We start from the raw sequence: 56,422 nt of genomic DNA, 5'->3' as shown, positions 1-56,422 counted from the left end.
GTTGCTCCCCGATGCGTTATAGATCGACACAGACACCATAATGGGCTTGGCGGTATCATTTGTGTAATCGGTATTTTTGGCCCGCGATGCAGTAACGTCCTGCCATGTTTGCCCCTGCGCAAACCCACTACCAGCAATTTGATCAATCGCCTCTTGCACGTCATCGTTCACGCCGGTCAGTTGCGATCCGTCGCCATCTTTGCGCAGCAGCCCAGCAACACCACCACTAGCAATGCTGGATGTTCGCAAAAACGCATCAGCCATTAGACCATGATCAATCCACGCCGTATTCGCCGCATTGCGCTGTTTCAAATGCCCGCTCGTCGTGTCAGCCCACCACATATAGGGATATGTGGGTGACGGTGCCGTAGGGCCGGAATTTTGCGTAACAATGGCCGCAAGGGCATTGTTCACATCACCGCGAACGGCGATGCCCGACCCGTTAGAAATCTGATAATCATGTTGCCCCATTTTACATCACCACCCATTTTTTTTGGCTGCCTGTGCCATCCAGCTTGTTACACTGGACGGCACCACCGACATTACCCCGCCCTCGATCAGGGTGCGGAGCGTGTCATAAAGCGCCTTGTCAGCCCCCGGAAAATGCACCGCAATCGGCATAAACCGGCCATCATTTGCTGCATTTTCGCCCACCTGCCATTTATAGGCACCAGGCTTAAGATCAATATCCGCAGGCACCTGCACGCGCCCATCGGCATCATTTTCCGGGACTTCCTCAATCCCCAAAAAAATGCCGTCATTATCCAGCACCGCGACCGTCACGGTCGCGGCGTTTTCTTTCTTGCCCATATCAAAAGCCTCACTCACGCCAAAGCATCCGCGCGCACGCGGAGCGTTGAAATTTCCAGATTGTAGGATTGATCAGTTACCGACAGGCGCGCCTCAAACTGCACGCCCCGGCAATACACTTCCGCTGTGTCAAGCCGCTGCCAGGCAGACCACACCGCCCCGCCATCATCCGGGTCATCGGGCGTTGTGCGATACCACACGCTTACATCACCTTCACCTGAAACATCACCGTCAAATGATGCCCATTCATCAACAAGCCCGGGTCGCTGGTCAACTGTATCGATCACCGAAACAACAGCCATTTCAAAGTCCGCAACCAGCCTGCGCCGCGCCATGCCGCCAAAATCAAACCCGGACGCGTGGCGATATTTCCCGCTGGCGACAATCCCGCCAAGGGCATCGAAGCTGGCAATAGCATCAAAATCGGCAACGCCATCAATCTGCCCGGCCCCGGCCAATACCAGCTTGCCATCATCCACCCCGGTATTATCAAATGCCCCGGCCCAAACCGGGGCCTCTGACACCTCGCCAACATTAGTGAATGGCAGCACCGTTGCCCCATCGGACGCCACCCAGGCCGCGTCCGATGGCGTCCCGCTGCTATCGACAAATTGCAGCAGGTAACAGCCGGTTTTAAGCGGCAAAACTGCCATTGTATCGCCGCCCGGCAACGGGTCGCCAATGGTTGCACTTTCCGACACCAGCGGGTCAGACAAAGCCGGGCTCCACCGAAATCGACACTGCCCGCCCTGCCTTACATCAAGGTCAGGTGATTGCAACCAGCGTAACAGGGCATAGCCCCCACTGGTCGAAACCGTTAGGCCGTTCGGGGCTTGCGGCTTACCCGCCAGACCATAGATTTCCTTGCGCAATTGTACCGGATCAGACGACGCGCCGACCCGGTTAACCGCCACAACGTGGAAATCATAAACACCAGGGGCAATGTCAAAAATTTCCATTACCGGCGAAATCGATTCTGGCAACGCCGTCCATTCCAGCACCCCCAATTCGCGATATTCAAAATGGTAGCTTTGCACCATCGCATCGGGCGATACCCCGGCGGTCAAAACCGCCTTGGCCTTAACCCCCGATCCATCACGGGTGGAATATAAAACCTCGCTGACATCAAGGCCGTTAGGTGGCACCACATCGCCCAGACCAGGCAAGGTGCTGGCCGCATTGGCCGCTACAATCACTTCCTCGTCTACATCCCAGTCATAGGTTTGCGGGCTGGTTTCGCGCAAAGTCAGATCCACCCCGAAATAGGGCACATCCCCGTCATCACGCACCGCCAAATTCCAGCGGATCACCTCAAACGGTTTATCAACCCACCCCCATGATTCACGGTTAAATTTAACCACATCGCCCACCGTCACCTGAAAGGAAAACAGGTTGCATTTCAGGTCCACCTGCACTTGCTGGCGGTTTTTCAACAGGGCAATTTTCTGCAAACGCTGCCCGGCAGAAACGCTATCGGTAAACAAAAATTCCCGGTCTACGGGAATTTCCTGCCCGCCATCCTCTTCAATGAATAGTTGCGATTTAAGCACCGGCAAATCGGTGGGCTGCCAAAGGGTTGCCTTGCTGGCATAAACCCCGCGCACCACGTTAAACGTGTCACGCTTGGACTGTCTGGCCTGCACCGAAATCGCCCCGGTTAACCAGCTTTCATCTATCGCAACGGTTGGCGTGCGATAGGCCCCGGCCAATATCTTCCACTTGCCCCCGGCATTCACCACCAGCCCCGCACCGGGGTTGATCAATTCCTTAAGGTTATCACCAACCGGATTATCGGTATCGATCACGCCATTAACGACATAGCGTTTTTCCGTGCCGCCATCAGCAAGGGGAATATTTTCATCGCTAATATTGGCCGACGCGATCAGATCGTCAGCATCAAGGTCATCCCAGGCGGCACCAACACCAAGCTGGATCGTGGTATAGTCGGCAACGCACAACCCCCAATTATTGCTATAACCCCGCTCGCCCGTGCGGGGGTCTAAAATATCATTCTTACCTTTGACCATGCATTTGATCTGGGGGATGCCGCCTGCATATCGGTTGGCATCCCAACGCAGCCGCACATACAGCTTTGCGCACCCTCGTTGCCGATGCTCTACCGTCCATTCTGAATGGTAAAACCGCATTTTTGCCAACAATACTTCATCGCCGGCGTCGGTCCCGTCACCTTTCCAAAGCCAGCCAAAGCCCTGATATTCACCTTGCAAATCGCCGTAACCACCCCCGGACAAAACAACCTTATCGCCAAAATAAACATCCCCTATTTCTTCAACCGGGTGCCCTGAAAGCGTAATCAGGATATGAAGATACCGATTATTTTCTGTCACCGTTAAATAGGTGATCGGGCCTGAAACAATCGTTTCGCCATAGACAATTCGCCGCGATGTAATCGCCTGCTTGATCATTTGGCTATGGCCGCCAACATCAGCCAAACCCGACGATTTCGGCTTTTTGGCAAAGATCATCGCCCCGGCATAAGACACAATTGCGCCCGCAATCGCTCCCGCGACCGCCGCAACCCAACCAGCAACAAACGCCGCTGCCGCCGCCTGCGCCGCCGATGCCGCTGCCGCCGCTGCTACCGCTACCGCTACCTGTGGCATGTTTCAAACCCTCCAGGCACGCAGCCCATCTTGCAAGGGCACATAAACAAGGCCATCCTTGCCTTGTGCCGCCCAATTTTTACCCATGCACACGGCCAATGCTGGCCCGTCATCGCTGGGCACCAGCCCGCAATCACCGCGCCGCGCAAATAACGGCGGTACATCAGCAAACCCACAGGCGGCAAATGCCTTAACCACCGTAGACTCAACCCCGCCCCCGGCATAATCTCGCATCACGCGGATGGCGCTGCGCCGGTCATGGCACCGCCCCCGCAATTCGCCAGCAGGGTCAATCCCGGTTATTGCCAGCACGGCATCACAGGCAGTAAGGCAACAGTCAGATTTTCCCCACAAAAAAGGCCGCGTTCCCGCGACCTTATGCCAACCCTCTAGCAACATTTCCCAATGCGGCAATCGCCGCACAGCCTTGGCATTCATCACCATCACCCCAGCCCTTGCCCCCACGAAATTTCCATTTCCTGCAAGCGCGGAACAAATTCAAAACCCAAATCGCCGGAATATTCCGCTCGCTGGTCCTGATCGGTATAGCGCCGCGTGCGCGCCCGTTCCAAATCCACCAGCGCATTTTCTGCTGTCAAACCAATGACGCAACTTGTGGCATCATCGGTAACAACCGGAACATCGGTTTTGCCAGAAAAACCCTGCAAAGGTTCACCCACCAGGGCCCCGTCATCACCCATCGCCGCGATCAGGATTTGTGCCGGCAACCCTTGCCGAATTTGACGCAAAGCCATATCAACCAAATCGGGCGACACCCCCGACAGGGAAAACGTCACGCCATTGGCCTGCACATCGGCGGTTTCGGTAACGTCAGATATGCCCAAAAAATCGCCGCCCCCCAGCCACGTTTCACCCGCATAATCAAGGCTGCCGATGCCCGACCACATACGCACATCACCTTGCGCAGTGCCAATCTGGCACAATACCAACGGGCTAAGACTTGCTGCCGTAAACTGCCCCGCCAAATCCGCATGAATGTCACGGGTCATGCCAAAACCTCGACCGCACTAAAAGTTATATTTTCCACCCCGATCCGAACACTTTCCATTTCAGGAATATTGCCCGGCACATAAAAAACCGATTGCGGGGCTTCTATCTCAATCGGGGCAAGGTTAGCAGGCGAAGCCGTCAAACGCGGCCACAGCAACAAACTCGCTTTTCCTTCCTCGTCGCTATCCGTATCAATAAGCACCCGGTGCATGCGCGAAGCGGCACCACTGCCAAGACCGATATAATCCCCGGCCTTTAAAATCCCCGGAACATCCGCCGACCAACCCGACGTTTCCAACGCCGCACCAAGCTGCCCGGCCCCATCCACCACCGGCGAACCGGCTGCAACCCCGCGTGGCCCGAAATAATCTTTCGGCCCCATCAGAAAATTGCCTTCCGACCCGTTCAACGCCAAAAAAAACGCCGCCCATTCCGCCGCATGGTCCCGGTTGCGCAGCTTGGGCAGCGTGATATCCGCTGCCCAAGCCTGCCCCTGAAATACCTGCACCTGACTTTGAAAAGTAAACGGGCTGCGCGTTCGTGCAACAGCCGTCTGGTTTTTCCATCGAATTGACTGCACCCCGGGCTTCACCGGTAACGTCAAAGGATATGTAATCATAAACGGGCATCCCCTTTGCGCTTTTGCAAATCCCGAACTTTGGCAACCGAACGGTTCACCGATTCATTCACGATGGCCTTGATTTCTCCAGCCGATAATGTCGAGTTTCGCGCATCAACCTGAATAACGGGGGCATATGTAAAATTCTCACCCCCACCCTGATTGCGTGCGCCGCCACCCAACGCCATTTGCGCCAGCGATTTCAAACTGCCTGCCGTATTTTGTTGCTGCGCTTTGGTCAAAACCCGCTCGTCATCAAGCGCAATAATCGCCCGCTCATTATGGGCAAGGCCAACATTGCCACCCCCATGCAGGCGCGGGGCACTATCGAACGCACTGGCCCCAACCATACGGCTGCGCCCGCCTCGGCCAATATCGCCCCCATCGTGATAAATCCCGGCGGTATAGCTATTCCCAAACGTAGCCCCCGACCCGGCAGCAGCAGAACTGCCCGCAGTCGAACCCCCAAAAAATGACGATCCGATAGACGAAAACAACCCGCCCCAGTTAAACCCCGACGCGGCATTTTCCAACGGTTTGGTCACAGCCATGCGCAAAATAATCCGCGCAATATCCTGATCCAGCGCTTTCAAAACATCGCTGAATTTTTCACCGCTAACCACGGCATCCTCAAACGACCGACTGATAACACTACCAAAATCCCGCGAAAACTGCCGTGCATCGCGGGCCGCCTCGGCGGTCGCATCTTCAGCCTTGCGCAGCCGCTCCAGGTCCTCCACCTGTTTGCCAATCTGATCACGTTGCTTTTGCGAAAGTTCAATGCCTCCCTCACGGGCAACGGCCTCGGCTTCCAGAATGGCGCGCAGCTTTTCGCGCTCCACCCCTTGCACTTGCAACAACCGGTTTTCCTGCGCAAGGGCCGCTATGCTTTCATCAATCTTGGCACGCGCCTCGTCCTCGGCCTTCGTCCTGTCATTCAGTTCCGCAATCGCTTGCTGCGCGTCGTAATAGGCCCCGGCCACATCGCGAATTTTACTTGCCGCCGCATCATTGGCCTTAACCCCGGCTTCCTGCAAGGCATTGAAAATCGCCTGTTCGCGGGATGTACGGGTAAGCTGATCTTGTTGAAATTTCAGCTTTTCAATCACCTTGGCAATTTTATCGGTCTGATCCTTTGAACCACCAGACCCGCCACCCGTTCCCGAACCATCCCCCGCCGCGTCAATCGGTTTTTTGCCATTCAGCTTATCAAGCAAATCGTTCAAATCGGCGATTTGCTTGTCAGCCTGCTTGATCTGGCTTTCCAGCACAATTTCACGCGCCTGCGCACCGACAGGGCCACCAAGCACACCATTCTGATTGGGCTTCGCTAAACGCGCCTGCACCAGCTTTAATTCAGCCTTGGCCTGTTCGCTGGTTGCCAGGGCTGCCGCAAGGCGTTCCTTGGCCTCGGCACGGGCATTTTCCGCCGCCTTTGACGTCAGACTGTTTCCACTTTCCAAAACGGTATTTAACCGCTCGATGGCGGCCTTATGTTCGTCGGCCGCTTTTTCCGCTTCGCTTTGCGTCGTCGAAAGCAGATAGATCGCACCCGTCAAAACAGTAACCGCTGCCCCCACTGGACCACCCAGCAGCGCCATTGCCAAAGACAAACCTCGAGTAGCAAGGGTTGCGCCCTTCATCGCAACAGTCATCGCAACAGTTCCGGCAACCGCGGTCCGTGACAACCCTGCCGTTCGCATCATTTCCGTCGAATATAACAACAGCGCAGCCCGTGCGGATAAAGTAGATACCGCTGCCTGCCCCATACTCGCAATCATCGGGCCAAGAAAACGCCCCGCCGCCGCCGCACCGACCAGAGCTATCAAATCCGACAAACCGGATAGATTTTCCGTTAGCCCGTTAACCGCATCAGTTGCCAGGTTAAGCGCCCCGGCCATTACGTTAATGCCGCCGCCCTCGCCGATGGTGACATACAGATTATCTATCGCATCTTTCAGATTGGAAAAACGGCCAGAAAGATTTTGCATTTTCTCGGCCATCGCACCGCCAAAATTGGTGCGCGCCAAATCCTGCAAATATTTTTCGATCTCGGCAGCATTCTTGCCAATTTCCGTGGTGACACCGCGAAAGGTAAAGGCAACCTGATCGCCCTGCGAACTGGCCTTGATGCCAAATTCCTTAAGCCGTTCAAATTCGCCCGTGGTGGCATCGGCCACGGCCTCGATAAAATCCATAACCGACTTGCCGTTAAACGAACTGGCAAGATCACCGTAAGCACGAATCGCTTCAACTGACGGATCAAGTCCAAGGTTTTTCAACCTGATAAAAGCCGTTGTTACTTCCGAAAGCTGAAACGGGGTTTCCTTGGCAAACACCCGCAAATTGGCAAATGCTGCGTCCGCCGCTGTAACCGAACCAGTCGCAACCTTCAAGGCCGATTGCATATCCTGAAACTGTGTATTGACCTCGGCAATACCACTGGCGATCTGGGCAACGCTAAAGCCCACACCGAACGTGCCTAAAATACCAATCACGCTACGCGCCGACGTACCCAGCCCGGTCAAGGCGGTACTGCCCGAAAGTGCGGATTTCTCGATACGTGCAAGGGCGACCTGCCCATCCTTACCTAACCCCAAAAGGGCGCGTCGTACCGTATCGCCATCTTTCAGGGAAAGCCGGATTGAAACAGATTCACTCGCCGCCATCGCTTTCCATCCTTTCCGCAATCGCCGCCAACAATCCCTGTTCGGCATCGGGCAACAACCGCGATACAATTTCCGCGTCATATCCACGCAGCCGCGCCATTTCGATCAGGGCAGGCATATCAAGGCCAACAACCCCACCCATACCCCCAGCGCGCAATTGCGTATGCCCGGCACAAATAATATCCCAGGCCGCAAACCCGTCCTCGCTTTGCGGTTCATTTTCCACATAAGGGCACCGGCAGGTTTCACCATCGGCATTCTTGCCAAACCCGCCGCTAGCACAGGGCGCACCGGTTTCCCGGCATCCCTCGCAATAATCGGGCCCGCCACCAAAATGCCATTTGGCACGGGCCCTTAAACGTTTCCCTCGGCAACCACTTGCATCAGGGGCTTGGTAAATTCCTGCATGAACACGTCTTTAATGTCACTATGCAGCAAAACATCGCGCAGGTTTTCGGTGGTGATTTTACCAATCTCACCGGCCTTTGTTTTCACACCATCGCCATCCCATTCAATGATTGCAGCTTTCGCCAGGCACTGCACATAAACAAACTGGCGCACCCCGGCACACCAGTCCGGGTCAAGCAACTTTTTTTGCAAATCTGCAACGTCATGCTCCACCATCAGCAAATCATCGCTGCCATTAATGATATCGGCCATGACGCGGGCCGCCATCGCCCTTGCAGCTTCCACCAGCGGCGTTGTGCAGGGCCGCACCTTGACGCGCACCATCGGGTGCAGGTCAAGCCAACGCGGTTCACGCGGCAACTTAAGTTTGATCATTTTTGACTTTCATTCAAAATTCGCGCTATCGTTCAGCCCTTGATTGCACAGGGGGTTACACATGCGCGTTTTCATTGCCTTGGCTATTGCCGCATCACTGGCTGGATGCACAACCTACGACCGGGCACGGGCAAGCGATTTTGAACCACTGCCCGATGGTAAATTTCGCTTTCAAGCCGACAAACTATACCCCTACACCGAACAGGATCTAATCGGCTGGCTGGAAACATCGCTTAAGGAAAACAGCTATTGCCCGGCAGGCTATGAAATCACCGATAAAAAAGAAGTCGTGCGCGCCGAAACAATGTTTGGTGATGCAACCAGTCTGATTTTTTACGGGCAATGCAAATGATGTCTTTCGGAAAAATATGCCTGTTGGCATTAATCCCATTGCTTTCTATGACAGCATGCACCGCAATTGATCGCCCACAAATGTCCAGCTTTGAACCAAATTCCGACGGTACATTTCGCTATGAAGTCATGAAAAGCAGCAGCGACGGTGTTTACAACGAGGCCGACCGTTTGAACTGGCTCCAAATGTATCTGGACGACAATGCGCTATGCCCCAATGGCTATGAAATCACCGAAAAGAAAAACATTCTTGTTCAAAAAAGTTTTATCGGTGACGCATACCGGGAAATCATTTATGGCCGCTGCACATAACAGCGGCCACAAAATCAGTAGCTTTCCACGTCATTCACCAGCGTTGCCCGCAGCATATAATCATCATCCGGGTCATTGGCGGCCTGCCAGTTATATTCCGCCGAAATACCACCCGGCCCGTCAATCGACTGTTTCGGTTTGGGTAAAAACACACGCGGCAAACTGAATGTCAGGGCATAGCCTTCACTTCCCGGAATGGACCATCCAAATTCCATCGCCACCGGCGTTTGTGCCGCCACGGCATCGCGTACCGTTGCATCCGACGCATAACGCAATGTCACTGATCCCGTTGCTGTGGCCTCGCCTTCATCCGCCCCGTCAATCTTGTTATCGGACCGGATGGTTTCCACGGCTTCCAGATTATTGGAAAAACTGATACTTCCCGCCGTCACCGACGCCAGTTGCGACCCGTCAAGTTTGATAGAACCCGACCCTTGCGAAAACCGTTGCAATTCATATTCCGCCGGGGCGGCATCTTCACTGGTTGCCGCTGCCGTTTCGCCCTGCGCAATATTATTGTTCAGGGTCGCATTGACCGGGCCAGATCGCGACATATCGATCTGAAACCCGCCCAGCTTTAAACCCGATACCATGTTAAACACCGGCACCGTCAACGCAGGAAAACCTGTTTCAACCGACAGGCTGGGCAACACCCCGCCCGATGTGAAAACATGGCTATAGGTGCCATCTTCGTTATCGGTGGTAACAGGGGCACCAAACAGCCCCTTAAGCCAGAAACCAAACGCCCGCAAATCAACCGGAACCACAATGTCGCCATTTACCGTTACCGGCTCGTAAAACGGGTCCTGTGCATTGCGCCCCTGTCCCAAAAGCGCATCGGTTCCAAGGGGCTGCTCTGCCCCCACAGCAGTCGATTTAAACGACAATTTCGAATAAACACCGCCACCCGACCCATCCGGGGCAGTGCCATACACCGTTTCAAACGCACACAAAAGGGTAGCGTCCGCGCCAAGGGCACGCTGCTTTGCCATTGCAAATACTCCTGTTAAATGAAATCAGCCCAACGCCGTTGGCGCGATATAATCCATAGTCACCGGCACAGTTGCCGCCTTGATGGTGGCGGCTCCCTCTATCGGTTCGTCCACAATTTCCGGTTCGTTACAGGCGGCAAAATCAACCACCCCGCCCAAGGTCGGGTCGGCATCAATCACCGATGCCAACGCAACCAGAATGGCATCAAATTGGGCATCCCGCGCCACGGCGTCGTCACCCTGTACCAGAACCATAATTTCGGCTGTGTGCGCGATCTCGTAACGCAACGGCGACAAAATAGGTTCGGCTTTCAAGCTGCCATCGGCCAGGCTCACCAAACCACCCGCCGGAATGTCATCGGCCTCCGGTTCGTTGCGCTTTACCATCGATCCGTCAATTTCCGATATCTTGGAAAACAGGGCCTTCAAGGCCGCTTCGCGTTTACTTTCGGCCATTGCGCACCCTCAAATTTCGGACGATGTTATGAACAGCAACCCGTGCCCCGTACCTTTCGGCGTCTTTCACGTCAAACCGCTTTTTAAGTTTGACCTGCCGAACCAACACAAACATCGGCACAGTGACAACCCCGCGTCCATAGGCGCCACTTTTTAAGCGCCCGCCGTTTTTCCGCTGCCGTGATACCCGCCCGGTTTTAGTAAAACCAACCCCATCAACCACCAGCAAGGACGGTCCGTTGCGGCGATACACCAGCCGCAACCGCCCATACCGGTATTCCGGGAAATTTGACGGGCTAATTCGCTTGCCGCCCAGCCCCTTTTTCGGTGCGTTTTCAGTGGGAATTGCCAGATAAAAACCGCTACCGCTACGAATCAAAACGCCCTTGTCAAAGGCGTTCACAATTTTGGGTGCCTTGGTCCAGACAAGGGCCGCCGCATCAAAGCTGTTTCCGCGTTTCGGGTAAGCCTGATCGCGCCAGCTATTGGCAAGGCGGCTGCCCATTCCGGCATTGCGCACCTGCGCCCGCAAAAACTGTTTAACCTCGGGCGCAGTTTCACGAATCCCCTGTGTAACGGCTTTTTCCAAACCGTCGGATGTGACTTTCAGAACACGCCGCAAATCCCGCGAAACGTCAACACCGATCCTCATGTTTCCACCAGCCCGAACCGCCAAACCTTACGCGTGCTACTGGCTTGCGGCTTTTCGTTAATGGTATATGTCACCCCGTCAATTAAAAAACGGTCACCACGCCGGGGCTGCACCACATCACCGGCGCGCACTTCTATAATCATGCTGACCGACACAGCATTAAACCCCATCACCGACGCATCTATATCAGGCGACGAAACAATCACCCGCACACCCGGCACGGCCTCGCCTTCCTTTGGCAGGTATTCTGCCGACGTTGAAACAAACGGGTCATTAAAAACCGCGTCAAACACACCATCAAGCATCACCAGCCCCCCAATAAAACGGGCGGGGTAATCCCCGCCCGCCATCGCGTCACCAACCGTTTATTTTATCAGGCCGGGGTCACTGTCCCCACACCGGTATTAATCTTAACCACCACGCTGGTTGCGGCACTTTCGGCAGCTTCCCACGCGGTGCAGGCACCAACAATGTCGCCCTCGGCAGGCGCTTCCGACGACGGCACAAACGCCGACGCCGCCACATCAAAAATAACAGCATCGCCCTGGACAATCGCCGACCCGGCCGATTTTGGCAGGCTGAATACATCACACATCTGCACCGTGCCGCTTTCACCATCGGCAATATCAACCGCAGCAACGCCGATCTGGCTACCCACCACAACAGGCGAACCCGAAGCAATCGTGGCACCCGTCGCATTCACAAACAGCAGGCTACTACCTGCCTGAATATAGTTTTTCATTGCATCATTCCTGTTTTGCAATTCACCAAACGCGAAACGGGGCAGCCATCGCCACCCCGTTTTCGCTTTATCCCGTCAAACCAGATCAGGCACCGGGGTTGTAATACCCGCCATAGGTGCCGGTTGCGCCAGCGGCAAAGTCATGCACAACGCGCATTTCAAAGCCAAGATAATCAAACCCTTCCTTAACCATGACCTGTGGCGCTTCCGCCCCGTTCAAATAACCATAGGCAATGACTTCCTCGGCATTCGGATCGCAAAGCGTATACCAGTGATTGCCATCAATTTCGGCATCGGCAACAACTTCCAGCTTGCCGGTAAACGGGTTTACCTCGCCGGTGGTTGCCGCAAGGATCGACGACATCACCTTTTCGGCTTCCGTTTCCTTGTCCGGCCCAACCAGCAGAATTTTAGCCATAAGGTTAAGTGTAAGCCCGTCCGGCGTTTCCTGCTTGCGCATCGCTGCGCGTGCCTTACCAAGATTAGCCACATCAATCACCGTGCCAGTGGCAGCCTTGTTTTTATGATCAGCATGGAAAATCGCTTTACCGTCGGCCATCTCGATACCGGCACCGGAATTGGCATTCAGGACTGCAAAAACAATCTGATTTTCCTGCGCCGCGATCCGACGACCAACTTTACCAGGCATCCCGGCAATCGCCCCCAGATTGTCGTTGATCAGCAAATTGCGACCAAATCCAATCTTCCGCGCCCAGGTATCAAGACGCATGGTTTCCTTACTTTCGGAGAAAGTACCGGATTTCACCTCACCGTTTTCTTTCACCTTTTCAAGCGCCGGAAAATCGCCCGCGCTCAAAAAGCTGTGCGGGCGGAAATCAGCAAAGTTTTTCCGTGCGGCAAACCGGCGATAGGACGGGTTGGCAATTTGGTATTCATTGCGCAAAACCATATTGACGGAATCAGCCATCAAATAGGGAAAATCACTGGTTGAATGCAGCGCGGCCCGCGAAATAATTTCGCGGTTCCGCGAATTAACCGGATTACCACGCGACGCAAGGCTTTCTTCCGCAATCGCCATTGGGCCGTAGCCCCGGTATTTTTCCGCCATACCTTCCAGCTTGACGGCATTTGGCGACATGGAATGCGCCATTGCAACCACCAGCGCCGACCGCACCTGCGCAGGATCTTCATTCGATGCACCAAGGGCAATATGATTGCGGACCTCAACACCGCCATCACCCCCGGCATCGGCCAGCGCATCCAGTGCGGCACCGCGTACCACATCAATCGTGCTGCCAGCATCAATATGACGGGTCACAAATTCAGCATCAAGGCGGTGCCGGGTGGCAATGCCCTGAATATCAACAATGCGCTGGCGTTCGCCGGCAATTGCTGCGCTGCGTTCCGCAGCCACATCAATCGTTTCGGCCTGCCCCTGTGGGACGGGTTGATTTCCATTGTTCGGCTGCTGCCGCTCACTCGCGTTCAAGGTCATATCTGTATCCTTTGTACCATCAACAAGATCGGCGCAGCGCGCCAGTTCCACCACTTCAACGGGGGCATCATTACCCCCGTTACGAAAACCGGCCCCGGCATCTGCCGGGACCGCCACCAATGAAATCTCCATTAATTCCCAGTCAACCGCACGATAGACCGGTAATTTGCCTTCCTCGCGGGTGATTTCGTATTTGTAAACGTGATAACCAATTGACGTATTGGTCAGGATACGGGCCGCTACCTGCCGGTAAACCCGCTCGGCAATTTCATCGCCCCGGTCTAGCTTTGCCCTCGCAACACCTTTGCCATCGCGAATTTCGCCAGACAGGATCGCGCCCGCCAGGCTATCAACACTATTGCGATGATCGCGCAAAAGCGGGACCGCCCCGTTATTCAAACGATCCAGCCGCACATGACCGGGTTCAAGCGAAAGGACTTCCTCGTAAACCTGATCTTCCCAGAAATCGTACCGCCGAACAGCGGCCCCTGTTGTGAAAATCAGCTCAACAATACTTTCGTCCTGCTCACCCTTTTCATTTAGAACAGGCACAACCGTTGCTTCACGCAGTTGCATCGGCAACTGCGTCTTGCGCTTTTGATCTGGCATGAAATCAGTCCTCTATATTGGTCGGCGGCAAAACCGTTCCGTCGGGTCGTGCCTGTGTCAAACCGGCCCGGCTCACTTTGCGCGGGTCAATGTCCAAAACCAGTTCGTTATCATCAAACAACTTGTTGGCACCGGCAATGTCACGGGCCATCGTTTTCGGGTTATAACCCTGTTCACGCACCGCCTGCGGCCAGCTTTTAAAACCACCCCGAACCATTTGTAACAGCGCGGTCGTGTCCTTGGTCGGGTCAATCATTTCATGACCCGGTGGCGTATGTTCGGCGGCAATCGGGCCCGCTTTCCAAAGCCCGGCCAATTCACCAGCCTTTACAAATTCCCGCCACACCGGTTCACAAAATTGCGGAATAAAGCACAACCATTGCCATTGCTCCACCAGCCGGCGAAAATCAATCTTGCCCGCCCGCAGGCTCGAATAATTCGCCCCGGTCAAATCCCCGGTAAGCTGGTCATAGGTCACACCACAGCCAACGGCGATAGCCCGCAAATAGGTTTGCGACAACAAAATATGCGCTTCCGATTTGCTCGGGTTGGCAAACTCCACACTTTCGGAATCTTCAATATAAAAGATCGATCCCGGTTCAAGTGTTTCTTGCCGGTGCGTGCCTTTCTGGTTTGTCTGCCCGGTTAAAGGATTGCCGCTTGCCCCCCGCACAAACGCGGAAAAACAGGCTTCAACCTTTGCTTTCATCAACAAAGCACCATGATAATCCTGCAAATCGCGCAGGGCCGTCATCACCGAATGCAGCGTGGTAACGCCCCGCAACTGCCCCGGTCGTTGCATGTTGTACAAATGAATGATCTGCCCGGCATCAATCCGCATCGATGTCAGGTTATTGCCAACCACATGCTGGTAATTTTCGCCCGGATGTTCCTTAAAAATCCAATAGGCGATCCGTTCACCGCGCTTGTTAAATTCAATGCCCTGAACAATGTAATCACCATCGGACAACGGGCCGTTTTTGGTATGGTCCAGATAATCCGCTTCAATCACCTGCAACTGCAACGGCACCGTCAGTCCCAGCCGGGCGGCATCGGCCCGTGATCGCGACCGCAGCCTTACCAGAACCTCGCCACTTTCATGCTTTGCAATGTCAATCAGGCGCTGCAAACCATAAATGTTGGTGCGCCCGTCGGCATCGCATTGCGTGGTTTCTGCCCATTTTTTCCATGCGTCTTGCTGGGCATCGTCGCGTTTTTCGTCGCCGGTATTCGCCTGGCTAACAATGCCTGCGCCAATTTCGTTGGCCGCCATAATATCGACCATGCGTTTGGCATAGGGGTTATCACGCACCATTTGCCGCGCCCGGTTGCGCATAACAACAAGGCCGCCACCAACTTCCGAATTAGGCCCACCCGATCCCGACACCCAGCCATCATCTGTTAGCCGCCGCCGTGCCGCTTCATAGGACCGAACAACGCCAAGGGCCTGTCGCGCCTGCGCCCGACGCACCCCGGCAACCGGGTCAAAAAACCCGATCACTTTGTCTAATGGATTAATCCCCATGTCACGGCCTCCGAAATGCGGCCTGCGACACTCGCGCAGACGGGCCCTTAACGTCACCTTCCATCATGCGCAACACCTCGCGCATTTCGGCAATGCTGCGGTATGTCACGCTTTTTCCATCGACCTCCACTTTCAGGGTGCCCGATGCCATCGCAATTTTTAGCCGGTCAATATCGGCCTGCGTAAATGCCATTACCCCATCCATCCTTTCGGTCTTTTGCCAAACCATCCACTGGCCGGGTTGTCATTCCCCGCTTGCGGGGCCGCCGCCGGTTCCCTCGCCACGGGTTTTGACACCACATTTTCCGCCGCCGCCGTTGGCGTGGCCCTATCCAGCAAATCACCCTGCGGCACTCTGGGCGGCGTGGTTCTGTCTTTTTCCAGTACCAGCCATTCCTCGGCGGTTAACCGGTCCATGCCCAAATGTGCCGCCATCGCCATGTTATAAATGCGACAATCAAGCAAATGGTTCGGCCCGCTCGCTTCCCATGTCAGGGTCGCACGTCCGTTCTTGCTGCCTTTTTTCAGGTATTCAGCCGTGATCTGGCGAAAATACTGCTCGTCATGCAGTTCAGTGAAATAGCAATAACCGGGCGGGTCGGCATCGGCGCCAGACCCGTCACGCAGCCCGTCCTTGTTCAGATTGGCATAAAACGTGGCCTTTAAATCCCACGTTCCCACATGCCATAACTCGGCCCCGCGCTTGCTACGTTTGCCTTTAAAATTGATTTCCACCTTGGTCGGGGCTGACGAAATCGCCGCCTTGCCCCGCTCGCCATTGCCCTTGATCGCCCGTGCCTTGGGCCGCGATCTGGTCCACAAATAGACCTGATTTGAATTATAGCCCGAATCAACGGCAAAGGCGTCGGCCTGCCAGTAATTTCCATAGGCATCCGGGTATCGCCGATCATAAATAACATCCAGATCAGACCACACCTTGTCATCAGGATCGGCGGTGTTGCCGCGCAAAAACCCGGCATCAATCGACCAGCTTTTGCGATCCCGCCCCCAGGCAACAACCTCGTAATAAATACCGTCAGTCTGCACATCGCAGCCAACCGTTATCACCAACCCGCCGATCGGTATCACCCGCGCCGGGTACATTTCCCGACGAACAAACAACCGTTGCCAATCCGGGGCATCGCCCTTTTCTTCCCATGCTTCGCCAAGCCACAGGTTGGTAAAGGTTTTCAGTTTGTTGGGGTCATCCTTGGACTTAACAAATGCTTCCGCCACGTTGTCCCATGTGGTCAAAAGCGACGATATCGCATCAATGTGAAAACTGGGGTGCCGCCCCGGTTCCGGCTTTGTTGCCCGCCAGCGCCCGGCCTGCACCATGGCGCGTTTCTGGTGATGTTCAATCGGGCACCCGTTTTCAATGCAAATGTAATAGGCGTTGTACGGATATTCCCGGTTAAACTTTAAACCGTGTTTCACATCCTTGCCGCCGAAAACAAGGCGCTGGTAATGGCCACACCCCGGACACGGGCATTCAAAATACCGCTGGTCGCCTTCCTCAAAGGCGTTATCAATCCGGCTGATCCCCTTGATTGTCGGCGTACTGCCTTCAAATTTCTTGTAATCCCCTGTGGCATGAAACGCGATCTGGCGCGCATCCACCATGTCCATCGGGTCGCCCTGCTTGTCCAGGTCAAGCGGCCATTCGTCCACCTCGTCACAGCACATAAATTTGATGGTTTTGGACCGCAAATCCGATGCGCTGTTGGCCCCTGTCAAAACCAGCGACCCACCGGGAAACCGTTTCGACAAGGCTGTTGATTTCTGTAATGACCGCGTGCCGCTTTCGCGCACCTTGTCGCGAAGCGCCACAGTTTGGTCAATCGCAGGGGCCAGCTTTTCACGGTTAAAATCCTGCACCGACAATATGGTCGGAAACACCAGCATCGCCTTGGCCGGGGTGCAGGCCATAATCGTGGCCAGCCATGCAATCATCGATCCGGTCATGCCAACCTGTGCCGACTTTCTCACCGAAACCCGCGTAATGCCGTTATCGGCGGCAAGGCAATCCAGTATCCCCGGCGCATAGGGTGTTAATTCCGTCGACCATTTTTCCCCCGCGATAGGCCCATCTGCAACCACCAGGTTATCCCGCGCCCAGACCGATGGTAAAACAACCATGTCCGGGGTCATGCCCCGCGCAAGGGCGGCAAAAATCAGCCGCGCCGCCTCACTGGTTTCCGTCCTCGCTGTCTGGGTCATCGGTTGTCAAACTCGCAACAATGGTTTCTTCCAGCCCGCGCACCCGGCTTTTCAAAATCGACCGCACGGCCTGCACATCACCGTCCTGCGCGGTCGAATAGATTTCATCGGCCCAGCCAATAATCGCATCCATTGCCTGCCGCATCCGCCGCCCGGCAGTTACCATTGCGTCCTCAACATCCTGCTTGTTCAGGACCTTGCCAACCTTTTCCTCGTAATCAAGCTGCGCCATCTTCGCGTTGTATCGTTCGCGAAGCGCCCGGCTTTTCTGGTAGCTGGCATCACCGTTTGTTTCCGACGCCGCGACCGGCTGGGCCGGTTCGGATGCCGCATAATCAAACAAATCATCGCGATTTTGTCCGGCGGCATCTGTCGCAACCGGCCATTGCCCGGCACCGGAACCGGCATCGTCTAACGGGTCGGCCCGGCCCAGCGCCATTGCCCGCGCCGGGTCCGCTGTTTTTTGCAAGGCCCGGTCTGCCTGCACAAAATCAATCCGGCCATTGGGCAGCTTTTCAATCCGCCCGGCTTTCAACCATTTTGAAACGGCCTGCCGCGTAACACCGCAATGCCGTGCATAGTCGGCTTGCGACCCGACAAGCCCGGCATCATCCGCCATCAGCACCACCAAAAAACAAAGGCCCATCCGCAACGCGAAAGGGCCAGAATGTCAACTTGCACAAGGCTTTAATGGTAACACCGTCAACCGTGTAAACCTGTCAACCTCGTTTCAAAAACACCAAACTACCGAACACCCGCACTTCGCACACCCGTATACGTTGGGGGCCGGGAAGGACCCAAAGCCGGGGCCACCCATCACTCGAAACGGCGGGTTTCCGCCATCTTCACCCAAAAAAGCCAAGGCCCGGCACAATGGCCGGGCCTTGCAGGCTCAACAGGGAGGGAAAAGGTTCACGGTATCTGATCAAAAGAAAACGCCCGCCGGATTTCTCCAACGGGCGCGGTTCTGTTCGCTATGTCCAAGTCAATAGCCCGACCCCTGTCAACTGTCAACAGCCTTTTTTCTCCCATGCCATGGAAGGCGCGGAAAGCTGGGCTTTTCGATCACTTTGCCCAGCCGGGTGCTGGTCTTTAACCTCATGGACAAAACAGCCAAAGCATCCCAAACCCCAATGTATTTAAGGCGCGACTCTTCAACTTCGCGTCGACTCATTCCACCCTGCCAGCCCCCAGGCATCCAGTCAGGCAGATCAGCCATCCGCCCCGCCACGATCATATCAGACACCGGCCTAGCCTTGCGCAGATAGCGCTGCATCTTGACCGGCACCCCCTCGAACAACCCATCAATCACAATCCCGGCCCGCTCGTCGCGTAACATCCCCAGCGCCACCAGCCATATGATTTCCGCATCAAGGTCCACATCAGGCCCGCCGCGTGGCCCGCCACCATCCACACGCCCGCCCAACATGGCTTGGTCCATCATCACACCAGTCACGCTATGGCGCGGTGAAAGCCCGACATCGTCGATCCAGTCATCATTCGCGGCAATCGCCAGATCAACCCGTTGATCATGGATCGCCCAGCACAACGCCGCCCACACATCCATCGCACCACGTTTACCCATGTCAAAACCCTCCACGTACGGACTGCCCAAAACCCGCTGTTACACCCCATTTTGCAAGTGTAACACCTGTGTAACGTCTAACTGATTGATTTATATATAAAGTTACAATGTTACAGTTGTTACATAGTTTATATACATATGCGCGCACGCGCACACATGGGGGGATGTTTTCCTGTAACAGGCGTAACATTGTAACAATCGTTATTTTATAAGGGGTTATCCGTAACGCGGGTGTTACAAACGCCGATCCGGGCTGTAACATCTGCCGCAAAACCCACACCGGAACCCGCTTCAAAATCTGCGAAGCACCCTTTAAATCACGGGGTGCGGGGGTGGTATAGGTCATAGGACGTCCCCATTGTTATCGGGTTTGGAGATAATGGCAAGCGGGATCTTAATGCACCGGGTAAGCGCCCCGCCCAACCGCAACGGCCCGGCGGCAACAGCCCCCTCCAAACGCGCCAGCGCCTGCCGGTGAACCCCGCCCTGCCAGCGCGTTTCGCGAAACAACCGGGTTAAGGACTGGTGCTTGTTGGCCACCATCAAATATTCAAACCCGCGCTGTGTGCCCCGGTTGGCAGGGCCAAGTTTAAGGCCATACCCCGGCAAGGTTTCCTCATTCAGCCGTGCCGAATCCCCGTCACCCCGCGCACCAAGGTCCAACACCTTGGTAAGCAACTGCCCCACCGTCAAACGGTCCCCGCCGCGCCAGGTATCGACCTGACAGGACATAAGATGGTTAAGGCATTCGTCGGCCTCGGTATCGTTCTGTTCGGGTTCTTCAAGGCCCCAAACACTAATCTGGTCCGCTGCCGTACCGGCGTTGATCACAACATCATCCAACAACGTTTCCGCTGCCGCCAACACCGGGGCAAACTTGTCGGTTAACCGGCGCGAATAGGCCGAAGCCCCCAAAACACCCTGATAAACCAACAAATTTTCCAAAAAGCGCGGATATCCCAAAATCATCCGCGCCCAAATTTTCGGGCCAATTTCCTTAATCATGCGGGCGCGGGTGTTAAACGTTTCAACTGCGGCCGCATCGGCGCTAAGCGGACCCAGTTCCATAAAATGAATGCGCGACTGGTCCTGTGGTTTTGGTTCCGGGTGCAAAATACTGCCAAACACAAACTGCGCGGTAATCCGCTGCAATATCGCTTTCTGATCAGCACTGGCGCGCCCTACCCCGGCCTGATCATTGGAAAATCCAAGCCGGGCCAGTTCCATCGCCGCCGCCGCCCGTGGCCCCGGTTCCATTTCGTCCAAAAATACCGGCCTTGCCGCGCCCTGCAATGCGGCGCGCACAAACGCCGCACTGGCATCAGACGACCGCAACGTGTTGTCCAGCCCGCCCACAGGCTCGGTTAACAGCGTTAACAACTCCGTCTTACCAACTCCGGCATCGCCGATCAGCCAAAGCGTAGGCCGCCGCTGCAAGGCCCCGCAAATGCAAATCAAACCCATAATCCCAAGGCAGATATGCGACCCGGCAGGCGATAGAAAATTCCACGATTTCAAATGGTCATAGACCATCCGCATATCGCCAATGCGCGCCGGGTCATTCAGGGCCGGGCGCATCATCGCGGGCAATGGCGGCTGTGCCGGGTAAACCCACCCGTCATCCAGCTTGCGTCCCGCCTTCTCCACCTTATGGCCAGACGATAAAACCAGCCGGTCGCCACAATGCACAATCAGCCCGCCGCGAATATCCTTCCAAACGCCAAGCCCACGCACCTTGTCCGGCGAAAATATGCCCTTTATCGCACATTCCCCCATAAACCATTGCCCCACCATCGGGTAATTTGGCCCAACATAGCGTTCTTCCTTGTCATATTTGGGAAAAGCCGCCCCGGCCCAGCCAAGTTTGGTTTCAAAAAGCGCGGTGATTTCCTGCCGGTTGCCAAGGCTTTTGGCCGCAAGGTCGCGCAACTGCCCGCTGGGCGTTACAAAATAAAACCGGCCATCATTATGCCCCAGGCACTGCACCGGGCACGGCCCGGCATCCGGCAGGGCCGTGGCCCCGTCCGCCACATCCTGAAACGGGTTATCCTCGTCGATCCGGTCAAAATCAACATTCTCGTTGGCCGCTTGCTGATATTCCACTGCCATCACATCCCCCGGACCATATCGTTAAAATCCATTCCCGCCGGGGGCATTAACACCCGGCTTTCATAGCCAATATTCTGAAATTTTCGCCGCGCCCGCTCAAACAGGCACGCAGCCGCAACCGGGTCCTTGCTGTCATTATCGGCCAATACCGTCACTCGCTGCACATGCTGCACGGTTTTCCAGCGCGAATATTCATCATCCCCATAAGGTGGGCGAAAACCAGGGCGCGCCATGCGCGGGGCTTTGCTGGGCAACCGTTTTTTCGGGTCATCGCTGCGTTTGCGCCCTTCGCCCAGCCCGGCCCCGGCCAAATTATCAAGGCTATAGGCCGCTGCAATGCCCCAGTCCGGGCGGCGCAACATCCATGTCAAACCGTTTTCAATCCCCTCGGAAACCGCCATATGCGCCCGGATCGGCGTTAACCATATCCCCGCCCCCGAAAGGTCAGGCAAGGCAGATCGCACCTTTTTCGCCCCCAAAACCTCACCCGTCACCGGGCAAACCGGTTGCGCCTTGCCGCTGCCATCGGGCGCAATATAGGTCATATGCAACCCGGCAAAGCGCCGGTCGGGCATTAACATAATCGCCACCATGACGGGGAACCGCCCGCATAAAACCGCCTTGCGCCCCTTGTCGGGCCGGTTCCAATACGGGTGGTCTGGCAAATATCCCAATGTCGGCGGCACCACATCGGGCAACACCTTGCGCGACGCCAGGTAATCCGCCACCGGCGACCCCAAAACCGGCAACCGGCTTTGCCAAATCGCCATTAACCGCCCTGCCTCGGTCTGCTTTTGCGCCGCAAGGTCGGCCTCACGTCGGGCAGCATCACGCCGCGCCTTTTGCGCCAGCCGCTCGCGAGCCACCGGGTCATCAATGCCCGCATCCGACGCCAGGGCGCGTATCGCCTCGCTGGCACCTATCCCGCGTATCTCGGCATAAAACGCAATCACATCGCCATGCCAGCCACAGCCAAAACAATGAATAACCCCCTTGCGATCATTCACCTTGAAACTGGGCGATTTCTCGCCGTGAAACGGGCAAAGCCCTTCCATTTCCACCCCGGCCCGGCGCAGCTTCACAAACTGCCCCACAACCTCGCTGGGACGGTATTGCCCCTTAATGGCATCGGCCATGTCGGCCAATGAATGCTTGATATCGCTGTTCATTTCTCCGATCCTTTTGCAATCAGGGGATGCAGGGGGTTAAAATGGCGGATCGGCCACAAATTTCGATTTCTTGGGAAACAATACTGATCGCAGGCCCATTTATCGCTGGTGCTTCCGTCCTCGGGACCTCTTTCGGGGTCGCCATTTCCGACAGCTCTGCAACCGGCACAATCGCAGGCATCGTTCTGTACGACACCATTTTGCCGTTCATTATATCGGGCTGGGTAATGTTGATGTTCCACCCGAAAAACGGCCAGATCACCTGGACAGTAAAGCCAACGTGGTCGGCGAAGACCGGCAGAACACCAATTTTGCTTTTGAAGTCGGCAGCTTGCCTTCTTGCAATGTCGCCCGCTATTCAGTCTGCAGACCTTGCAATAAAAACAATTCACTATCTGCCGATAATTGGATTGTCGCAAAACGCCCAAAACCGTTGCGTAATGTCCAAAGAAGCAATTGAAGACCCTTTGAACTCCTACGATCCAAATCTCAGCAAAACAACCAACTGGGTGTATGTCTACTGGCCACCGAACATAACCCAAAGCTACCAGTCCATCATCGACCGATGCAAAGCGGTGGTGCCAAAACCCTTGCCCAATAAATGAGAAAGCCGGCAACGTTCGGCCATTTCCAATCACCATCGCAGGAACACCATGAACCTCACACCAACAACCATTGATGAAGTTCTCAACACGGTAAAAGCAGGCGGCATCATCATCATCGCCTTCTTTTTTACCTTCGGCGTGGTCAATACCTTTACCGAAACAGGCTATGTTGCCCTGCTGTGTCAAGAGATGGCACAGGTGGCCTTTTCTTGCGGTTTTTCCGTCTATATGTTCTACGCAATCTTTACTGGAATACGTGCGCTCTGGCTTAGTGGGCGCCCCGCCATAGCCCTCCAGATTGAAGCAATTACGCTTATCACCGTTATCTGCACCCTTGCGAGTGTTGCTCTCCAGTTGGCAAACACCCATCGCGTTATAATCGTCTCGAACATGCCCCAACGACAGGCCATTGCCTGTGTCGATAAAGGGTTGCACGACGTGATGTTGATCAAGGACCCGGGGAACACCTTCACCAAATATATCAGCTCGCTTCGTTTCGGCCTGATCTGGGACAGCTTCATGATGTCGGACAGCGTGGAACAAGCATGCCAAAACGCCATCACAACGATGCACCCAAGACAGGGGCAATAAATGTTCGATTACACCAACTGGACGCCCAAAAACAAAGCAGACGCACGACTTTACGTGAGCATCAATGGCGTCATACTGCTGACGATGCTGGCAACAGCCCTGGCATCTGACGGCTACAAAGCATCCATGATCATATATTTCGCCGTTCCATCGGCCGTTTGCTCGTTTATTACTTTTGTATTGCTCGTTGGCACAGGCATGTCTCAGCACAAAGACAACGAAGAATTGCCAAAGGGTTTCTGGATTTTCACATCCACCTACAGCATTTACTGCCCGGACAATCATGCAATGCCTCCGGAGAAAAAGAGCACTTGGAAACAAGGAGCCTTTGCCTCTGCTCTCTATTACACCCTGACAATTTATAGCATTGTGGGCGCCGGGACAGCCGCAGTTGCAAACGCCTATATCAATACCCCCCTCAAGAAATCCGCCGATCTGCAAGTTTGCGCTTCCCTGTTTTTTTATATGAAACCCTCCGCTATCATGTTCGTCCCGGTCCTCAATCTTCGTTACTTCAATGAGTCTTGCGGGGAACAGATCTTCCGCGATTTTGGACGATCCACAGTGTTCCAGAAAAAAGAAGACAAAGCTTGGCAAACACCCTCGCCCATCCCCCAAAAAGACGCCGAAACAACACCTGAAACTCATTCCGCCCCCTCCGAAACACCGGCCAAATAAACCGCGTCCCGCAACAAGGATTGCACCCATTCATGGGCAAGGGACGTGCCTTTGGCGGTCAGTCCATCTGCGCCGCCCGTTAATTCAGCCAGGCATTGTAATTTAACAATCAGGTCCGAAACCTGACTGGCCCGGATGGCGCGAAGCTGGGCCTCGCGCCATTCCAGCAAATGGCCGTCACTGTCACAGTCACCAATCCGGCAAAGCGCCCGATAAACCGCCTCGATCCCGGCAATATTGTCTGGCAGTGATAAAGCGTTGGGTGCCTGCGATGCAGCCGATGCGCTGGCGCGTTTTTGTGGGCCTGAATGTTTCATTTTAAACACCCTCCCAAACAACACGGCCAATCACCACCCCGACCGGAATATGATAACGCACGCCTGAATCATAAATCTTGCAGCGGTCAAACCATGTCGGCACCGGCGGATCACCAAGGATCGTCACCAGTTCCGGGGTACGGCCATCCTCACAGCGCACCACAACCGCCCGCTCACCCCGCGCCGGGTTGCTTTCGCTGGTATCAACAATCACCCGCTTGCCCGCGATGGCAAACAAAGCATGACCCGCATTCAGGCGCGGCATATCCATCCCGGCAGGCGGCATCCGCCCTGCCAAATCCCGCGTCACATCGCGCACAATATCGGCCCGCAAGGCCGCAATCTGATCATTGGAAAAATGAAAGCTGCTTACCGCATCGGGGTGCGGGGCAGGAACGGGCTTTTGCCCGGTCATCCAGTCATAAACCCAGTTCGTCACCTGCACGGCGAACCGGGGCGACAGCCATTGCGCAAGATGGATGGCTAATTTGGGGTGAACCCAAGTACCCTGTTCAATACGATCTCCACGCCCCTTAATTGGCGCAATCAGCTTAGAAACGGGAATCCCCGTTTCTAAGGCTAACTCGTCAAGAAACTCGTGGGTCGCCACCAAACGGCGATAGTCATTAAACTGCTTACCAACCACGCGGCACATGGCAGTCGCATGGACATACCCGTCACTTGCGCGCTGGTTGATAACGGAATCATTAATGGCATGAGGAATAAGCTGTGCGATCATAACAAGCCCTCTCGATAGCGTTTCACAACACCACCAAAACGGCTTTCGACGACCGCGCTGGTGGCGGGAGGTTCGAAACCTGTCGAGAGGCAGGCGGGTTTATTCCCCTTTCGGGTCTTATATTCACCGCCCTCCCGCCCTAAGCGAGAAGCTGCACCCGGAATCCGGGCGCAAAAATAGCCGTAACTGACGTGACGGCTGGCCGTCTCGATACGAGGGTTTCGACGCCCCCACAACGGATTTATCCCGTTGATAGGCCAAACCATACGCCCGCCATCGCCTACCGTCAACTCAAGATCCACGACTACACCTCGGGCGGGACGACCTTCCGCCCGCTCAAGGCGTTGAAAAGACCATAGATATCTTGCGTTGCTTGCTTTCGGTCCAAATCAAACTGCCGTTGCTCTTCAGGTGTCCGACCAATCGCCAACTCAAAATCATTCAATGCCGAAACCACGACTGAAACTGGAACGTTAAAATACTCACCCGCTGTCTGGTATTGCGCGAAATCTGACAACAAACACGCCTCGACTTCTTTGTAATTAAAGCAGGCTGGCGATAAATAAAGCATTCTTGGCGATAAATTTGGCGCGCCAGCGACCGAACGATTAATACTTTTCATCCGCTCGACAGGGTCGGCACTACGACCTATTTTGACAAGCCGCGCCGACATTTTAACGACATACACATAGCCGCTATAATGCTTGTCAACTTTGGGAGCAACTTCACGCGAGAGCGCTAATGCGTTGCCTTTGTACAGAACATTTTCGCTTGCAAATACGGGCATAACAATCACCTCAAAACGCACACTCAAAGATCAACAAACGCATCATCACATCAAACCATCCCTCCGGCGCGGCCGAGGACACACCCAATCCCATCAGCGACAAACAGGTCAATTGCAATAATATTCGCCTTTTAAAACGAACTTATAAATTGACAACCAGATCCACAAAGCAACACACTGCAACCGTTGGCGGAATTTCCACAGCCACTTTATTCAAACCACATCTCAGATACGCACCTCGCCGACCAAACCTTATCCATTACTCGCCATTCGCTTACCAAGAACCGAAGCCAGAACTATGCTTATAGCTTCTTAGTAGAAACACCAGGGTCTATTCCTCAGTCAAACCCTGAAAAGGAATAAATGATAATATTCCAGGGCTCACCCCTCTTCATGGAGACACAAATCAATGATAGAAAATCTTGAATTTGACATACAATCAACATTTCTAATAGAGAGGCGCGATGGGCAGCTTCTTCAAGAGATTAGCGGAATAAAAACGAAAATTTTTCCGGTTTACTTTAAAGACATAACAATACGAAAAGTCTTTCAAAGAACTTGGCAAGGAGCAAACAAAACAGAAATATCTGATATTCTTGCGATACACGACATGTTTGAAGCACTTCATGATATATATTACATCATAGATAGATGGCATTCATATAACACGCAAAACCTTGATAACATAACGAAAGCATCACATGGAAAAAAATCATCTCATTTTGAATTCAATAATAAACCAGCAGCCTCCGATGAAAAACCGTACTCAAAATCAACAAAACCCTTCGACACAAAAATAGAAATAAAATCCCCCCAAGGAACATTCGTCATACTAAAAAACGAATCAGCAGAAGACCCTACAAAAGCAATATATTCAATAAGAGAAGAAATAGGAAACATAAAAGAAAAATTAAAAAAAATCATAGACTCTGAAAAAGAAAACTTCCTCAACCTAGCTAAAAAAAACGGGATACTCGACCCAGAAAAACTAAAAATACTTGACACAAACATTGATCCTTACTTTTTTAATTTTGACAAAGAATACAATGGATCCTCATATAAATCTATTTACTTCAAACACATGAATCCTAAAAAATGAAAACTTGGAAACTCGAAAACTTCATACTCCTCACAACAGGAAGTATTTGCGGAGGCTTGTAATTCGGCTTGATCGCAACCGACATTTTTGATGCAGTTCTGCGTTCTGATTTTATTCCTGACACTATTGACAGTGGCTGGGCAACATTGATTGGTAGCTTTCTGTCCAGCCTATTAGCTGTCTTGCTTTTTCTAACCCAACGTCGGATCGATATTAGAGACAATCGCCACAGACAGCAAACGCAAGCGCTCGCGACTACCAAGTCGGTAAAATATAATTTGGAAATAGCCTGCAAACAATTTCCAAGAAAAAATATTTCCACTAAATCAGAAAACAAAGATTTCGAATACAGCAGCGAGGATATCAGAAAAGTTTTACATGGAATCGCCGCCTTCTCTAGAATACTCGACGAAAACATCTCGGATGCAGAAATCAGGATTCAAAACCTCCTTAATTATGACATGCTATATGGGCATCAAATCGACCAGATCGAAGCCTTAAAAATAGCTTTCAGAAAGCAGGCTCGCTCCATTAAAGAGCTACGGAGAGATATTGAAGAACGCTTGCATGCCCCCCAGCCAGCCCTGAGTGGCTATTTTCACAATTTGAATTGTTAACCAGTTTTCATGATCTAATTTCGACTATTGGAAATAAAAGCTTAAATGAAGCCATCCAAGTATTCTCTGAGGAGAAAACACCAACCGAACTATACCCAATAGGGTCAGAAGCCTCCTTACCTCACTAATACAAAACAAAACCTTTAAATCGGCTTATCAAGGATAAACTTGCATGCTTAACCGGCTACAACGAGCTGCAACGATCCACGCCCCGTTTGCCGGTCATTATGATCGTGCACCAGTTCGCGTCCGTGGCGGCGCATGAAATCATCGGCAAAGTCTCGCGGGAAAAGCCAAACACCGGAATGCGGGCAACGCCGGACGGAAATCGGCGGCCGGGTTTGCAGCGCCCAGGCACGCATACTTGCCCCGATCTTGCGATTAAGCCCGCTTCGCCCCTTTTGCACGGCGTTATGTTCCATCAGCAATTCGCGAACTGACACATATTCCAATGCCGCCACGCGGGCGTTTGATGCCAGACGAAGCGCAACCGTCTGCTCAACCCGATCTTCAATCAGGCGCACAATCTGGCGCTCCATATCCGCCAGATACCGCGCCGGGCTTTCATTCAGGCGGCGTTCGCAATTGATGAAATAGCGCCGGGCCATACGCCCCTTTCCGCTATTGTCCACCATGCAAACCTCTTTCGCCATATCAAGGCTTAGATGGTAATCGGTCTTGTTATGACCGCCGCGCCCTTTGCTCCCCAAATTTGGGGAGCACAAATTCTCCGCTTTGATGAAATCCTCACCTTCCACAAACCGGTAACGCTCGATACGGTCTTTTATCCAAGTCGAAAAATCCTTTCCGACCTGCAAATAACCATGCAAATCCCGCGCATTCACCGTTTGCACCGAACCGCCTGTGAGATTGCGGGTTTCAATCTGAAACAGGGCATCACGCGAAATATTATCATTCGTCGCATTCAAGGCACGTTCCATCACGCATACTCCTTAACAGAAAACAAAAACATCAACGCGCCAGTCATTTGAAAAAAAGTAACTAATTATTTCCGTTGCAACCTATGCACTATTGACCTCAAGACATTTTCCCGGCGATGATCCCAACTGTTGTTGATTGCAGGGGATGGGGGAGGAGGAATTGAGAACAAAAAGAACGCTAACCCATATATTTTATGCGACCATTATTGGAACTGGCGTCGCCATTTTCTCCGTCGGCCTTTGGTTCAATACGGTCGAGACATGTAATGACAATGCTATTTGTTACATTTTTAAAAAGAACGAATGGGAAACAATTTTCGCCGGCTTTCTTGGTCTTGCGGGCGGTGTTATTGCCTATCGCGGAGCAACATCCGGCACCCTTGAATCCTACCGAAGAGAAAGCATTCGTTTTATCCACTCTATTATATTCTTCACGGACCAAATTACAAAACGAGGCCCCAGCATATTCGTCGTAGGAAGCCAGGAAGTTGGCACAAGCGCATCGGATCACATGAAAAAACTGGCAAAAGACATGCAAGATAAATTGCCAGATATACCAACTATCGTGTTTAGCAGTGATGCCAATGAAGCATATTTCGCGGTTAAACGAATTATATCAACAATTGCCAACAATGGCGTTGACACGAAGTTCGAAATTGTTGAAAAACTTGACAAAGCAATCGTTGAACTAACCAAAGCCCTCGAAAAAAACGGCCCTTAACCACCTTCACCAGCCACATATGCCAAGCGCCTTTGAAATCTCGAAAACCATGAAAAAGACGGCCAACGCATTATAAATTACTGCAAATCAAAAACATACATGTGAAAAGAACCCACTCCCTATAAAATAAAATTTATTTTTACAGAAAAAAATAAATTTAAAAACCCGAAAAAATCCGAGGTGAAAATGAGAAAAGCTTTACTTTATTTCTTCTTAATACTCATTATCTCTTTAATTTCCATCCTCGTCTATACAGGCTACCAGGCAGCAGGTTTGACGTCTGACTATAGAGGACAGCTCTACGTTTTTGTTAAAAGTTTACAATGGGAGACGGTTTTAGCAGGAGCGCTCGGCTTGCTTGGTGGAGTTTTCGCATTAATCGCTGTAAACATGCAAAGAGAATGGCATACAGATGACAACACAAAAATAGCATACATCATTTACAATAAAAATTACAACAGAATGCACGAAGATATCACATTCATATTAGAAAATGACGATGAAGAAGAATTGGTTGCTGCAATCAGCTATTCATTAGCTACAGAATTAGAAAAAACTACCGCCGAAGTACTATCCGCAACACCTATAGAGAAAAAAATCCTTGATATAACACTACAACTAGCGGTAAGCAGCAGAAGTTTAAAATTAAAAATAAAATATCTTAACAATCCCCGTGAGGATTTAGGAGAAACATCATTCAATCTCTCCGACATTATTGAAGAAATAAAAATAATAAATGATACACTTGATTCTGTCCTAAAACAAAAGACATACAAAAAACTCACTCAGAAAAAAAAGAATTAAGCCAAAAAAGTATAAATCGTAACACACCCTCGGTCACGCCCCCCAACGCTTTGAAAGCTTAAAATAATCAATCAATATCAGCGCTAACTCATCGCATCCATGCAGTTTTGCCTCCTATCCAAATTCCGATAATCAGACAAGGGTCGCGCTAGACGCGCGACCACAGGTCAAATTTTCAGGATGCCGCCTTTTGGCAAGCTCCACACGGCGCCACAAAGGCTGTAGCCGGAGCTGGCGGAACATTGATAACGCGGTATTGCAACAGGCGGCTGTTGGCTCCTTCACCATCAAACCAGGCAGCCTGCATTTGCCCGCTTTCCTGCCACATCACCAAATGGCCCGGGCGGCCGCGCAAATCGGTTACTGACGCCCCATAAGCCCAAGCAACGGCGCTATAGGTTGCGCTGCCCTCTTCCTTAATGACCTGAACAGGTTGCGCGTAATCCACCACGGGATAACGACGCAAAATGGTCAAACCGGCAAAATCCAGATCATTGATAATGCGCGTTACCGTTTCTTCTGCCCCCAGGTTATCGTTGGCGGCCTCGCGCACAGCGGCGCTTAAAATATCATAACCGTTTTTCATACCGCACCCCGCATGACGTTCCGGCGGTTATCATTAACCGGCAATAGCCGACGGTTATTCAAACCGTTAAGCGGGTCTGTCCGCGCACCAGGATAGGCAATATATTGCCCAACAAGGCCAAGCTGGCGCAAAATTTCGTTCGCCTGATCAACGGCATCGGGCACCTTATGAATCGCGCCGCGCACCACAACCGCGTGAGTGGAACGCCGATTAAAGTAATAGGTATTTTCAAGCCCATAAACGCAGCACAAAACATCAACTGCAATGCCAACTGGTCCGTCAACATTTGCACCGCGCAAAATATGAAGAACGGCCTTTCGCTTTTCAAAGTCCGGGGTTATTTCCGGGAAATGTGTCATTTGATCCGCCTGTATTTTCAGTGTGAAGCAGGGTTTCCCCCACGACCACACACCCCACCCCGCGATCAAACAGGGTAAGGGGCCTATAACAGATTGTTAGGCACAGCCAATTTTTAAGCCGGGCGTATGCTTCATACCGTTGCAAATTGGCGCTTTCGGGCCTCGTTATTGTCATTCTGCGCGGTTTCCGTGCGCCGTAACACAAGTCCCCAGCCCCACTTTGTTTCAATCCAAAGTTCCGAGCCTATGGCACGCAACAGCCCGCGCATTGCGGATACATGGCTTTTCAAAATGTCCGCCCAGTCGTCTGGCATTTTCTCTGGGTCCGGCCACACAATTTCGCTTATCGACAGGTAATCAATATACCTGCCCTCGCCCCGCCCACACACTGCCAGCAGGATCATGGCACGGGCCGGGCTTATGGTTCGCACGCCCAACGGCCCTGAAATTTTCAGTGTTGTCCGCCCGGGTCTGGCAAAATGCAGGCGCGTTGTTAATGTTGGCCCGGCTTTGTGACGTCTGGCATCAACCTTTCGGTATCCGCGACGGCTCGGCACCACGGAACGGCTCAAAAAGTCACGAATTACGCCTTGTTGCGTTACCAATACCATCATGCACCTACACCGATTAGCGGGGCATGAATGCGGCCTTCCACACGATGAAAAGACCAAGTATTCTGCGCCCAAACATGGGGGATTAAATGAAATTTGACCTTGATAAAAAAGTCAGCCTCGGCTGGGTCGCCATCACGGGAATTGGGTGCCTTGCCCTTGGTTTTGGCATTTCGGATATGGGTGCCAAAATCTTTAAATTTGAATGGGAATGGGAAACGGTCATGGCTGGCGCATTGGGGCTTGCCGGTGGTTGGTTGGCCTATATGGGGGCCATGACGCCATTCACAAAAACAGACAACCGAAAACGACGACAACTTCGCCATCAATTGAACCAGCTTGTTACAGCACTTGAAGGGGAAACACATCGAATTTTGACCGGCGGCCAAGCCGTTACTGTCAATGGTGAAAACGTAACGGTAACAATGCCTCCCAAAGCAGCGACAATTTTGGAAAGACTTCCCGCCACCCCTTATGAAATAGCTGAAACCAAACTTCTCGATCTCTACGACAATCTGTTTGAGGCAATAAACAGTTATGAAGAAGAAAGCAGTGACCCAAAAATAGAAGCAATAAGACAGCGGGCGCGGGATGTAATTGATCACATCAACAAGCATCTGGATCACCACTGACTGGAAACAAAACCCATCCAAACCGCCCTCGTTGTTTCAATGCGCTACACACACGGCGCAGAGCTTTGGTTGCGAACACCTCCGACGATGCCATTTCATCCCCGGCAACAAAATGCAGGGCCGAAAGCATGGCGTTAAATGACAACTCAAACCGGGTGGTAAAAAACGCTTCACAGGCATAGTGGTCACAAAGCTGCACCAGGCCACTGCCCACCATCATCAACCGCACCGTGGGCCAGCCCCCATTTTGCCCGATCTGCTTGTCGATCAGGGTGCCGGTAATCAAATGAACCAGTGACAGCATCTCACGGCGAAAATCATGGAATTGGCTTGGCAACATCAGTTTTGCCCATTCTTCCATATCATCTTCAAACGCCTTCAAAATGTCGCGTCGTTCGGGTTCATCTTCCTCAAACATTCCCATCGCGATCATATGAAACAGGCAGGGAAAAACAGCCCGTTCAACGGCAAACCACAGGTCAAATTTCCGCCGTGGCACCACGTCGCGACTAATCTCATGAAAACCGCGCCGCAATGTCTTGGGTGGCACAAACAGACCCACGTCATTGGCCGCCAACCCAACTGTAGCAACGCGCATATCCGACGCCAGCGGTGTTCCATATTTTAAAACAGCACTCATTGTGCCACCCGCCGCCTGATCGGTTCGGGACCAGACCCGAAAGGGTTAAATCCATCTTTATCGTCGTCGGAATAAGTGAAAATCCTGCTCATTCCTCCACCTCCCCACTTTGCGCCGCGGCAACCGCTCGGGCCCAATTGATAAGCGCCAATTGATCAGGCTTCATCGCGCGCCGCTGCGACCGGGTAAGGGTAGAAACCTGCCGCAAATACTGGTCCGGCGTGGTATCACGCGGCAACATCGGCTCGGTCGATTGCGAAATCATCCAGCGCAGAAATTCCTTGGATGCGAACACCAGCGCATCGTTGCGCTCCGCATAGGTTGTCCGGCGTGAAACGGGGTTGCTCATATCGCCACCCCGCGTTTTTTGCGCGCCGCGTTCAGGTCCACCGGCGCTGCCGCCGCGGCCAGAAACGCCCCCAGCCTGTTATAAAGGCCGGACAAAGCATCACGTTCCTTGGCAATTTCGTGCGGGTCCAGCTTGCCATCGCGCATATGTTCCATATGCTTTTGCAGGTAATCTGCCGCTTGTGACGCAATCAAATGCAAATTTGTTTCACTAGGGCTTAACTTTTGCACCCCGCCAAACCCTGCCAGCGACAACACTTCATTGGCAAAACTGACCGGCAACGCCGCCATGATCCGCAACATATTTACACCATTGGGAAGGCATTCCCCGTCTCGATAGGCTTCAAGTGTGCGCTGCTTAATACCCGTTTCCTGCGCCATTTCGCGCAGGGTAATATGCTTGTTTTCCGATTGATAGGTACCCACAACCCGGCGCAGGGCTGCAGTAAAAACCGCCTGCACGGTTTCGTGGGCAATTGGTGCTGACTTCGCCATAAAAACAGTTTCCGCTTCATGCCATGGTTACAGGGTGAAGCACCGCAGCCTAGGCCGCCGCGCCTTTCGTTCCGCCCTCGATGGCGCAGCGGCCACCGGCTGGGTCATCGTCATTGCAAGCTGTCAGCCCGGAAAGATCATAAAAATCATTCGGGCTTACCTGTCCGGCAGTAACGCGATAAATCGCCAACAGCGGAACCGTCCGGGGCAAAACCTCGCCGCTGCACCATTTGGTAACAACCGACTTGCTAACCCCTATCCGCTCTGCAAATGCGCTGCGCGATGTTTGTGTGTTTGATAACCACTGTTCCAACTTCATAATGGAGACAAGGTTTCTTATTTTGAAACTTACGTCAAGCAAAAAGTTTCTAAAATCGACAACGACGCAAGTTTCCAATGATGAAACATTTATGCCCATGGAAAACAACATTCGCGCAATCCGCAAACGGCGCGGCCTCACGCAAGAGCAAGTGGCCGAACTCACCGGCGGCACCAAAGGCCAGATCAGCAAACTTGAAAATGGCGGCCTCCAGCTCGGTATGAACTGGATGGAAAAACTTGCCAGGGCGCTTGACGTTGAACCATTTGAACTGATCGCCAGCAAGAACCCTATTGTGCGGGTGCCTCTGATCGGCTGGGTTTCAGCCGGTCAACTTGCAATGACGCGCGAAGTAGATATCAACGATCTTGCCGACTGCCCCCAAATCGAATGTCACGGCGTTGATGAACGCCGCTGCATCGCCTTGGAAGTAAAGGGAGATTCGATGAATCTTGTTGCACCTGAAAGTTCCACAATCATCGTGGATGTGTCGCAAAAAGAAATGAACGATGGCAAGTTTTACGTTGTCGCCACCAATGGCGGCGAAGCCACATTCAAACGCTTCCGGGCATCGCCCAACCGTCTGGAACCGGTATCAACAAACCCGGTCCATGAAATCATTTTTCCTCAGACCGAACTTCGCGTTATCGGGCGTGTCATTCGCGTAATGCAGGACCTCTAGGCAACACCCGATCACCCCGCCCCCCTAGAAAACGCCTATGGAAAAACCGGAAAACCTTGCGTTTTCACGGTAGTAATTTCTGTATAAAAATTTACATTCCGAACAAAAGTTTCAATTAAAGAAACTTTTGTCTTGCGATAAAGTTTCACATATGGAAACTATCGCGGAGTAGATCGGCAACAAGTTTCCTATAATTACCACCGGAAAACGTACCCGTTGCCGATCATTTCCCGCAATCGCAGGTAAATCATCATGGCAACAATCATCAATCTCCCTAACCTGCCGCGCCCCCTACCACGCAATGACACGACCGTTAAACCAAAGCCATACGCACCCGTCAGCGGCGAGGCCGTAACCGTAATTCTCAATCGCTTTCCCCGTCAGGCAAAAGTCATCGCCGCACTTCCCAACGGGAACCTTCTGGTTCGCTTTACGGTCCTTAATCAGGCTCAATGGATAACCCGAAACGACATTCTCCCACCAAATAACCAAGAGGGTATGGCATGAACTGTTTTACCCCCCAATGGCACCTTGATGCCGAGCTGATCGTTGATAACTTCGCGGGTGGTGGCGGAGCGTCAACCGGCATTGAAATGGCGCTTAACCGACCGGTAAATATCGCCATCAACCATGACGCCAACGCCGTCTTGATGCACCAGGCAAACCACCCGCACACAACCCACCTTTGCGAAGATGTTTTCAAGGTCGATCCCGTTGCCGTTTGCAAAGGCCGCCGCGTGGCACTCGCATGGTTTAGCCCCGATTGCACCCATCATAGCAAAGCCAAAGGAGGAAAGCCGCGCAGCAAAAAAATTCGCGGGCTGGCGTGGGTTGTGATCCGGTGGGCGGCAAAGGTCCGCCCCCGCGTGATCATGCTGGAAAATGTCGAAGAATGGGCCGACTGGGGACCGCTGGACGTGAACGGGAAACCCTGCAAAACCCGCAAGGGCCAAACCTTCAAGATGTGGGTAGAACAACTTGAACGCCTTGGATACCGGGTAGAATACCGCGTCTTGCGCGCCTGCGACTATGGTACACCGACCATTCGCAAACGCTTGTTCGTGATCGCAAGGTGCGACGGCAAAGACATTGTTTGGCCCGAACCAACACACGGTGCACCAGGAAGCGATGCCGTCAAACAACGCAAGCTGAAACCATGGCCAGTCGCGGCGGACATTATCGATTGGGATTTACCCTGCCCGTCTATCTTTATGGACCCGGCACAAGCCAAAAAACTTGGCCTGAAACGCCCGCTTGCTGAAAATACAATGAAGCGTATCGCACGGGGAATGCAAAAGTTTGTCTTTGATGCCAAGAAACCATTTGTAGTGACAGACAGCAAAAACGCCCCAACCTCTCCTTTTACCCAAACCTATTACGGGCCAAAGCGCGAAGGCGAAACACGCGGCATCGACATGCGCAACCCGTTACCAACCCAAACAGCAGCAAACCGGTTTGGGCTGGTCCAACCGTTCATCCAGCATGTTCAACATTCATCAAGCGGCGGCGTCATGCCCGCCAACGAACCACTACGCACGGTAACCGCAACTCCCAAAGGCGGCGGCATGGCCGTTGTTTCCGCTTTCATGGCCCGGCACGATAAAACCAGGCGCGAAGCCGACGCTTACGCTTCCAGCATTGCGACCAAAGGAGCGAATAACCGCGCCATTGCCGCCGCCCACATCACCAAGTTCCGCAATGGGGCCACCGGGTACGACCCCCGCGAACCGGTCCACACCGTTACCAGCGGGGGCGCGATGAAACGCCCGGGCGGCGCAAACCCGCAGGGAATTGTAGTTGCCCATCTGGACCGGCAGTTTGGCAAAAGCATCGGCTCCGATGCACAGGAACCTGCCCCCACCATCACCGCAGGCGGCACGGGGAAAACAGCCCTTTGCACCTCGCACCTGGTTAAACTGCGCGGCACCTGCCAGCATGGCCAACCCGTGAATGATCCAATGCCAACCATCACGGCCGGCGGAAACCACGTCGGCGAAGTCCGCGCCTTTCTCACCAAATACTACGGCACCGGCGAAGGCCAACCGGCAACCGATCCGCTCGGCACTGTCACCAGTCACGACCGCTTTGGCATTGTCACCATCGCAGGCCATCAATATCAGATCACCGATATCGGCCTGCGTATGCTCACCCCGCGTGAACTGTTTCGCGCACAAGGCTTTCCCGATACCTACAAAATCGGAGATCGCGACAGCGACGGCTTTAAATTCAGCAAAAGCCAGCAGGTTGCCAAATGCGGCAACGCCGTATGCCCACCTTTGGCAGCGGCCCTTGTCCGCGCAAACGTCGCGGCCAGTAGTCTGTTTGACACCGGGAGAAAGGCAGCGTCATGACAACCCACGGGTCTTTCAATCCGAAAGGCTCACGCCGCACCGATGCGGGGGAGCCGATGACGGTTGCCCGCATCGATGCCGCACTACGCACGCTGGCGCGAATCATGCGCGATCATGGCGACCGTTTTGATAACGGCGACTTGATGAAAATGGCGCAAAATCTATATGACGAACGCAACCGAATAAGCCAGCCCGACAGTATAGAAAACCTTATGGCTGATTTAATGAAGGTGGCATAAGGGCTATGCGCGCCAGCCATTCCTGTTTCTGTTTGAGCGTTGGCCCCGCCCCGTATTTTGGCCGGGAAAATTTATGCCCCATCACCGACGCCACAAGCATGTCAGGGGCCTCAACCGCAATGAACCGATCCTGCAAGGCATGACGCAACGAATAAAGGCTTTGCTGACCGGTTTCAAAGGCCGCGTTTTCGCGCAAAAACTTGTTCACGCCGGTTGTAAAACTGCCATTCTTGCCGCGATAGCGCACAATTCCACCCGCCGCCACCAATGCCTTGGCGGCTGGTAACGCGGCCCCGACCAATGGCAAATTGCGAATAGACATGCTGGTCTTAATTTCGCGTATCTGGTTTGGCCTGATCCTGATATGCGGGATTGGGTCATCAAGAACAAAATCAGCCTGTTCCAGACCACAAATTTCCCCCGGTCGCGCCCCGGTTTCCGCAAGGATTGCAACGATGCGCCGGGCTTCGTCATTGATGCCGCCAAGAAGGCAACCAGGTGCCAACAGCATTTGCACAATCCAGTCACGCGATACCGTTTCACCCCGGCTTTTGCCCTGCGTGACATGGTTGCGAAATGCAATCCCCTTAAACGGGTTTTCAACACCCATTAACCGCGCATCGCTGACAACGCGAAACATGGCGCGCAGGCAATTCACTTCCTTGTTGGCCGATTTAACCGATAGCTTTTCATCGCGCAGGCGGTCGCTCCACCACCCCCGAAACTGCAACGCATCCTGCCGCGACAGTTCGGCAACCGGTTTGTCACCAATAACGGCCAGCAGGTTTTTTTGGGATCGCCGATGCGGGTTTAAGGCAAGCTCCACCTGCCGAGGCGACTTGCCAATCCGTGCGTCAAAACTCAATTTTTCATATTCATCAAACAGCGTCGAAATCATAATCCGGGGCATGGGAACGGCCCCAAGAACGGCATCAATGACACGACGATCATCAACAGTTTCAAGGCTTTCAAGCCGGGCAACGACATCCTTGGCCGGGGCCTCGGCAATCTCCCCCGAATGCTGATACCGCCACCCCAACCTGACAGCCAGATCACGCGCCCGCTCATACCGCTCTTGCGCGCCAGCAACCTTGCCAGATGCCCGCAATTCATCCCAATAACCGATAACACTTTCATTCACCCGGCCCACGGCCAAACGAGCGGAATCATAGCTATCTGTCTTAAGGGAAATCTTGACTTCGCTGCCCAGAATATCGACCAGATCAGCAGGCACACGACGGCGATAACTGTATCGGCGACCGCGACGAATGATATAGCGGCTAAGGTCCTCGGGCATGGCCTGTGTCCCAAAATGTGTACCAAACTGTGTACCAAAATTGAGAACCAACCGTATTTGAACCCGATAGCACCCGTCAATCTAAATAGATCAACACGTTACAAGCCATTGAAATTGCTGATTAAAACGAAAAAAGGCTCCCGTTAAGGGAGCCTTTATCACTGGCGGGCAAGGAGGGATTCGAACCCTCGATGGGGCTTTTGACCCCATACTCCCTTAGCAGGGGAGCGCCTTCAGCCACTCGGCCACTTGCCCGTTCTGCGTCGTGTTCCGTGTGGAACGCCGCCTTTCTTAAACATCCGATCCGGTACTGTCAATGCCTCAAAACCGGCTCAGGACCGATTTCTTTTTACTCTTGTACATTTAGCGGCATTTTTCGCAAAAAATCGATGTCGACCTGTTATAGCCCGCTTCTTTTTCAACCAGCAGGCATCACATCTGCGTTCGTCTGCCAAAGCCCACGTCATTTTATGCATTTTTCCGAACTGTCTTGAAACAATCACAGAGCTGTCACGGGCCGGAAAAGAATTTGTGGCATAAGGTCCGCTTACGGGAAGAAGTTATGATCAGCCCGTGACCCGATGTGAGCGAAAGACACGCAGGAGCATTCAATGCGGACCGTCTATCAAAGCACCGATGACCATGGCCATGTTTTGCGCACCCTGAAACTTCAAAATGAAGATCACCCGAACCCGGTATATCTGGGCATTGTCATTCGGGAACGCGAAGTTCTTTTCCAGACCCGCGAAAGCACCTCTCGCGATCAGGTTCTGCAAAAGATCAAGGAATTTGTCGCTGCCCACCGCCCGGAAATGTCCTTACAGCCAGCATAATTGCTGGCTTTTTTATTGCCTGATTTCTGGCACCCGGAACCGGTTTTCCGCGCCAGTGGGCACTAGATCGCGCCGGGGCGTTTGTTGCACCTTGTATTCACGCGCCCCATAAAACTGACCCGCCGGGTTAACGCCGGCGGGCCTTTTTTGGTTTAACACTGCAATCAGGTTTCACGAATGTGCCGATGGCAGTTTTTGCCATCCCGAAACCGCAAAATGATCAGCCCGACCACGACCACCGGCATCATCCCCACATTCACAGCATCCCAGCCTGCCCCGACAATCAAAGCACCCGCAGCAAAGGATGCAATGGCACCCAAAATGCCGTTTGCCAGTTCCATCAGGGCCTGGGCATGGCCGCGTTCAGCCGCATTGTGCCCTTCGCCCAGCAAGGTTGTCCCAGCCAGCAACATCAAATTCCAGCCCAGACCAAGCAACAGCGAACTTATCAGGAAGTGCCCGAAATCCAGCCCCATCAGGGCTGCACTGGCACTTATCAGCAAAATAACACTGCCGATACCGGCGATATTACGCGCCCCGAACCGGTCGATCAGCGGCCCGGCAACAAAGGCGGGCAAAAACATGCCAATGAAATGCCAGCGAATAACTTCTGACGACTGAGAGACATCAAACCCGCAAAACTTCATTGCAAGTGGCGTCGCCGTCATCACCAGCACCATCACCCCCTGCCCGATCGCACTGATGGACACGGCGGTAAATATTTTGGGGCGCTTTAACAAATTGCGCATCACTTGCCCGCCATTAGGAATGCGGGCGGGAATATCACCCTGTGCCACGCCCGACAGCAAAATAATTGCGACAACCGCCATCACAATCATGGCCAGATAGGCCCCTAAAAACGGCACCACCAGTGCATCGCGTGACCATACCGCCAGTTCAGGTGCCACCAGTGCGGCCAGCACCCCGCCCCCGGTAACATAGGCCGCCGCCCGGCCCTTATGGGCATTTTCAACCGCCTCAAGTGCGACATAGCGATAATAGCGCGCCGATGCCTGATAAATGCCAATCGGCACCGCACCAATGCAAAAAATGGTAAAGTCACCCAGGTAAACACCCAATGATGCAATGCTTGCCCCGGCAACACCAAACCACGCCCCGGCCATCAAACCGGCCCGACGCCCGCGCCGTTGCATGAATATGGACAAGGGATGAACCCCGCCAAGGTTACCCAGCACCAGCAAGCCTAATGGCAAGGTTGCCAAACTGGCATAGGGGGCCAGTTGCACGCCCACCAGCGATGTCAGGGTGATGCCCACCATCGAACACAACCAGTACAAAGCCTGGGCGATAAAAAGCAGGCGCACCTGCCCATTGGTCAGTAACAACATGTCGCCAACTTTCAAAAACGGAATTTATGACTGTAAAAAATCGGAAAAATCAGGATGCTCAGCCCGCCCCGCTGACTACACAGGTAAAACCGTTACCCCGAACCGTTCCGCATAATCCTGTGGGCTGATCGACAAATGACGATGGAAGGCACGTCGCAAGGTTTCAGGGTGCCCGAAACCACATAACCGGGCCACCTGGCTGATAGAAATATCGCCCGCCTGTAACAGCCCCCGTGCGGCTTCCACCCGAATGCGTTCCACATATCGTGCCGGGGTCAGGCCCAGATCGCGGGTAAAAACACGCGAAAAAGTTCTTGGCGACATCCCGGCGCGGGCTGCCATCGCATCTAGCGACAAATCTGCCTGCAAATTGGCCGGCAACCATTCCAGCAAACCGGCCAGTTGCCCCGATGCCCCAATGGCGGGGGTAAGATAGGCGCTAAATTGTGCCTGACCGCCGGGCCGTTTTAAAAACATCACCAGCCGCCGCGCCACAGCCAGGGCAACGGTACGGCCACAATCGGCTTCGAGCAAAGCCAGCGCCAAATCAATCCCGGCTGTCACACCGGCAGATGTAAAGATATGCGCATCGCCATCAAGACCGGTCGGGTCATAGGTGTGCATCCGGTTTTCCACCAACCCTATGCCTGGATAGCTCGCGCGCATTTCATCACAGCGAGACCAGTGCGTTGTTGCCACCCGGCCATCAAGCATCCCGGCGGCGGCCAGCACCAACGCCCCAGAACAGACCGAGCCAACACGCGGCACCACATCGCTGGCCGCCTGAAACCAGCTGACAACAGCAGGGTTACGGCGCACCCGGTCGATGCCGTCTCCACCGGGGATCAGCACGGTATCGATCTGTGTCAGATCCAGTTCATCGCGTGCCTGATCGGCAAATATCCTGACCCCGAATGAGGTCTGAACCGGGCCTGATTGCTCGGCAAATACCAGCACGTCATACGCTCGCCGCTGGCCCTGGCGCGCCAGTTCTTCGTTGGCAGAGGCAAAAACCTGCAATGGCCCGGTGACATCAAGGCTCATGACATTGTCAAAAGCATAACAGGCCATTTGGCGCACCGTTTTATGGGGTAATACGGGAATTGTCATGGGCCAGCCTCCTGTATGGATGGTGCCATTTTGCCCCAAGGGCGCATTGGCAACAATGACAAACACCCCACCAATTTTGCCAAAATGCCATTTCATCGCAGCAAAACCCGCCTTGCCCAAACGCAAAAACGCCTGCAGCTTGGTAGCCACAGGCGTTTTAAAGGCAAAATCTATGTTGTTAACGGCGCGACCGCTCTAAAATCCGCTGCGTTGTAGCAGCGCATAAAAATCGCGCAAGGTTCCTTCTTTTTCACCGGAATCCTGCAAATCATCAACAAGATGATCGGTGAAATTGGGTTGGCGTAAATAACCAACCACACGCTTGCGGGCCATTGTTGCCGATTTGCCCTCGATCAACACACCGCTGGAACAAAATTTAACCAGCATATAGGCACGCTGGCGCAGATGCAGATCAGGGTTATCAATACGCTCGATCACCTTTTCCCGTATCAGATAATCGGCCAGGCCATTATCAAGCCGTTCGCTAAGATGATGCTTTAAATCCTCGACGAAATTAGACCGGCTGACATTTTCGTGCATCCGCGTAACCATCGCCATTTTTTCACGCGGCTTGGCCTGCATCCCGCAAAAGGCCCGCAGCCCACGCATGTCGGCAACCGTTTTACGGGTTAGCTCGGCCAGTTCGCCTTCAATTTCACCCGCACGTTCGCATTTGGTGACGTCTGCCAAAAATGCCAAACGCCGCCAGCCCGGCGCCAGGTTCGTCGCAATTTCGTCAACACCTTCCCCAAAGGCACGGCTGCCGCCGACATTGCGCACACGGGCACCGCGCTCGACCAGTGCTTCCACCATTGGCTGACCAAAAACAACGCCATCTGCATTCAGCAACCGGTCGAGTATCTCGACAAGCGGATTAGCGTCTTCCTCTGATCGCGACAGGCTATTGGGGCTTTTAAGTTCGCGGGCAATATAATCGAACAGAACAAACTGCGCCTTTGGCATCAGGCCTGCCGCAAATAGCGGGTTTAACAAATCAAGAACATCCTGTGCTGCTCCGCGGTTGCCGCGTGCCTTGCCCAGCGCCAAATCAATATGCAGTAAAACCGCCTCGCCAAAATTACGCGACGGCCCCAGCAAATCCTTTAATGCAACCGGCGAGCCCAGAATATCGGCGACCACATCGTCAACCATGGCGCGTGCCCGGTTGTCCTTGGGGTCGCCTTTAACTTTAAGGGCAAAGTCAAGCTTGCCGATCCAGCTTCGCGACGACGACAAATGACGGGTTAACGCCACCATGGTCAGGAAATCGGTATCCTCGGCCAGGCGCAGCTGTCTGATTTCGCGGCGGACTTCGGCAATGGTGGCATCTTCGAATTGCGGCAGGTCATATTTTTCGACCTGCCGTGCGCGTGCCGCCAGCGTATCAATCGCCCGATGCAGCTTGCTTGCCGCCTCGATATGGTTTCCTTCGGTCGTGCGCGAATGGATCGTGGCAACCCGGTCAACCGCACTGGGCAACAAGGTGTCATGATACATCAGCTTCCGAAGGTTTTTGTAATTATACATTACCTCGGTCGGGGTCAGGACTTCCTGTTCGAAATACTTGCGCAGCAACCGGTTTATGGTTGAACGGCTTTCGACCCCCAGCAGGTCCTCGTCAGTCTCGCACAGCGCGGCATCCTCGATCGGGGTTACCCGAACCGGTTCGTCGCCGCCATCACCCTGACCTTCTTTTTCAAGAAGAACCTTTTCTATATGTCGGCCATCTTCACGTTCCCAGTCACGAACGATCCGTACCGCAGACACTTTGCCCCGCAAAACGGATTCCGCTTCTATCTGGGCCTCTTTTTCGACATCATATGTTGCGTGAATGATCCATCGATCACCCCGCTTGACACGTACTTCGTACGTATAAGCTGTTGTTACCGGCATAATGCAACCTGGCTCCCCAAAACTACCTGTATCGGCGAATAACCGCGGAAAGCAGCAGCTGCATGTCCCAAACCAAGGGTATGTTCCCTCTTAAGAACAGGATAATCGATAGATTAGCGGAAAACAATAGAGCGTCACCACCCGTTGCCGGCGCAACATCATCCAAACGGCTGGTTTTATGCCTGGTTTGGTTGTTAGTTTATGATTTCAAACATGTTTTTCGAAGTTGAAAAACTTTATCCGCAAGCCCCTAAAAATACACATCACACAGCCAAAACGGCGTTCCGGGCCACAATCATGGCGCGAAAACAGTGCGACGCGCACAAAGCCACATTCCCCATCGTCCTCCCCGCGATCAGGATTGATTAAAGGCACCTGAAATATCGTCGGCAAAATGTCCAAGAAGCAGGCTCATGGTGGCGACAATATCGGCACTGTCTGCCGAGGCCGGTTTAAGCCGCTGATCAAAGCGGTTGGACAAGACAATAGCGCCACTTGAAAAATCAATAATTTTCCATTGGGCGTTCAGGCGCACGGTTCGATCCGGCTGGGCTTCAAAATTATCAATATCAACCGCAATCTGCCAGTTCACACCATCCCGGCTGTTCCAGGGAAACGCTTCCATGCGTTTGGGCGACAAGCGGTCTTGCAGGTCCTGCATTAACACCCGCCGGGCCGTTTCATTTAACGGCTCGGCCCATTTATCATTTTCGCGCAGATAAAGTTCGTTCTGGCCGGTGCGCAGCACCAGTTGTGCCCGGTCCAGATGGCTGGGAAACACAATCGGCCCAATACCCAGAACGGCTTTCACAACCCCGGACTGCACAGGATGCTGTGTGGTTACCGGGGATAACACAAAATATCGCCCCTTGGGCGTAACGCTGCATGCGGCCAGGACAACCACCGACGCCACCGTCAAGGCCAGTCCGGCTTTTCGGATATGCCCTTGCGGCCAGAACCGGGATGACACCGTTTTGGAATGCCGGGTCAGGGAATGCAGGAAAGTTACTGCGGACATGTGTTATTCCTCCCGGTTGCCCGATTTGCCCAAAATCAGGGCGTTGGGATTTTGTTCAAGATAGTCGGTCAAGGTTCGAACCGACCGGGCCGCTGATGAAATTTCCTTGAGCGATTCTTCAAGGTTATAACGAACCGGCGAATTTGGTGCTGTCATATCGCGAAGATCAGTCATGGTTTTGCGGGCTTCATCAAGCGCCTCACGCGTTGCAGGCAAAACACTGCTATCAAGATGCGACACCAGCTGATTAATGCCGTTGCTGGCTTCCTGAATGCTTTCCATGCTTTTTTGCAGTTCAGGCGATGTCACAAGGTTTTCCATACCTTCGACCGTCCCCAGAACCCGCATGCCAATTTGTTCAATCGGGATGGTTTCAACCTTGGCCAACAGGGATTGCAGGGAATCTGCGATTTCGTCGATCTGGTTGGGCAGGGTTGGCAATTCGTCGATCTTGCCCGCTTCATCACCAAGATAACGAGCCGGTGCCAGCGGATACATATCAAGATCAACATAAAGCTGACCAGTCAGGAAGCTGCTGGTTTTCAGGCGGGCGCGCAAACCGTTCTTCACCAGTTGCACCATAACCTGTTTGTATTCTTCGGCGGTTTGCGGCTTTGCGCCGACCGTGCGAATACGCTCGGGCTCGATTGTAATTTGCACCGGTGCGCGGAACATCCCCTTGTCACTCAGATATTCCAGATTGACACTGTCAACCGTCCCGATCCGAATACCGCGGAACTCGACCGGCGCATCGGCAACAAGCCCCCGGATCGAGCCATCAAAATACAGCATGAATTTCTGGGTAATACCCTGCACCAGACTTTCGGCCTGTTTGCGGTTTTTATAGAGATTGAAAACAGTATTGGATTGTGCCGGACTGGCTTTTTCGTTGCCTTCGGGCGTCATGAAATTAATGCCACCCTGAATAACCGAGCGGATCGATTGCGCACGCACTGAAACCCCCTGCGCATTCAGATCGACACTAACACCGCTTGAATCCCAAAAACGGCTGTCATTGGTAACCAGCTTGTCATAGGGCGATTTAATGTAAATCGGGATCGATACCTTTTTGGCCGATGCATCAAGCGAGGTGTCAAGCACCTCGCCTACGGAAACCCCCCGCAGCAAAATCGGTGCCCCTGAATTGATCGATCCCAGATCGTCAGCCGTCAGAACAAAACGCGTTCCCTCGCTGCCATCAGCCACAAATTGCGGTTCTTCGGACCCGACAAATTCAGTCGCAGGCTTGCCCTTTTCGCTGGGTACAATTTCAATATAAGCACCCGTCACAATGGTTTCGAGGCCCGATATACCGCGTGACGACACCCGGGGCCGCACCACCCAGAATTTGGTTTTTTCGGTCAGATATTGTTCAACATCGGCATTCATTTCCAACGTCAAAACAACCTTGTCGAAATCGTCAGACAGATCAATTTTTTTGACCATACCCACATCGACATCGCGGTAGCGCACAGCCGTTTTACCCTGGGTCAATCCTTCGGCAGACTGAAAAGTAACCGTAATTTCAGGCCCTTTGGACGATACTTCACGCCAGATCAGCCAACCACCAATCATAACGGCAACCAGGGGCACCAGCCATATCAGCGACAAGCTCTGCAAACCGCGCCGGACTTCCGGTTTTTGCGGTTCTGGCTGTGACGCATTCTGGTTGTCGTCGCTCATGATGGCGTCCCCTGCTTTAATTTCTGTGTCGCACGATCCCAGATCAGGCGCGGATCAAACGCCATTGCCGACAACATTGTCAAAATAACCACGGCACAAAAGGCCACGGCACCAAACCCCGGCACAACGGTAGCAATATTACCCAGTTTTACCAAGGCTGCCAAAATCGATACCATAAACACATCAATCATCGACCAGCGCCCGATCAGTTCGGTGATGCGATAAATCCGGGTGCGTTGCCGCAATGGCCCCGCCATTCCCATGCCTGCCGCCATATAAACCCAGCTCAGCACCACAAGCTTGAAAATCGGCACTACAATGCTGGCGCAAAATACCACCATCGCAATTGGCCACTCCCCGGCCTCGATCAAAGCCCCGACCCCCGACAGGATCGTGTCGGCTTCGGTTCGCCCCAGCATGGTTACACTCATGATCGGAAACACGTTAGCCGGAATATAAAAAATGGCAGCACTGATCAGCAAGGCCCATGCCCGCGACAAGCTTGCCGGTTTACGGTGATGCACGCGCGCGCCGCAGCACGGACAAATGGCATGATCGCGCCGGGCGGTCGCGCCGGTCAGAACAAACGCACAGACCTCACACGTTACCCAGCGTTCCTGCGACGGCGCGAAAACGGCAATATCATCGGTGGTGGGGTACTTCAAGCCGCGCGGGGCCAAGCGGTGCCATACCTCGCGCGGGTCAAGTTGCGCGCTCATCAACAGGGACATCGGGATCAGGATACACACAGCATAAAATGCCGGTCCGGCAATCACATCGGCAAAGTCGTTCAGCTTGGTCAGGGCCACCAGCAACCCGATTAAAAATACGTCAAGCATCGACCAGGGCCGGGCAATGGCCAAAATCCGCCAGACCTTGCGAATGGCGGGGAAACCAAGCCCGAACCGCAATGGCAACAACACATAAATATAGGCCAAAATCAGCAAAAGCGGGGCCAGAATCGACGTCAGCCCGACCATAAAGGCCAAAAACCAGAAACCTTCATTCCAGAAAGTCAGCACGCCCGATATCAGCGTGTTGCTTTCGCTGCGTCCTTCCATGCTGAACTGCAAAATCGGGAATGAATTGGCAAGAATGAACAACATCAGTGCGGTAAAGGCAAAGGCCAGCGAGCGTTCGATACTGTTATTCTGACTTTGGTACAAAGGGGATCCACAGCGCACACACCGGGCAACATGGCCCGGCGGAATTTCTTCTTCGGTATGGAGGTAATCACAATGATCACAGGCGACCAACCGAGGCGACATGTAAGATTTACTCTCTGCTGTAAAAGGAAACACCGGTTATCCCTGATGAACCAATGAAGTAAGACGCAAAAACCCCTCACTGTCAAACGGTGTCCGCAAGCATTGGTTCCGGGCAAGTTGATATTTTTATTGATGTTTTCCAATATTATGTGCGTTTTTTCCGACCCGTGGCAAAAACTGCCGCGCTTCATCGCGCACAATGTCGTTCACGCGCGATAATAAACGACTTTCCATATTCCAGTGATGCCAAAATAACGCCCTTTCAATGACATGGGCACAAGGCTGCACCAGCCGCCCCGCCGCCAGCCCCGGTGCCGCCTGATGTTCCTCGACCACGGCATAGGCAATGCCCTGTTCGGCCATAGTCACAAACCCTTGTGAACTGGGCATGGTGTGGGCCGGAAATTCGCCGGGGTTAACGCCGAAAAAACGATGGAAAAACTGGTTTTGCAATTCATCATGCTCGGAAAAATTAACCGCCGGGCACCGGCGTAATGCATCGGCATCCACCCCGCCCGGAAAATATTTTGCGGCAAATTCCGGCGCGACCACCATGATATAGCGCATCGCCCCCAAAGACCGCACCTTGCATCCCTGCACCGGAATTTCCCGGGTGCTGACCGCCCCCAAAACCCGACCGCTTTGCAAGGATTGATGGGTTAAAACCTCATCTTCTACTTTTATATCAACCAGCAAGCCTAATTCATCAAACAGTTTTTTGGGCACATTCGTAAACCAAGTCGCCAAACTGTCGGCATTGACAGCCAAAGCAATATGCCCAAACCCGGCCCCCTCGATCAGATCGGGAACATCGTCGCGCAATTCCTGCTCAAGCAGGCGCACACGCTGATAATGCTGCAACAGGCGTTCACCGGGCTGGGTTGGCGCAATCGGCTTTGTGCGCATGATTAACGGCTGCCCGATACGATCTTCCAGCAACTTTACCCGTTGTGAAATTGCCGATTGTGTCAGGCCAAGGGCGCGCGCCGCCTTCTCGAAACTGCCATGGCGGATCACCTCCGCGCAGGCTTCCAGCAATTTGTAATCAATCATCGCTATTATCAATTTTCCTTATGCTACATCAGTATAATTCGATTTTCTTATTTTCCAAAATTGTTATGACCATGCCTGCATATCGACTATTACAAAGCAAAGGATCGCAGGCATGCTACTGACATTTGCAACCGGATTTGGATTAAGTGGCGGGTTGATTCTGGCCATTGGCGCCCAAAACGCCTTTGTACTGGGACAAGGCCTTCGCCGCCAATACCCTGCGATGGTGGCGCTGGTCTGTGCTCTGTGTGATGCTATTTTAATTGTTGCGGGGGTTGCCGGGCTGGGCACGCTGGTTGCCCGTTATCCGTTGCTTACCCAAATTGCGGCCTGGGGCGGCGGGGCGTTTTTGATCTGGTATGGCATTGGCGCGTGTCGTCGTCTGTTTAAAACCGAAGCCCTGTCAGAAACAAACCTGAAAACCCATGGCTGGAAAGCTGTGCTGTCAACAACACTGGCTGTTACCCTGCTAAATCCGCATGTTTATCTTGATACGGTGGTGATGCTGGGCGGCATTGGCGGCCAGTACCCGGCGGATGAACGCCTGTATTTCGCCCTTGGGGCTGTTAGCGCCAGTTTTATATGGTTTTTCGGCATTGCCCTGGGGGCGGCATGGCTGGCCCCTTATGTGGCCCGCCCCATCACCTGGAAAATCATTGATGGCACAACCGCACTTGTCGTGTGGCTCGTCGCGTGGCACCTGCTGGCCCCGGAAGTCGCCCACTTGCTCGGCTAGCCTGTGTTGTCAAACCGTCCCTGCCAGCGGCAGAAAAACTGCGGCAAGGATGTGCAAAGGGCTAGCGCCCCATCGCATCCTTGAAATGGACACGGCAAACCGGGACATAGCGGTCATTCCCGCCAATTTCCACCTGGGCACCTTCGCGAACCGGGTCGCCGTTTTCATCAATCCGGATCACCATGCCCGCCTTGCGCCCACAATGGCAGATGGTTTTAAGTTCGTTCAGCTTGTCGGCCCAGGCCAGCAGCCACTTGGACCCTTCAAACAAATCGCCCTGAAAATCGGTGCGAATGCCATAACACAATACCGGCACGCCCAGCTTGTCAGCCACATCTGACAATTGCCAAACCTGATCCTTGGTCAGAAATTGCGCTTCATCGACCAGCAAACAATCAACCGACCGGTTTTTAAATTCGGCTTGCACCAGATCAAACAGGTTTGTCGCCCCGTCAAACAGGGTTGCCGGGGCCTCCAGCCCAATGCGCGAGGCAATTTTTCCCGCCCCAAACCGGTCATCCAAAGCAGCGGTCAACAACATGGTTTGCATGCCGCGCTCAATATAATTGAAGCTGGACTGCAACAAGGTCGTCGATTTACCGGCATTCATCGACGAATAATAAAAAAACAGCTTGGCCATTCATTCCCCCTGCTCTGAACTTTATGCGACATAGCCGATTAGCCGGTGGCGATCAAGTTTGCACTGCCATAACAAAGGCCGCCGCCATGGTCATCGCCATCATCGTTGCCATGCGCAATACGGCCATGACTGGCGTATCGCGATTACCCGCCTTATGTGACAGACAGAAATCACACCAAGGAGTTTGGGCAATGCGCATTCTAATGATCATGACCTCGCACGATAAAATGGGCGATACCGGGCATAAAACCGGCATCTGGCTGGAAGAATTCGCCGCCCCCTATTACCGGTTTGTCGATGGTGGCGCGACATTGACGCTGGCATCACCCAAAGGCGGCCAACCGCCGATTGACCCCAACAGCCAAACCGACGATGCCCTGACCGACGCCACCAAGCGTTTTGACCGCGACAAAACTGCACAGCAGGCTTTTGCCACAACGGTGCCGCTTGAAGGACTTAAGGCCGACGACTTTGACGCCCTGTTTTTCCCCGGCGGCCACGGCCCGCTGTGGGATCTGGCAACAAGCACGCACTCGATTGCCCTGATCGAGGCATTTGTGGCGCAAAACAAACCGGTTGGTGCGGTTTGCCACGGCCCGGCGGCATTGGTGAATGCCAAGGCCGCCAATGGCGATGCACTGGTCAAAGACAAGGAAGTCACCGGTTTTACCGATGACGAAGAAAAGGCCGTCGGGCTGGAAGCCGTTGTTCCATTATCGATCGAACAGGAATTTAAAAAGCTGGGTGGCCGTTTTCAAAAAGGGGCCAACTGGGCCCCGTTTGCCGTTACCGATGGAAAACTTGTCACGGGCCAAAACCCGGCATCAAGCGAACTTGCTGCCGATGCCGTCCTGAAATTATTGGCATCCTGAAAAGGGCTTGACCTTCCATCTACTGGAAGGTGCAAACTGGTGTCAATCAAACAGATGGAGGATTCCCATGCTGAAACTTAAAGTCGAAGAAATGAGCTGCGGGCATTGCGTGAAAGCCGTCACTGAAGCGGCCAATACGGTGCCCGATGTCGACAAGGTCGAAGTTGACCTTGAAGGCGGACTGGTAACCGTTACGGGCAATGCAGACAGTGCCGCTGTGATTTCCGCCATCAGCGAGGCCGGGTATCCGGCGCAAAAAGTCGCCTAAACCAGCCTCTCGGGCAAGCAGAACAATCAACAAAGGCCGCTAACCAAAGCGGCCTTTGTCATATCCTTAAACCTTCGCTCGACCTTCATCAAGATTTGGCAAAAACGCCGCTAAAAAGCCGATTGCCGGTAAAAACGCACAGATCTTGTACACAAAATAAAGGCTGGTCCAGTCTGCCAGCACCCCTAGAAGGGCCGCGCCAATCCCACCCATGCCAAAGGCTAAACCAAAAAACAGGCCCGAAATCATACCCACCCGGCCCGGCACCAGTTCTTGCGCATAAACAACAATCGCCGAAAATGCCGATGACAAAACCAGACCGATGATCACGGTTAAAACAATGGTCATGGTCAACCCGACATAGGGCAACGCCAATGCAAACGGCAAAGTTCCGGCGATGGAAACCCAAATTACCTTTTTTCGGCCAATCCGGTCGCCAATAGGCCCGCCGATCAGGGTTCCGGCGGCGACGGCGGCCAAAAACACAAACAGAAAAATCTGCGATTGCCGTTCGGGCAGCGAAAACCGCTCCATCAGATAAAAGATGTAATAGCTGGTGAAACTGGCCAGATAGAACCATTTTGACAGCATCAGACAAAATAGCACCGTCAAAGCCCGCGACACCTGCGCGCCACTTAAATGCGCATGGACAATTTTGGCCCGTTTTGCCGGTGGTTTGGCGTGGCCCTGGCTTTTATACCAGTTACCCAGCCCGACCATAATCACCATGCCCAACAGCGCGACCAAGGCAAACCACGCCAGGCTTTTTTGCCCGTTGGGCAGTACAATAAAAGCCACCAGCAACGGGCCAATCGCCGAACCAACATTGCCGCCAACCTGAAAAATAGACTGCGCCAAACCATGCGCCCCGCCCGATGCCAACCGCGCCAGTCGCGATGATTCCGGGTGAAACACCGACGACCCCATCCCCAACAGTGCACTGCCACATAACAGCATGGCAAAATTGGTGGCATAGGCCAAAACCAGAAGCCCCAAAAGCGACACCCCCATGCCAAATGACAGCGAATAGGGTTTTGGTTTGCGATCAGTATAACTGCCCACCAGCGGCTGAAGGACCGATGCCGTGACCTGATAGGTCAGGGTTAAAAAGCCAAGCTGGGCATAGCCAAGGTCAAACCCGCCTTTGAAAATCGGATACGCCGCCGTGAAAAGCGACTGAAGCATATCATTTAGCAAATGACAAAAACTGGCGGCCCCTAACACCGAATAGGCTGTTTTAACCTGCCCTGGCTGCTTCGCAATCGCGTCGCTCATCCTTTAAATCCTTTGACCCGCCGTTAAACGCGCACCATCGCGCATAAGGATCATTTTAAATGATGGACGATGGCCCGCCACCCGATTAGGGTCATTCTATTATGCAAGTGGGCCAAAATGAATTTAGCAAATCATAGCCACCAACATTTCCAGTCTGTCGCCAGACCGGTCATTGCCCTGGGCGTTGATTACCCGGATGGGGAAGTTATTCCCCCGCATCATCATGAACATGACCAGTTGCTGTATGGCCTTACCGGTGTGGTTATGGCAACCACGCCCCAGGGCGCATGGATGATGCCGCCCCAGCGTGGCATGTGGATACCAGCCGGTATTGTGCATGAAGTCCGCACCCTTGGGGATGTGAAAATGCGCAGCCTTTATCTTGATCCGGCCATATCACAAGGCATGCCAACAACCTGCCAGGTTGTCGGTATTTCAAATTTCATGCGCAATTTACTGGAAGAGGCATCGGCCCTGCCGCCCGAATATGATGAGGATGGGCGCGGCGGCGCATTGATGAACCTGATACGGTTCGAGCTGGAGCGACTGCCCCCTATTCCGCTATCCCTGCCGTTGCCCACACATAAAAGGCTGGCCAAACAGTGCCACAGCTTTTTGCGGGAACCCGGGGCAAACATCACAATTGATCACTGGTGTGATGAACTTGCCATGAGCCGCCGCACCTTTACCCGCCTGTTTCGCCGTGAAACCGGGCTTAGTTTTGTGGCATGGCGCCAACAGGCCTGCATCATGGCCGCCCTGCCCCGGCTGGCCCAGGGCGAAGCTGTCACCACCATCGCGCTTGATCTTGGCTATGATAACCCGGCAGCATTCAGTGCCATGTTCAAACGCATGTTGGGGTCTACGCCAAGCCTGTATCGGCCTTAAAAACGGCCGCCAAACGCCAAAAGCCGCCCCGAACACGGGACGGCCTTTGTAAAATTGCCTGTTTCCGGGAAATTACCCCAGAATTTTATCGCGCAGCATTTTATTGACCATCGCGGGGTTGGCCTTGCCACCGGTCGATTTCATGACCTGACCAACAAACCAGCCCAGCATCCGGTCTTTACCCTCGCGGATTTCTTCAACCTTGTCCGGGTTAGCCGCAATCACTTCGTCAATTGCGGTTTCAATGGCACCGGTATCGGTGATCTGCTTTAGACCTTTTTCTTCCACAATCGCTTCCGGGTCTTTGCCGGTTTCGATCATGATTTCAAAAACGTCTTTGGCGATACGGCCCGAAATCGTGTCATCGCCAATCAGGCCAATCAGCTTGCCAAGGTTTTCGGCTGTAACCGGGCTTTCGGAAACATCAACACCTAGCTTGTTCAGCGCGCCAAACAGGTTGGTAATCACCCAGTTGGCTGCCATCTTGCCATCCCGGCCCTTGGCAACGCGTTCATAGAACACGGCCTTTTCCTGCTCGGCAACCAGCACACCGGCGTCATAGGCCGACAGGCCATATTCACGCATGAAGCGGGCTTTTTTCTCGTCAGGCAGTTCGGGCAGGGTTTTTTCGATTTCCGAAACAAACGCTTCGTCAAAAACCAGCGGCAGCAAGTCAGGGTCCGGGAAATAGCGATAATCATGCGCCATTTCCTTTGACCGCATCGACCGGGTTTCACCCAGTTTCGGGTCAAACAGGCGGGTTTCCTGAATGATTTCGCCGCCACCTTCGATCACTTCGATCTGGCGCATGGCTTCAATTTCAATCGCCTGCATCACGAAACGGATCGAGTTTACGTTTTTAATTTCGCAACGCGTGCCAAATTCCGCCCCGGCGCGCCGCACCGAAACGTTGGCATCACACCGCATTGATCCTTCGTTCATGTTGCCATCACAGGTGCCAAGATAACGCACAATCGCACGCATTTTGGTCAGATAGGCCCCTGCTTCTTCCGGCGAACGAATATCAGGCATCGAGACGATTTCCATCAGGGCAACGCCCGAACGGTTCAAATCGATATGCGAATATTTCGGGTCCTGATCGTGCATCGACTTGCCTGCATCCTGTTCAAGATGCAGGCGTTCAATGCCAACCGCCTTGGTCGAACCATCGGGCATATCAAGAATGATGGTGCCTTCGCCAACAATCGGCTTGTCGAACTGTGAAATCTGATAGCCCTGCGGCAGATCGGCATAAAAGTAGTTTTTACGCGAAAACACACTTTCATGATTGATCTTTGCCTTAAGCCCCAAACCGGTCTTAACCGCCTGGCGCACACATTCGGCATTAATCACGGGCAACATGCCCGGCATTGCCGCATCGACAAGGCTGACATTGTTGTTGGCTTCCGAACCGAACTGGGCCGAAGCACCGGAAAACAGTTTGGAATGGGCAATGATCTGGCAGTGAACTTCCAACCCGACAACGATTTCCCACGGGCCGGTCGAACCTTCAAGAATATAAGTCATGGATCAACCCTCCAGCCCGGCAGGTTTGGCGTCAAACCCGGCTGCGGTTTCAAGAACGCCACCAATGCGAATAACGGTTTCTTCGTCGAACGGTTTGCCGATCAATTGCAAGCCCAGCGGCAAGCCATTGTCTGAAAGACCGGTCGGCACAGACAGGCCCGGAAGCCCGGCAAGGCTGGCAGGCACCGTGAACACGTCGTTAAGATACATTTTCACCGGATCATCGCTGTTTTCACCCACGGCAAAAGCAGCCGACGGCGCGGTCGGTGTCAACACGGCATCGACAGTGCCAAAGGCATTGGCGAAATCTTCGTAAATGCGACGGCGCACCTTCAATGCCTTGTTGTAATAGGCGTCATAATACCCGGCCGACAGCACATAGGTGCCAATCATGATACGACGCTGTACTTCCTTGCCAAAACCCGCAGCACGGGTTTTCATGTACATGTCATCAAGGCTGTCACCGTCTTCCATCACCCGCTGACCAAAACGAACGCCATCATACCGCGCCAGGTTGGACGATGCTTCGGCCGGGGCAACGATATAATAGGTTGGCAGGGCATATTTGGTGTGCGGCAACGTAATATCGACAACGTCGGCACCGGCATCGCGCAGCATGGCAACGCCGTCATCCCACAGCCTGGCAATTTCGTCGGGCATGCCATCAACGCGGTATTCCTTGGGAATACCAATTTTCATGCCACGAATATCACCGCTAAGGGCTGCTTCGAAATCGGGCACTGCCATCGGGGCCGATGTGCTGTCTTTGGCATCGTGGCCAGCCATGGCACCAAGCATAATCGCCGCATCGCGCACGGTGCGGGTCATGGGGCCAGCCTGATCAAGCGAGCTTGCAA

At 53.5% G+C, this 56,422-nt stretch carries 64 protein-coding genes and 1 tRNA gene (2 of these 65 only partly in view); 19 read left to right on the top strand and 46 right to left on the bottom strand.

Translation table 11 applies throughout. The features are described from left to right. From TMES_RS10090 to TMES_RS10050, 9 genes are all read right to left on the bottom strand, one after another. A protein-coding gene (locus TMES_RS10090; protein WP_158091219.1) for a hypothetical protein crosses the window boundary here: on the bottom strand, positions 1 to 414 show its 5' portion. 177 nt of this gene lie to the left of the window's left edge; 414 of the gene's 591 nt are visible here — the first part of the coding sequence; its start codon is at positions 412 to 414; its stop codon lies beyond the left edge, outside the window. Positions 415 to 477: 63 nt separating this feature from the next. Beyond that, entirely contained in the window at positions 478 to 828 is a 351-nt protein-coding gene (locus TMES_RS10085; RefSeq protein WP_143589609.1) for a hypothetical protein, read from the bottom strand. Then, positions 825 to 3,434 carry a phage tail protein gene (locus TMES_RS10080; RefSeq protein WP_085582011.1) on the bottom strand — a complete coding sequence of 870 codons (2,610 nt, stop codon included), beginning with the start codon at positions 3,432 to 3,434 and terminating at the stop codon, positions 825 to 827. Before TMES_RS10080 ends, TMES_RS10085 begins: the two co-directional genes overlap by 4 nt. A 3-nt stretch (positions 3,435 to 3,437) precedes the next feature. After that, positions 3,438 to 3,899 carry a DUF6950 family protein gene (locus TMES_RS10075; protein ID WP_143589608.1) on the bottom strand — a complete coding sequence of 154 codons (462 nt, stop codon included), beginning with the start codon at positions 3,897 to 3,899 and terminating at the stop codon, positions 3,438 to 3,440. Then, the gene (locus TMES_RS10070; protein ID WP_085582007.1) at positions 3,878 to 4,444 is read right to left on the bottom strand and encodes a hypothetical protein; all 567 of its coding nucleotides are present in this window, start codon (positions 4,442 to 4,444) and stop codon (positions 3,878 to 3,880) included. The genes TMES_RS10075 and TMES_RS10070 overlap by 22 nt, the downstream gene beginning before the upstream one ends. Beyond that, the gene (locus TMES_RS10065; RefSeq protein ID WP_143589607.1) at positions 4,441 to 5,025 is read right to left on the bottom strand and encodes a hypothetical protein; all 585 of its coding nucleotides are present in this window, start codon (positions 5,023 to 5,025) and stop codon (positions 4,441 to 4,443) included. Before TMES_RS10065 ends, TMES_RS10070 begins: the two co-directional genes overlap by 4 nt. A gap of 35 nt (positions 5,026 to 5,060) precedes the next feature. Further along, entirely contained in the window at positions 5,061 to 7,733 is a 2,673-nt protein-coding gene (locus TMES_RS10060) for a tape measure protein (protein WP_085582003.1), read from the bottom strand. Further along, positions 7,720 to 7,959 carry a DUF7697 family protein gene (locus tag TMES_RS10055; RefSeq protein WP_085582001.1) on the bottom strand — a complete coding sequence of 80 codons (240 nt, stop codon included), beginning with the start codon at positions 7,957 to 7,959 and terminating at the stop codon, positions 7,720 to 7,722. Before TMES_RS10055 ends, TMES_RS10060 begins: the two co-directional genes overlap by 14 nt. Positions 7,960 to 8,087: 128 nt before the next feature. Beyond that, positions 8,088 to 8,516: a hypothetical protein gene (locus TMES_RS10050; RefSeq protein WP_085581999.1), complete on the bottom strand. Its 429-nt coding sequence runs from the start codon at positions 8,514 to 8,516 to the stop codon at positions 8,088 to 8,090. Between the two features lie 61 nt (positions 8,517 to 8,577). On the opposite strand from TMES_RS10050, the gene TMES_RS10045 reads away from it, so the two are divergent. Beyond that, positions 8,578 to 8,868: a hypothetical protein gene (locus TMES_RS10045; protein WP_085581997.1), complete on the top strand. Its 291-nt coding sequence runs from the start codon at positions 8,578 to 8,580 to the stop codon at positions 8,866 to 8,868. An 80-nt stretch (positions 8,869 to 8,948) separates the two neighbouring features. Then, the gene (locus TMES_RS10040) at positions 8,949 to 9,179 is read left to right on the top strand and encodes a hypothetical protein (protein ID WP_143589606.1); all 231 of its coding nucleotides are present in this window, start codon (positions 8,949 to 8,951) and stop codon (positions 9,177 to 9,179) included. 14 nt (positions 9,180 to 9,193) lie between these two features. On the opposite strand, the gene TMES_RS10035 is transcribed toward TMES_RS10040, so the two are convergent. From TMES_RS10035 to TMES_RS09975, 13 genes are all read right to left on the bottom strand, one after another. Further along, a complete protein-coding gene (locus tag TMES_RS10035; RefSeq protein WP_085581993.1) occupies positions 9,194 to 10,171 on the bottom strand; it encodes a phage tail tube protein in 978 nt (325 codons plus the stop codon). Between the two features lie 24 nt (positions 10,172 to 10,195). Beyond that, positions 10,196 to 10,627, bottom strand: coding sequence for a hypothetical protein (locus TMES_RS10030; protein ID WP_085581991.1), 432 nt, complete (start codon positions 10,625 to 10,627; stop codon positions 10,196 to 10,198). After that, on the bottom strand, positions 10,614 to 11,279 hold the full coding sequence (locus TMES_RS10025; RefSeq protein ID WP_211275896.1) for a DUF6441 family protein: 666 nt from the start codon (positions 11,277 to 11,279) through the stop codon (positions 10,614 to 10,616). Before TMES_RS10025 ends, TMES_RS10030 begins: the two co-directional genes overlap by 14 nt. Beyond that, on the bottom strand, positions 11,276 to 11,629 hold the full coding sequence (locus tag TMES_RS10020) for a head-tail joining protein (RefSeq protein WP_085581989.1): 354 nt from the start codon (positions 11,627 to 11,629) through the stop codon (positions 11,276 to 11,278). Before TMES_RS10020 ends, TMES_RS10025 begins: the two co-directional genes overlap by 4 nt. 23 nt (positions 11,630 to 11,652) lie before the next feature. Beyond that, positions 11,653 to 12,021: a DUF2190 family protein gene (locus TMES_RS10015; protein WP_085581987.1), complete on the bottom strand. Its 369-nt coding sequence runs from the start codon at positions 12,019 to 12,021 to the stop codon at positions 11,653 to 11,655. 85 nt (positions 12,022 to 12,106) lie between these two features. Next, positions 12,107 to 14,086, bottom strand: coding sequence for a prohead protease/major capsid protein fusion protein (locus TMES_RS10010; RefSeq protein ID WP_085581985.1), 1,980 nt, complete (start codon positions 14,084 to 14,086; stop codon positions 12,107 to 12,109). A 4-nt stretch (positions 14,087 to 14,090) separates the two neighbouring features. After that, positions 14,091 to 15,611: a phage portal protein gene (locus TMES_RS10005; protein WP_085581983.1), complete on the bottom strand. Its 1,521-nt coding sequence runs from the start codon at positions 15,609 to 15,611 to the stop codon at positions 14,091 to 14,093. A 1-nt stretch (position 15,612) separates the two neighbouring features. Next, complete coding sequence (locus TMES_RS10000; protein WP_085581981.1) at positions 15,613 to 15,804, bottom strand: phage head-tail joining protein; 192 nt, start codon at positions 15,802 to 15,804, stop codon at positions 15,613 to 15,615. Beyond that, positions 15,804 to 17,831: a phage terminase large subunit family protein gene (locus TMES_RS09995; RefSeq protein ID WP_085581979.1), complete on the bottom strand. Its 2,028-nt coding sequence runs from the start codon at positions 17,829 to 17,831 to the stop codon at positions 15,804 to 15,806. Before TMES_RS09995 ends, TMES_RS10000 begins: the two co-directional genes overlap by 1 nt. Beyond that, positions 17,800 to 18,450, bottom strand: coding sequence for a helix-turn-helix domain-containing protein (locus tag TMES_RS09990; RefSeq protein ID WP_143589605.1), 651 nt, complete (start codon positions 18,448 to 18,450; stop codon positions 17,800 to 17,802). Before TMES_RS09990 ends, TMES_RS09995 begins: the two co-directional genes overlap by 32 nt. A gap of 384 nt (positions 18,451 to 18,834) precedes the next feature. Continuing rightward, a complete protein-coding gene (locus tag TMES_RS09985; protein WP_085581975.1) occupies positions 18,835 to 19,416 on the bottom strand; it encodes a hypothetical protein in 582 nt (193 codons plus the stop codon). A gap of 342 nt (positions 19,417 to 19,758) precedes the next feature. Continuing rightward, complete coding sequence (locus tag TMES_RS09980) at positions 19,759 to 21,525, bottom strand: hypothetical protein (RefSeq protein WP_085581973.1); 1,767 nt, start codon at positions 21,523 to 21,525, stop codon at positions 19,759 to 19,761. Continuing rightward, positions 21,525 to 22,694, bottom strand: a complete 1,170-nt coding sequence (locus TMES_RS09975; RefSeq protein ID WP_085581971.1) for a CHC2 zinc finger domain-containing protein — start codon at positions 22,692 to 22,694, stop codon at positions 21,525 to 21,527. Before TMES_RS09975 ends, TMES_RS09980 begins: the two co-directional genes overlap by 1 nt. 41 nt (positions 22,695 to 22,735) lie before the next feature. Between TMES_RS09975 and TMES_RS09970 the strand changes: the two genes are divergently transcribed. The 3 genes from TMES_RS09970 to TMES_RS09960 are packed head-to-tail and all read left to right on the top strand — an operon-like array spanning position 22,736 to position 24,568. Then, complete coding sequence (locus TMES_RS09970; RefSeq protein ID WP_143589604.1) at positions 22,736 to 23,299, top strand: hypothetical protein; 564 nt, start codon at positions 22,736 to 22,738, stop codon at positions 23,297 to 23,299. A gap of 48 nt (positions 23,300 to 23,347) precedes the next feature. After that, positions 23,348 to 23,890 (top strand): hypothetical protein, encoded by a 543-nt coding sequence (locus tag TMES_RS09965; protein ID WP_085581967.1) that lies wholly within the window; start codon positions 23,348 to 23,350, stop codon positions 23,888 to 23,890. Further along, complete coding sequence (locus TMES_RS09960; RefSeq protein WP_085581965.1) at positions 23,891 to 24,568, top strand: hypothetical protein; 678 nt, start codon at positions 23,891 to 23,893, stop codon at positions 24,566 to 24,568. Here TMES_RS09960 and TMES_RS09955 read toward each other — a convergent pair. The 3 genes from TMES_RS09955 to TMES_RS09945 form a co-directional block, all read right to left on the bottom strand. Continuing rightward, on the bottom strand, positions 24,535 to 24,885 hold the full coding sequence (locus tag TMES_RS09955) for a hypothetical protein (protein WP_085581963.1): 351 nt from the start codon (positions 24,883 to 24,885) through the stop codon (positions 24,535 to 24,537). The genes TMES_RS09960 and TMES_RS09955 overlap by 34 nt on opposite strands. 1 nt (position 24,886) lies before the next feature. Further along, entirely contained in the window at positions 24,887 to 25,624 is a 738-nt protein-coding gene (locus TMES_RS09950) for a KilA-N domain-containing protein (protein ID WP_085581961.1), read from the bottom strand. 304 nt (positions 25,625 to 25,928) lie between these two features. Continuing rightward, entirely contained in the window at positions 25,929 to 26,411 is a 483-nt protein-coding gene (locus TMES_RS09945) for a GIY-YIG nuclease family protein (RefSeq protein WP_085581959.1), read from the bottom strand. Positions 26,412 to 26,820: 409 nt separating this feature from the next. Between TMES_RS09945 and TMES_RS09940 the strand changes: the two genes are divergently transcribed. After that, complete coding sequence (locus tag TMES_RS09940; protein ID WP_085581957.1) at positions 26,821 to 27,510, top strand: hypothetical protein; 690 nt, start codon at positions 26,821 to 26,823, stop codon at positions 27,508 to 27,510. Positions 27,511 to 27,578: 68 nt separating this feature from the next. Next, entirely contained in the window at positions 27,579 to 28,127 is a 549-nt protein-coding gene (locus tag TMES_RS09935; RefSeq protein ID WP_085581955.1) for a hypothetical protein, read from the top strand. 176 nt (positions 28,128 to 28,303) lie between these two features. Here the strand turns inward: TMES_RS09935 and TMES_RS23320 are convergent, their stop codons facing one another. After that, on the bottom strand, positions 28,304 to 28,915 hold the full coding sequence (locus tag TMES_RS23320; RefSeq protein WP_425444053.1) for an antA/AntB antirepressor family protein: 612 nt from the start codon (positions 28,913 to 28,915) through the stop codon (positions 28,304 to 28,306). A 313-nt stretch (positions 28,916 to 29,228) separates the two neighbouring features. Between TMES_RS23320 and TMES_RS09925 the strand changes: the two genes are divergently transcribed. Both TMES_RS09925 and TMES_RS09920 read left to right on the top strand, forming a co-directional pair. Further along, entirely contained in the window at positions 29,229 to 29,789 is a 561-nt protein-coding gene (locus TMES_RS09925; RefSeq protein ID WP_143589603.1) for a basic helix-loop-helix domain-containing protein, read from the top strand. 186 nt (positions 29,790 to 29,975) lie between these two features. Then, positions 29,976 to 30,593, top strand: a complete 618-nt coding sequence (locus tag TMES_RS09920; RefSeq protein WP_085581949.1) for a hypothetical protein — start codon at positions 29,976 to 29,978, stop codon at positions 30,591 to 30,593. Positions 30,594 to 30,768: 175 nt separating this feature from the next. Here TMES_RS09920 and TMES_RS09915 read toward each other — a convergent pair whose 3' ends face one another. From TMES_RS09915 to TMES_RS22620, 3 genes are all read right to left on the bottom strand, one after another. Continuing rightward, positions 30,769 to 31,179: a hypothetical protein gene (locus tag TMES_RS09915; RefSeq protein WP_085581947.1), complete on the bottom strand. Its 411-nt coding sequence runs from the start codon at positions 31,177 to 31,179 to the stop codon at positions 30,769 to 30,771. Beyond that, positions 31,176 to 31,538 (bottom strand): hypothetical protein, encoded by a 363-nt coding sequence (locus TMES_RS09910; RefSeq protein ID WP_085581945.1) that lies wholly within the window; start codon positions 31,536 to 31,538, stop codon positions 31,176 to 31,178. The genes TMES_RS09915 and TMES_RS09910 overlap by 4 nt, the downstream gene beginning before the upstream one ends. Before the next feature lie 131 nt (positions 31,539 to 31,669). After that, positions 31,670 to 32,152, bottom strand: coding sequence for a hypothetical protein (locus TMES_RS22620; protein ID WP_143589602.1), 483 nt, complete (start codon positions 32,150 to 32,152; stop codon positions 31,670 to 31,672). An 86-nt stretch (positions 32,153 to 32,238) separates the two neighbouring features. Between TMES_RS22620 and TMES_RS09900 the strand changes: the two genes are divergently transcribed. Next, positions 32,239 to 32,781, top strand: coding sequence for a hypothetical protein (locus TMES_RS09900; RefSeq protein WP_085581942.1), 543 nt, complete (start codon positions 32,239 to 32,241; stop codon positions 32,779 to 32,781). Here TMES_RS09900 and TMES_RS09895 read toward each other — a convergent pair. From TMES_RS09895 to TMES_RS22790, 4 genes are all read right to left on the bottom strand, one after another. Continuing rightward, positions 32,756 to 33,421 (bottom strand): hypothetical protein, encoded by a 666-nt coding sequence (locus TMES_RS09895; protein WP_085581940.1) that lies wholly within the window; start codon positions 33,419 to 33,421, stop codon positions 32,756 to 32,758. The genes TMES_RS09900 and TMES_RS09895 overlap by 26 nt on opposite strands. Before the next feature lie 88 nt (positions 33,422 to 33,509). Beyond that, complete coding sequence (locus tag TMES_RS09890) at positions 33,510 to 33,770, bottom strand: hypothetical protein (protein WP_085581938.1); 261 nt, start codon at positions 33,768 to 33,770, stop codon at positions 33,510 to 33,512. After that, positions 33,767 to 34,264, bottom strand: coding sequence for a helix-turn-helix domain-containing protein (locus tag TMES_RS09885; protein WP_085581936.1), 498 nt, complete (start codon positions 34,262 to 34,264; stop codon positions 33,767 to 33,769). The genes TMES_RS09890 and TMES_RS09885 overlap by 4 nt, the downstream gene beginning before the upstream one ends. 49 nt (positions 34,265 to 34,313) lie before the next feature. Further along, a complete protein-coding gene (locus TMES_RS22790; RefSeq protein WP_158091218.1) occupies positions 34,314 to 34,694 on the bottom strand; it encodes a hypothetical protein in 381 nt (126 codons plus the stop codon). On the opposite strand from TMES_RS22790, the gene TMES_RS09875 reads away from it, so the two are divergent. From TMES_RS09875 to TMES_RS09860, 4 genes are all read left to right on the top strand, one after another. Then, on the top strand, positions 34,681 to 35,265 hold the full coding sequence (locus TMES_RS09875; protein ID WP_158091217.1) for a LexA family protein: 585 nt from the start codon (positions 34,681 to 34,683) through the stop codon (positions 35,263 to 35,265). The two genes, TMES_RS22790 and TMES_RS09875, sit on opposite strands and share 14 nt — an antisense overlap. Before the next feature lie 252 nt (positions 35,266 to 35,517). Further along, the gene (locus TMES_RS09870) at positions 35,518 to 35,772 is read left to right on the top strand and encodes a hypothetical protein (RefSeq protein WP_085581931.1); all 255 of its coding nucleotides are present in this window, start codon (positions 35,518 to 35,520) and stop codon (positions 35,770 to 35,772) included. After that, complete coding sequence (locus TMES_RS09865; protein WP_085581929.1) at positions 35,769 to 37,616, top strand: DNA cytosine methyltransferase; 1,848 nt, start codon at positions 35,769 to 35,771, stop codon at positions 37,614 to 37,616. Before TMES_RS09870 ends, TMES_RS09865 begins: the two co-directional genes overlap by 4 nt. Positions 37,617 to 37,672: 56 nt before the next feature. Next, positions 37,673 to 37,855: a hypothetical protein gene (locus TMES_RS09860; RefSeq protein ID WP_143589600.1), complete on the top strand. Its 183-nt coding sequence runs from the start codon at positions 37,673 to 37,675 to the stop codon at positions 37,853 to 37,855. Here the strand turns inward: TMES_RS09860 and TMES_RS09855 are convergent. Both TMES_RS09855 and TMES_RS09850 read right to left on the bottom strand, forming a co-directional pair. Then, positions 37,827 to 39,152 carry a DUF6538 domain-containing protein gene (locus TMES_RS09855; RefSeq protein ID WP_085581925.1) on the bottom strand — a complete coding sequence of 442 codons (1,326 nt, stop codon included), beginning with the start codon at positions 39,150 to 39,152 and terminating at the stop codon, positions 37,827 to 37,829. The genes TMES_RS09860 and TMES_RS09855 overlap by 29 nt on opposite strands. A 162-nt stretch (positions 39,153 to 39,314) precedes the next feature. Continuing rightward, positions 39,315 to 39,407, bottom strand: a tRNA-Ser gene (locus TMES_RS09850). A 356-nt stretch (positions 39,408 to 39,763) separates the two neighbouring features. On the opposite strand from TMES_RS09850, the gene TMES_RS09845 reads away from it, so the two are divergent. Next, the gene (locus TMES_RS09845; protein WP_085581923.1) at positions 39,764 to 39,985 is read left to right on the top strand and encodes a hypothetical protein; all 222 of its coding nucleotides are present in this window, start codon (positions 39,764 to 39,766) and stop codon (positions 39,983 to 39,985) included. A 164-nt stretch (positions 39,986 to 40,149) separates the two neighbouring features. Here TMES_RS09845 and TMES_RS09840 read toward each other — a convergent pair whose 3' ends face one another. From TMES_RS09840 to TMES_RS09805, 7 genes are all read right to left on the bottom strand, one after another. Beyond that, complete coding sequence (locus TMES_RS09840; RefSeq protein ID WP_085581921.1) at positions 40,150 to 41,334, bottom strand: MFS transporter; 1,185 nt, start codon at positions 41,332 to 41,334, stop codon at positions 40,150 to 40,152. 75 nt (positions 41,335 to 41,409) lie between these two features. Continuing rightward, positions 41,410 to 42,444, bottom strand: a complete 1,035-nt coding sequence (locus TMES_RS09835; protein WP_085581919.1) for a GlxA family transcriptional regulator — start codon at positions 42,442 to 42,444, stop codon at positions 41,410 to 41,412. Positions 42,445 to 42,639: 195 nt separating this feature from the next. Continuing rightward, positions 42,640 to 44,223 carry a hypothetical protein gene (locus TMES_RS09825; protein WP_245835318.1) on the bottom strand — a complete coding sequence of 528 codons (1,584 nt, stop codon included), beginning with the start codon at positions 44,221 to 44,223 and terminating at the stop codon, positions 42,640 to 42,642. A 469-nt stretch (positions 44,224 to 44,692) separates the two neighbouring features. After that, the gene (locus TMES_RS09820) at positions 44,693 to 45,355 is read right to left on the bottom strand and encodes a PqiC family protein (protein WP_085581913.1); all 663 of its coding nucleotides are present in this window, start codon (positions 45,353 to 45,355) and stop codon (positions 44,693 to 44,695) included. Positions 45,356 to 45,358: 3 nt separating this feature from the next. Beyond that, a complete protein-coding gene (locus tag TMES_RS09815; RefSeq protein ID WP_085581911.1) occupies positions 45,359 to 47,038 on the bottom strand; it encodes a PqiB family protein in 1,680 nt (559 codons plus the stop codon). After that, positions 47,035 to 48,306 (bottom strand): paraquat-inducible protein A, encoded by a 1,272-nt coding sequence (locus TMES_RS09810; protein ID WP_085581909.1) that lies wholly within the window; start codon positions 48,304 to 48,306, stop codon positions 47,035 to 47,037. The genes TMES_RS09815 and TMES_RS09810 overlap by 4 nt, the downstream gene beginning before the upstream one ends. A gap of 126 nt (positions 48,307 to 48,432) precedes the next feature. Next, the gene (locus TMES_RS09805; protein ID WP_085581907.1) at positions 48,433 to 49,359 is read right to left on the bottom strand and encodes a LysR family transcriptional regulator ArgP; all 927 of its coding nucleotides are present in this window, start codon (positions 49,357 to 49,359) and stop codon (positions 48,433 to 48,435) included. Between the two features lie 112 nt (positions 49,360 to 49,471). On the opposite strand from TMES_RS09805, the gene TMES_RS09800 reads away from it, so the two are divergent. Then, positions 49,472 to 50,095: a LysE/ArgO family amino acid transporter gene (locus TMES_RS09800; protein ID WP_085581905.1), complete on the top strand. Its 624-nt coding sequence runs from the start codon at positions 49,472 to 49,474 to the stop codon at positions 50,093 to 50,095. 61 nt (positions 50,096 to 50,156) lie between these two features. Here TMES_RS09800 and TMES_RS09795 read toward each other — a convergent pair whose 3' ends face one another. Continuing rightward, positions 50,157 to 50,735, bottom strand: coding sequence for a thymidine kinase (locus TMES_RS09795; protein WP_085581904.1), 579 nt, complete (start codon positions 50,733 to 50,735; stop codon positions 50,157 to 50,159). 191 nt (positions 50,736 to 50,926) lie between these two features. Here TMES_RS09795 and TMES_RS09790 point away from each other — a divergent pair, with 191 nt between their 5' ends. Together TMES_RS09790 and TMES_RS09785 are read left to right on the top strand one after the other, a co-directional pair. Next, positions 50,927 to 51,607, top strand: coding sequence for a type 1 glutamine amidotransferase domain-containing protein (locus TMES_RS09790; protein ID WP_085581902.1), 681 nt, complete (start codon positions 50,927 to 50,929; stop codon positions 51,605 to 51,607). Positions 51,608 to 51,674: 67 nt separating this feature from the next. Then, complete coding sequence (locus TMES_RS09785) at positions 51,675 to 51,875, top strand: heavy-metal-associated domain-containing protein (protein WP_085581900.1); 201 nt, start codon at positions 51,675 to 51,677, stop codon at positions 51,873 to 51,875. Between the two features lie 66 nt (positions 51,876 to 51,941). Here the strand turns inward: TMES_RS09785 and TMES_RS09780 are convergent, their stop codons facing one another. Continuing rightward, positions 51,942 to 53,150: an MFS transporter gene (locus TMES_RS09780; RefSeq protein ID WP_085581898.1), complete on the bottom strand. Its 1,209-nt coding sequence runs from the start codon at positions 53,148 to 53,150 to the stop codon at positions 51,942 to 51,944. Between the two features lie 117 nt (positions 53,151 to 53,267). On the opposite strand from TMES_RS09780, the gene TMES_RS09775 reads away from it, so the two are divergent. Continuing rightward, positions 53,268 to 54,038, top strand: coding sequence for an AraC family transcriptional regulator (locus tag TMES_RS09775; protein WP_085582108.1), 771 nt, complete (start codon positions 53,268 to 53,270; stop codon positions 54,036 to 54,038). Positions 54,039 to 54,110: 72 nt separating this feature from the next. Here the strand turns inward: TMES_RS09775 and gatB are convergent, their stop codons facing one another. Further along, entirely contained in the window at positions 54,111 to 55,565 is a 1,455-nt protein-coding gene (gatB, locus tag TMES_RS09770) for an Asp-tRNA(Asn)/Glu-tRNA(Gln) amidotransferase subunit GatB (RefSeq protein WP_085581896.1), read from the bottom strand. 3 nt (positions 55,566 to 55,568) lie between these two features. Beyond that, positions 55,569 to 56,422, bottom strand: the 3' portion of a protein-coding gene (gatA, locus tag TMES_RS09765) for an Asp-tRNA(Asn)/Glu-tRNA(Gln) amidotransferase subunit GatA (protein ID WP_085581894.1). The gene runs 625 nt beyond the window's last position; only the last 854 of its 1,479 coding nucleotides appear in the window; its start codon lies off the right edge, out of view; its stop codon occupies positions 55,569 to 55,571.

Source organism: Thalassospira mesophila (assembly GCF_002115755.1).
Lineage (GTDB): Bacteria > Pseudomonadota > Alphaproteobacteria > Rhodospirillales > Thalassospiraceae > Thalassospira > Thalassospira mesophila.
Note: the sequence above shows the minus strand (reverse complement) of the source record. Positions and strands in the feature narration are given on the sequence as shown.

Coding starts and splice junctions, on each gene's coding strand:
- TMES_RS09865 (WP_085581929.1), top strand. CDS start 35,769: ATGAACTGTTTTACCCCCCAATGGCACCTTGATGCCGAGCTGATCGTT.
- TMES_RS09805 (WP_085581907.1), bottom strand. CDS start 49,359: ATGATTGATTACAAATTGCTGGAAGCCTGCGCGGAGGTGATCCGCCAT.
- TMES_RS09955 (WP_085581963.1), bottom strand. CDS start 24,885: ATGAAACATTCAGGCCCACAAAAACGCGCCAGCGCATCGGCTGCATCG.
- TMES_RS09950 (WP_085581961.1), bottom strand. CDS start 25,624: ATGATCGCACAGCTTATTCCTCATGCCATTAATGATTCCGTTATCAAC.
- TMES_RS09900 (WP_085581942.1), top strand. CDS start 32,239: ATGAAATTTGACCTTGATAAAAAAGTCAGCCTCGGCTGGGTCGCCATC.
- TMES_RS09965 (WP_085581967.1), top strand. CDS start 23,348: ATGAACCTCACACCAACAACCATTGATGAAGTTCTCAACACGGTAAAA.
- TMES_RS09790 (WP_085581902.1), top strand. CDS start 50,927: ATGCGCATTCTAATGATCATGACCTCGCACGATAAAATGGGCGATACC.
- TMES_RS09940 (WP_085581957.1), top strand. CDS start 26,821: ATGATAGAAAATCTTGAATTTGACATACAATCAACATTTCTAATAGAG.
- TMES_RS09970 (WP_143589604.1), top strand. CDS start 22,736: ATGGCGGATCGGCCACAAATTTCGATTTCTTGGGAAACAATACTGATC.
- TMES_RS09840 (WP_085581921.1), bottom strand. CDS start 41,334: ATGTTGTTACTGACCAATGGGCAGGTGCGCCTGCTTTTTATCGCCCAG.
- TMES_RS10015 (WP_085581987.1), bottom strand. CDS start 12,021: ATGAAAAACTATATTCAGGCAGGTAGTAGCCTGCTGTTTGTGAATGCG.
- TMES_RS10035 (WP_085581993.1), bottom strand. CDS start 10,171: ATGGCAAAGCAGCGTGCCCTTGGCGCGGACGCTACCCTTTTGTGTGCG.
- TMES_RS09885 (WP_085581936.1), bottom strand. CDS start 34,264: ATGGCGAAGTCAGCACCAATTGCCCACGAAACCGTGCAGGCGGTTTTT.
- TMES_RS10010 (WP_085581985.1), bottom strand. CDS start 14,086: ATGCCAGATCAAAAGCGCAAGACGCAGTTGCCGATGCAACTGCGTGAA.
- TMES_RS22620 (WP_143589602.1), bottom strand. CDS start 32,152: ATGATGGTATTGGTAACGCAACAAGGCGTAATTCGTGACTTTTTGAGC.
- TMES_RS09985 (WP_085581975.1), bottom strand. CDS start 19,416: ATGGGTAAACGTGGTGCGATGGATGTGTGGGCGGCGTTGTGCTGGGCG.
- TMES_RS09915 (WP_085581947.1), bottom strand. CDS start 31,179: ATGAAAAACGGTTATGATATTTTAAGCGCCGCTGTGCGCGAGGCCGCC.
- TMES_RS09820 (WP_085581913.1), bottom strand. CDS start 45,355: ATGTCCGCAGTAACTTTCCTGCATTCCCTGACCCGGCATTCCAAAACG.
- TMES_RS09895 (WP_085581940.1), bottom strand. CDS start 33,421: ATGAGTGCTGTTTTAAAATATGGAACACCGCTGGCGTCGGATATGCGC.
- TMES_RS09810 (WP_085581909.1), bottom strand. CDS start 48,306: ATGTCGCCTCGGTTGGTCGCCTGTGATCATTGTGATTACCTCCATACC.
- TMES_RS09775 (WP_085582108.1), top strand. CDS start 53,268: ATGAATTTAGCAAATCATAGCCACCAACATTTCCAGTCTGTCGCCAGA.
- TMES_RS10060 (WP_085582003.1), bottom strand. CDS start 7,733: ATGGCGGCGAGTGAATCTGTTTCAATCCGGCTTTCCCTGAAAGATGGC.
- TMES_RS09910 (WP_085581945.1), bottom strand. CDS start 31,538: ATGACACATTTCCCGGAAATAACCCCGGACTTTGAAAAGCGAAAGGCC.
- TMES_RS10005 (WP_085581983.1), bottom strand. CDS start 15,611: ATGGGGATTAATCCATTAGACAAAGTGATCGGGTTTTTTGACCCGGTT.
- TMES_RS09920 (WP_085581949.1), top strand. CDS start 29,976: ATGAGAAAAGCTTTACTTTATTTCTTCTTAATACTCATTATCTCTTTA.
- TMES_RS10040 (WP_143589606.1), top strand. CDS start 8,949: ATGTCCAGCTTTGAACCAAATTCCGACGGTACATTTCGCTATGAAGTC.
- TMES_RS22790 (WP_158091218.1), bottom strand. CDS start 34,694: ATGTTGTTTTCCATGGGCATAAATGTTTCATCATTGGAAACTTGCGTC.
- TMES_RS09860 (WP_143589600.1), top strand. CDS start 37,673: ATGACGGTTGCCCGCATCGATGCCGCACTACGCACGCTGGCGCGAATC.
- TMES_RS10020 (WP_085581989.1), bottom strand. CDS start 11,629: ATGGCGGGCGGGGATTACCCCGCCCGTTTTATTGGGGGGCTGGTGATG.
- TMES_RS09975 (WP_085581971.1), bottom strand. CDS start 22,694: ATGAACAGCGATATCAAGCATTCATTGGCCGACATGGCCGATGCCATT.
- TMES_RS09845 (WP_085581923.1), top strand. CDS start 39,764: ATGCGGACCGTCTATCAAAGCACCGATGACCATGGCCATGTTTTGCGC.
- gatB (WP_085581896.1), bottom strand. CDS start 55,565: ATGACTTATATTCTTGAAGGTTCGACCGGCCCGTGGGAAATCGTTGTC.
- TMES_RS09785 (WP_085581900.1), top strand. CDS start 51,675: ATGCTGAAACTTAAAGTCGAAGAAATGAGCTGCGGGCATTGCGTGAAA.
- TMES_RS09990 (WP_143589605.1), bottom strand. CDS start 18,450: ATGGCGGATGATGCCGGGCTTGTCGGGTCGCAAGCCGACTATGCACGG.
- TMES_RS09875 (WP_158091217.1), top strand. CDS start 34,681: ATGGAAAACAACATTCGCGCAATCCGCAAACGGCGCGGCCTCACGCAA.
- TMES_RS09995 (WP_085581979.1), bottom strand. CDS start 17,831: ATGACCCAGACAGCGAGGACGGAAACCAGTGAGGCGGCGCGGCTGATT.
- TMES_RS09795 (WP_085581904.1), bottom strand. CDS start 50,735: ATGGCCAAGCTGTTTTTTTATTATTCGTCGATGAATGCCGGTAAATCG.
- TMES_RS10030 (WP_085581991.1), bottom strand. CDS start 10,627: ATGGCCGAAAGTAAACGCGAAGCGGCCTTGAAGGCCCTGTTTTCCAAG.
- TMES_RS10045 (WP_085581997.1), top strand. CDS start 8,578: ATGCGCGTTTTCATTGCCTTGGCTATTGCCGCATCACTGGCTGGATGC.
- TMES_RS10050 (WP_085581999.1), bottom strand. CDS start 8,516: ATGATCAAACTTAAGTTGCCGCGTGAACCGCGTTGGCTTGACCTGCAC.
- TMES_RS09815 (WP_085581911.1), bottom strand. CDS start 47,038: ATGAGCGACGACAACCAGAATGCGTCACAGCCAGAACCGCAAAAACCG.
- TMES_RS10080 (WP_085582011.1), bottom strand. CDS start 3,434: ATGCCACAGGTAGCGGTAGCGGTAGCAGCGGCGGCAGCGGCATCGGCG.
- TMES_RS09835 (WP_085581919.1), bottom strand. CDS start 42,444: ATGACAATTCCCGTATTACCCCATAAAACGGTGCGCCAAATGGCCTGT.
- TMES_RS09855 (WP_085581925.1), bottom strand. CDS start 39,152: ATGCCCGAGGACCTTAGCCGCTATATCATTCGTCGCGGTCGCCGATAC.
- TMES_RS09870 (WP_085581931.1), top strand. CDS start 35,518: ATGGCAACAATCATCAATCTCCCTAACCTGCCGCGCCCCCTACCACGC.
- TMES_RS10025 (WP_211275896.1), bottom strand. CDS start 11,279: ATGAGGATCGGTGTTGACGTTTCGCGGGATTTGCGGCGTGTTCTGAAA.
- TMES_RS09960 (WP_085581965.1), top strand. CDS start 23,891: ATGTTCGATTACACCAACTGGACGCCCAAAAACAAAGCAGACGCACGA.
- TMES_RS09945 (WP_085581959.1), bottom strand. CDS start 26,411: ATGCCCGTATTTGCAAGCGAAAATGTTCTGTACAAAGGCAACGCATTA.
- TMES_RS09890 (WP_085581938.1), bottom strand. CDS start 33,770: ATGAGCAACCCCGTTTCACGCCGGACAACCTATGCGGAGCGCAACGAT.
- TMES_RS10000 (WP_085581981.1), bottom strand. CDS start 15,804: ATGGCATTTACGCAGGCCGATATTGACCGGCTAAAAATTGCGATGGCA.
- TMES_RS09780 (WP_085581898.1), bottom strand. CDS start 53,150: ATGAGCGACGCGATTGCGAAGCAGCCAGGGCAGGTTAAAACAGCCTAT.
- TMES_RS10070 (WP_085582007.1), bottom strand. CDS start 4,444: ATGACCCGTGACATTCATGCGGATTTGGCGGGGCAGTTTACGGCAGCA.
- TMES_RS09800 (WP_085581905.1), top strand. CDS start 49,472: ATGCTACTGACATTTGCAACCGGATTTGGATTAAGTGGCGGGTTGATT.
- TMES_RS09980 (WP_085581973.1), bottom strand. CDS start 21,525: ATGGCAGTGGAATATCAGCAAGCGGCCAACGAGAATGTTGATTTTGAC.